The organism is Mycobacteriales bacterium (assembly GCA_040902655.1).
Lineage (GTDB): Bacteria > Actinomycetota > Actinomycetes > Mycobacteriales > SCTD01 > SCTD01.
In genome coordinates this window covers 53,301-108,962 of the sequence record JBBDWV010000025.1, presented here as the reverse complement: position 1 = coordinate 108,962, position 55,662 = coordinate 53,301, and the positions used below count along the sequence as shown (strand labels likewise).

The 55,662-nt window shown below is 72.2% G+C and carries 61 protein-coding genes (1 of these 61 cut by a window edge); 21 read left to right on the top strand and 40 right to left on the bottom strand.

The window, feature by feature from the left end:
- Positions 1 to 543: the 3' portion of a hypothetical protein gene (locus WD794_07760; protein ID MEX2290205.1), read on the top strand. The gene continues 303 nt to the left of window position 1, outside the view; only the last 543 of its 846 coding nucleotides appear in the window; its start codon lies off the left edge, out of view; it ends in the stop codon at positions 541 to 543.
- 19 nt (positions 544 to 562) lie between these two features.
- Here the strand turns inward: WD794_07760 and dxs are convergent, their stop codons facing one another.
- Entirely contained in the window at positions 563 to 2,467 is a 1,905-nt protein-coding gene (dxs, locus tag WD794_07755) for a 1-deoxy-D-xylulose-5-phosphate synthase (GenBank protein MEX2290204.1), read from the bottom strand.
- A gap of 126 nt (positions 2,468 to 2,593) precedes the next feature.
- A complete protein-coding gene (locus tag WD794_07750) occupies positions 2,594 to 2,965 on the bottom strand; it encodes a hypothetical protein (GenBank protein ID MEX2290203.1) in 372 nt (123 codons plus the stop codon).
- A 51-nt stretch (positions 2,966 to 3,016) separates the two neighbouring features.
- Here WD794_07750 and WD794_07745 point away from each other — a divergent pair, with 51 nt between their 5' ends.
- On the top strand, positions 3,017 to 3,607 hold the full coding sequence (locus WD794_07745) for a hypothetical protein (protein ID MEX2290202.1): 591 nt from the start codon (positions 3,017 to 3,019) through the stop codon (positions 3,605 to 3,607).
- Between the two features lie 173 nt (positions 3,608 to 3,780).
- A complete protein-coding gene (locus tag WD794_07740; GenBank protein MEX2290201.1) occupies positions 3,781 to 4,686 on the top strand; it encodes a diacylglycerol kinase family protein in 906 nt (301 codons plus the stop codon).
- Here the strand turns inward: WD794_07740 and WD794_07735 are convergent.
- Both WD794_07735 and WD794_07730 read right to left on the bottom strand, forming a co-directional pair.
- Entirely contained in the window at positions 4,683 to 5,588 is a 906-nt protein-coding gene (locus WD794_07735; protein ID MEX2290200.1) for an SPFH domain-containing protein, read from the bottom strand. The two genes, WD794_07740 and WD794_07735, sit on opposite strands and share 4 nt — an antisense overlap.
- 22 nt (positions 5,589 to 5,610) lie before the next feature.
- Positions 5,611 to 6,045, bottom strand: a complete 435-nt coding sequence (locus WD794_07730; GenBank protein ID MEX2290199.1) for an NfeD family protein — start codon at positions 6,043 to 6,045, stop codon at positions 5,611 to 5,613.
- Positions 6,046 to 6,093: 48 nt separating this feature from the next.
- Here WD794_07730 and trmB point away from each other — a divergent pair, with 48 nt between their 5' ends.
- Positions 6,094 to 6,771 (top strand): tRNA (guanosine(46)-N7)-methyltransferase TrmB, encoded by a 678-nt coding sequence (gene trmB, locus WD794_07725; protein MEX2290198.1) that lies wholly within the window; start codon positions 6,094 to 6,096, stop codon positions 6,769 to 6,771.
- 7 nt (positions 6,772 to 6,778) lie between these two features.
- On the opposite strand, the gene WD794_07720 is transcribed toward trmB, so the two are convergent.
- Together WD794_07720 and WD794_07715 are read right to left on the bottom strand one after the other, a co-directional pair.
- Positions 6,779 to 6,949 (bottom strand): hypothetical protein, encoded by a 171-nt coding sequence (locus tag WD794_07720; GenBank protein ID MEX2290197.1) that lies wholly within the window; start codon positions 6,947 to 6,949, stop codon positions 6,779 to 6,781.
- A 361-nt stretch (positions 6,950 to 7,310) separates the two neighbouring features.
- Positions 7,311 to 7,664 carry a hypothetical protein gene (locus WD794_07715; protein MEX2290196.1) on the bottom strand — a complete coding sequence of 118 codons (354 nt, stop codon included), beginning with the start codon at positions 7,662 to 7,664 and terminating at the stop codon, positions 7,311 to 7,313.
- 119 nt (positions 7,665 to 7,783) lie between these two features.
- Between WD794_07715 and WD794_07710 the strand changes: the two genes are divergently transcribed.
- The gene (locus tag WD794_07710; protein MEX2290195.1) at positions 7,784 to 7,987 is read left to right on the top strand and encodes a hypothetical protein; all 204 of its coding nucleotides are present in this window, start codon (positions 7,784 to 7,786) and stop codon (positions 7,985 to 7,987) included.
- Between the two features lie 27 nt (positions 7,988 to 8,014).
- Here WD794_07710 and WD794_07705 read toward each other — a convergent pair whose 3' ends face one another.
- Positions 8,015 to 9,817, bottom strand: coding sequence for a hypothetical protein (locus WD794_07705; GenBank protein ID MEX2290194.1), 1,803 nt, complete (start codon positions 9,815 to 9,817; stop codon positions 8,015 to 8,017).
- Positions 9,818 to 9,857: 40 nt separating this feature from the next.
- Between WD794_07705 and WD794_07700 the strand changes: the two genes are divergently transcribed.
- Entirely contained in the window at positions 9,858 to 10,730 is an 873-nt protein-coding gene (locus WD794_07700) for a hypothetical protein (GenBank protein MEX2290193.1), read from the top strand.
- 333 nt (positions 10,731 to 11,063) lie between these two features.
- On the opposite strand, the gene WD794_07695 is transcribed toward WD794_07700, so the two are convergent.
- Positions 11,064 to 13,064: an APC family permease gene (locus WD794_07695; GenBank protein MEX2290192.1), complete on the bottom strand. Its 2,001-nt coding sequence runs from the start codon at positions 13,062 to 13,064 to the stop codon at positions 11,064 to 11,066.
- A gap of 112 nt (positions 13,065 to 13,176) precedes the next feature.
- On the opposite strand from WD794_07695, the gene WD794_07690 reads away from it, so the two are divergent.
- Positions 13,177 to 13,845, top strand: a complete 669-nt coding sequence (locus WD794_07690) for a TrkA family potassium uptake protein (GenBank protein ID MEX2290191.1) — start codon at positions 13,177 to 13,179, stop codon at positions 13,843 to 13,845.
- Complete coding sequence (locus tag WD794_07685; protein ID MEX2290190.1) at positions 13,845 to 14,534, top strand: TrkA family potassium uptake protein; 690 nt, start codon at positions 13,845 to 13,847, stop codon at positions 14,532 to 14,534. Before WD794_07690 ends, WD794_07685 begins: the two co-directional genes overlap by 1 nt.
- On the opposite strand, the gene WD794_07680 is transcribed toward WD794_07685, so the two are convergent.
- Genes WD794_07680 through dut form a run of 4 tightly spaced genes read right to left on the bottom strand, consistent with a single transcriptional unit; the run spans position 14,527 to position 16,769 of the window.
- Positions 14,527 to 15,180, bottom strand: a complete 654-nt coding sequence (locus tag WD794_07680) for a DUF3159 domain-containing protein (protein ID MEX2290189.1) — start codon at positions 15,178 to 15,180, stop codon at positions 14,527 to 14,529. The two genes, WD794_07685 and WD794_07680, sit on opposite strands and share 8 nt — an antisense overlap.
- Entirely contained in the window at positions 15,173 to 15,541 is a 369-nt protein-coding gene (locus WD794_07675; GenBank protein MEX2290188.1) for an OB-fold nucleic acid binding domain-containing protein, read from the bottom strand. Before WD794_07675 ends, WD794_07680 begins: the two co-directional genes overlap by 8 nt.
- Positions 15,542 to 15,561: 20 nt before the next feature.
- Positions 15,562 to 16,302, bottom strand: coding sequence for a DUF3710 domain-containing protein (locus WD794_07670; GenBank protein ID MEX2290187.1), 741 nt, complete (start codon positions 16,300 to 16,302; stop codon positions 15,562 to 15,564).
- A gap of 2 nt (positions 16,303 to 16,304) precedes the next feature.
- A complete protein-coding gene (gene dut / locus WD794_07665; protein MEX2290186.1) occupies positions 16,305 to 16,769 on the bottom strand; it encodes a dUTP diphosphatase in 465 nt (154 codons plus the stop codon).
- 107 nt (positions 16,770 to 16,876) lie between these two features.
- Here dut and WD794_07660 point away from each other — a divergent pair, with 107 nt between their 5' ends.
- The 4 genes from WD794_07660 (at position 16,877) to WD794_07645 (ending at position 20,042) form a co-directional block, all read left to right on the top strand.
- A complete protein-coding gene (locus WD794_07660) occupies positions 16,877 to 17,476 on the top strand; it encodes a DUF3093 domain-containing protein (GenBank protein ID MEX2290185.1) in 600 nt (199 codons plus the stop codon).
- Positions 17,415 to 17,708, top strand: a complete 294-nt coding sequence (locus tag WD794_07655; protein ID MEX2290184.1) for a DUF4235 domain-containing protein — start codon at positions 17,415 to 17,417, stop codon at positions 17,706 to 17,708. Before WD794_07660 ends, WD794_07655 begins: the two co-directional genes overlap by 62 nt.
- A 94-nt stretch (positions 17,709 to 17,802) precedes the next feature.
- Complete coding sequence (locus WD794_07650) at positions 17,803 to 19,011, top strand: alpha/beta fold hydrolase (GenBank protein MEX2290183.1); 1,209 nt, start codon at positions 17,803 to 17,805, stop codon at positions 19,009 to 19,011.
- A gap of 14 nt (positions 19,012 to 19,025) precedes the next feature.
- Positions 19,026 to 20,042, top strand: coding sequence for an MSMEG_6728 family protein (locus WD794_07645; GenBank protein ID MEX2290182.1), 1,017 nt, complete (start codon positions 19,026 to 19,028; stop codon positions 20,040 to 20,042).
- Here WD794_07645 and WD794_07640 read toward each other — a convergent pair.
- The 7 genes from WD794_07640 to glgC all read right to left on the bottom strand — a co-directional run bounded on the left by WD794_07640 (position 20,024) and on the right by glgC (position 27,459).
- Positions 20,024 to 21,946, bottom strand: a complete 1,923-nt coding sequence (locus WD794_07640; protein MEX2290181.1) for a hypothetical protein — start codon at positions 21,944 to 21,946, stop codon at positions 20,024 to 20,026. The genes WD794_07645 and WD794_07640 overlap by 19 nt on opposite strands.
- Before the next feature lie 118 nt (positions 21,947 to 22,064).
- A complete protein-coding gene (locus WD794_07635; GenBank protein MEX2290180.1) occupies positions 22,065 to 22,802 on the bottom strand; it encodes a hypothetical protein in 738 nt (245 codons plus the stop codon).
- A gap of 4 nt (positions 22,803 to 22,806) precedes the next feature.
- Positions 22,807 to 23,103 (bottom strand): DUF4193 domain-containing protein, encoded by a 297-nt coding sequence (locus WD794_07630; GenBank protein MEX2290179.1) that lies wholly within the window; start codon positions 23,101 to 23,103, stop codon positions 22,807 to 22,809.
- A gap of 168 nt (positions 23,104 to 23,271) precedes the next feature.
- The gene (locus tag WD794_07625) at positions 23,272 to 24,078 is read right to left on the bottom strand and encodes a PHB depolymerase family esterase (protein ID MEX2290178.1); all 807 of its coding nucleotides are present in this window, start codon (positions 24,076 to 24,078) and stop codon (positions 23,272 to 23,274) included.
- Between the two features lie 53 nt (positions 24,079 to 24,131).
- Positions 24,132 to 24,713: a TetR family transcriptional regulator gene (locus tag WD794_07620; GenBank protein ID MEX2290177.1), complete on the bottom strand. Its 582-nt coding sequence runs from the start codon at positions 24,711 to 24,713 to the stop codon at positions 24,132 to 24,134.
- Positions 24,710 to 25,969, bottom strand: coding sequence for an acyl-CoA dehydrogenase family protein (locus tag WD794_07615; protein MEX2290176.1), 1,260 nt, complete (start codon positions 25,967 to 25,969; stop codon positions 24,710 to 24,712). The genes WD794_07620 and WD794_07615 overlap by 4 nt, the downstream gene beginning before the upstream one ends.
- 251 nt (positions 25,970 to 26,220) lie before the next feature.
- Positions 26,221 to 27,459 carry a glucose-1-phosphate adenylyltransferase gene (gene glgC, locus WD794_07610; protein MEX2290175.1) on the bottom strand — a complete coding sequence of 413 codons (1,239 nt, stop codon included), beginning with the start codon at positions 27,457 to 27,459 and terminating at the stop codon, positions 26,221 to 26,223.
- A 31-nt stretch (positions 27,460 to 27,490) separates the two neighbouring features.
- On the opposite strand from glgC, the gene glgA reads away from it, so the two are divergent.
- Complete coding sequence (gene glgA, locus WD794_07605; protein ID MEX2290174.1) at positions 27,491 to 28,642, top strand: glycogen synthase; 1,152 nt, start codon at positions 27,491 to 27,493, stop codon at positions 28,640 to 28,642.
- A gap of 98 nt (positions 28,643 to 28,740) precedes the next feature.
- Here the strand turns inward: glgA and WD794_07600 are convergent, their stop codons facing one another.
- Positions 28,741 to 29,547: an inositol monophosphatase family protein gene (locus WD794_07600; protein ID MEX2290173.1), complete on the bottom strand. Its 807-nt coding sequence runs from the start codon at positions 29,545 to 29,547 to the stop codon at positions 28,741 to 28,743.
- A 109-nt stretch (positions 29,548 to 29,656) separates the two neighbouring features.
- On the opposite strand from WD794_07600, the gene WD794_07595 reads away from it, so the two are divergent.
- From WD794_07595 to WD794_07570, 6 genes are read left to right on the top strand one after another with little or no spacing between them, the layout of a single operon-like run.
- Positions 29,657 to 30,850 (top strand): acyl-CoA dehydrogenase family protein, encoded by a 1,194-nt coding sequence (locus WD794_07595; GenBank protein MEX2290172.1) that lies wholly within the window; start codon positions 29,657 to 29,659, stop codon positions 30,848 to 30,850.
- A 13-nt stretch (positions 30,851 to 30,863) separates the two neighbouring features.
- Positions 30,864 to 31,979, top strand: a complete 1,116-nt coding sequence (locus WD794_07590) for an acyl-CoA dehydrogenase family protein (protein MEX2290171.1) — start codon at positions 30,864 to 30,866, stop codon at positions 31,977 to 31,979.
- Positions 31,976 to 32,779, top strand: coding sequence for an SDR family NAD(P)-dependent oxidoreductase (locus WD794_07585; protein MEX2290170.1), 804 nt, complete (start codon positions 31,976 to 31,978; stop codon positions 32,777 to 32,779). The genes WD794_07590 and WD794_07585 overlap by 4 nt, the downstream gene beginning before the upstream one ends.
- 60 nt (positions 32,780 to 32,839) lie before the next feature.
- Positions 32,840 to 33,979 (top strand): thiolase family protein, encoded by a 1,140-nt coding sequence (locus WD794_07580; protein MEX2290169.1) that lies wholly within the window; start codon positions 32,840 to 32,842, stop codon positions 33,977 to 33,979.
- A gap of 2 nt (positions 33,980 to 33,981) precedes the next feature.
- Entirely contained in the window at positions 33,982 to 34,194 is a 213-nt protein-coding gene (locus tag WD794_07575; protein MEX2290168.1) for an OB-fold domain-containing protein, read from the top strand.
- On the top strand, positions 34,191 to 35,099 hold the full coding sequence (locus WD794_07570; protein ID MEX2290167.1) for a DMT family transporter: 909 nt from the start codon (positions 34,191 to 34,193) through the stop codon (positions 35,097 to 35,099). The genes WD794_07575 and WD794_07570 overlap by 4 nt, the downstream gene beginning before the upstream one ends.
- A 22-nt stretch (positions 35,100 to 35,121) precedes the next feature.
- On the opposite strand, the gene WD794_07565 is transcribed toward WD794_07570, so the two are convergent.
- The gene (locus WD794_07565; GenBank protein ID MEX2290166.1) at positions 35,122 to 36,114 is read right to left on the bottom strand and encodes an aldo/keto reductase; all 993 of its coding nucleotides are present in this window, start codon (positions 36,112 to 36,114) and stop codon (positions 35,122 to 35,124) included.
- Between the two features lie 52 nt (positions 36,115 to 36,166).
- Between WD794_07565 and WD794_07560 the strand changes: the two genes are divergently transcribed.
- Positions 36,167 to 36,868, top strand: a complete 702-nt coding sequence (locus WD794_07560; GenBank protein MEX2290165.1) for an alpha/beta fold hydrolase — start codon at positions 36,167 to 36,169, stop codon at positions 36,866 to 36,868.
- A 3-nt stretch (positions 36,869 to 36,871) separates the two neighbouring features.
- On the opposite strand, the gene WD794_07555 is transcribed toward WD794_07560, so the two are convergent.
- Genes WD794_07555 through WD794_07505 form a run of 11 tightly spaced genes read right to left on the bottom strand, consistent with a single transcriptional unit; the run spans position 36,872 to position 45,559 of the window.
- Positions 36,872 to 37,654 (bottom strand): enoyl-CoA hydratase/isomerase family protein, encoded by a 783-nt coding sequence (locus WD794_07555; protein MEX2290164.1) that lies wholly within the window; start codon positions 37,652 to 37,654, stop codon positions 36,872 to 36,874.
- 22 nt (positions 37,655 to 37,676) lie between these two features.
- Complete coding sequence (locus tag WD794_07550) at positions 37,677 to 38,651, bottom strand: zinc-binding dehydrogenase (GenBank protein ID MEX2290163.1); 975 nt, start codon at positions 38,649 to 38,651, stop codon at positions 37,677 to 37,679.
- A gap of 11 nt (positions 38,652 to 38,662) precedes the next feature.
- Entirely contained in the window at positions 38,663 to 39,064 is a 402-nt protein-coding gene (locus tag WD794_07545; GenBank protein ID MEX2290162.1) for a carboxymuconolactone decarboxylase family protein, read from the bottom strand.
- A complete protein-coding gene (locus WD794_07540) occupies positions 39,057 to 39,815 on the bottom strand; it encodes a hypothetical protein (GenBank protein ID MEX2290161.1) in 759 nt (252 codons plus the stop codon). The genes WD794_07545 and WD794_07540 overlap by 8 nt, the downstream gene beginning before the upstream one ends.
- Positions 39,808 to 40,785, bottom strand: coding sequence for an NAD(P)-dependent oxidoreductase (locus WD794_07535; GenBank protein ID MEX2290160.1), 978 nt, complete (start codon positions 40,783 to 40,785; stop codon positions 39,808 to 39,810). The genes WD794_07540 and WD794_07535 overlap by 8 nt, the downstream gene beginning before the upstream one ends.
- Positions 40,782 to 41,081 (bottom strand): hypothetical protein, encoded by a 300-nt coding sequence (locus WD794_07530; protein MEX2290159.1) that lies wholly within the window; start codon positions 41,079 to 41,081, stop codon positions 40,782 to 40,784. The genes WD794_07535 and WD794_07530 overlap by 4 nt, the downstream gene beginning before the upstream one ends.
- Positions 41,082 to 41,117: 36 nt before the next feature.
- Positions 41,118 to 41,366, bottom strand: coding sequence for a hypothetical protein (locus WD794_07525; GenBank protein ID MEX2290158.1), 249 nt, complete (start codon positions 41,364 to 41,366; stop codon positions 41,118 to 41,120).
- Positions 41,367 to 41,377: 11 nt separating this feature from the next.
- Positions 41,378 to 42,118 carry a 3-oxoacyl-ACP reductase family protein gene (locus tag WD794_07520; protein MEX2290157.1) on the bottom strand — a complete coding sequence of 247 codons (741 nt, stop codon included), beginning with the start codon at positions 42,116 to 42,118 and terminating at the stop codon, positions 41,378 to 41,380.
- Positions 42,115 to 43,785, bottom strand: a complete 1,671-nt coding sequence (locus WD794_07515) for an acyl-CoA synthetase (GenBank protein ID MEX2290156.1) — start codon at positions 43,783 to 43,785, stop codon at positions 42,115 to 42,117. Before WD794_07515 ends, WD794_07520 begins: the two co-directional genes overlap by 4 nt.
- The gene (locus WD794_07510) at positions 43,782 to 44,846 is read right to left on the bottom strand and encodes a 2,3-butanediol dehydrogenase (protein MEX2290155.1); all 1,065 of its coding nucleotides are present in this window, start codon (positions 44,844 to 44,846) and stop codon (positions 43,782 to 43,784) included. Before WD794_07510 ends, WD794_07515 begins: the two co-directional genes overlap by 4 nt.
- Positions 44,843 to 45,559: an SDR family NAD(P)-dependent oxidoreductase gene (locus tag WD794_07505; protein MEX2290154.1), complete on the bottom strand. Its 717-nt coding sequence runs from the start codon at positions 45,557 to 45,559 to the stop codon at positions 44,843 to 44,845. The genes WD794_07510 and WD794_07505 overlap by 4 nt, the downstream gene beginning before the upstream one ends.
- A gap of 165 nt (positions 45,560 to 45,724) precedes the next feature.
- Here WD794_07505 and WD794_07500 point away from each other — a divergent pair, with 165 nt between their 5' ends.
- Positions 45,725 to 47,686 carry a dehydrogenase E1 component subunit alpha/beta gene (locus WD794_07500; GenBank protein MEX2290153.1) on the top strand — a complete coding sequence of 654 codons (1,962 nt, stop codon included), beginning with the start codon at positions 45,725 to 45,727 and terminating at the stop codon, positions 47,684 to 47,686.
- A 52-nt stretch (positions 47,687 to 47,738) separates the two neighbouring features.
- On the opposite strand, the gene WD794_07495 is transcribed toward WD794_07500, so the two are convergent.
- From WD794_07495 to WD794_07460, 8 genes are all read right to left on the bottom strand, one after another.
- Positions 47,739 to 48,332: a TetR/AcrR family transcriptional regulator gene (locus WD794_07495; GenBank protein MEX2290152.1), complete on the bottom strand. Its 594-nt coding sequence runs from the start codon at positions 48,330 to 48,332 to the stop codon at positions 47,739 to 47,741.
- A gap of 81 nt (positions 48,333 to 48,413) precedes the next feature.
- Positions 48,414 to 49,958, bottom strand: coding sequence for a long-chain fatty acid--CoA ligase (locus tag WD794_07490; protein MEX2290151.1), 1,545 nt, complete (start codon positions 49,956 to 49,958; stop codon positions 48,414 to 48,416).
- Positions 49,955 to 50,950 (bottom strand): LLM class flavin-dependent oxidoreductase, encoded by a 996-nt coding sequence (locus WD794_07485; protein ID MEX2290150.1) that lies wholly within the window; start codon positions 50,948 to 50,950, stop codon positions 49,955 to 49,957. The genes WD794_07490 and WD794_07485 overlap by 4 nt, the downstream gene beginning before the upstream one ends.
- The gene (locus WD794_07480) at positions 50,947 to 52,098 is read right to left on the bottom strand and encodes an acyl-CoA dehydrogenase family protein (protein MEX2290149.1); all 1,152 of its coding nucleotides are present in this window, start codon (positions 52,096 to 52,098) and stop codon (positions 50,947 to 50,949) included. The genes WD794_07485 and WD794_07480 overlap by 4 nt, the downstream gene beginning before the upstream one ends.
- Before the next feature lie 48 nt (positions 52,099 to 52,146).
- The gene (locus tag WD794_07475) at positions 52,147 to 52,857 is read right to left on the bottom strand and encodes an ABC transporter ATP-binding protein (GenBank protein ID MEX2290148.1); all 711 of its coding nucleotides are present in this window, start codon (positions 52,855 to 52,857) and stop codon (positions 52,147 to 52,149) included.
- Positions 52,847 to 53,620 carry an ABC transporter ATP-binding protein gene (locus WD794_07470; GenBank protein MEX2290147.1) on the bottom strand — a complete coding sequence of 258 codons (774 nt, stop codon included), beginning with the start codon at positions 53,618 to 53,620 and terminating at the stop codon, positions 52,847 to 52,849. Before WD794_07470 ends, WD794_07475 begins: the two co-directional genes overlap by 11 nt.
- A gap of 3 nt (positions 53,621 to 53,623) precedes the next feature.
- Positions 53,624 to 54,685, bottom strand: coding sequence for a branched-chain amino acid ABC transporter permease (locus WD794_07465; GenBank protein MEX2290146.1), 1,062 nt, complete (start codon positions 54,683 to 54,685; stop codon positions 53,624 to 53,626).
- A complete protein-coding gene (locus WD794_07460; protein ID MEX2290145.1) occupies positions 54,686 to 55,603 on the bottom strand; it encodes a branched-chain amino acid ABC transporter permease in 918 nt (305 codons plus the stop codon).
- Positions 55,604 to 55,662 lie beyond the last annotated feature (59 nt).

Here is a 55,662-nt window from a genome sequence, read left to right as displayed (position 1 = left end):
GACTGGGTGCGCGAGCGGGTCCTCGGTGATGTCCTCGACCTCGGCTTCGGGGCCGTCGGACTCGACCCGCACGACCGCGAACGCGTGGTGCTGGTCCCCCCGCCCGCGCTGGACTCCGCGGGCATCGGCGCCGACCGGGCCTGGGAAGCGGCCCGCCGGCTCCTGGAGGACATGGGGCAGCTGGCCGCCGAACGGCTGGCGCGCGACCCGAAGGGCGTGCTGCGGCCCTACGGGGACTGCGACGCGCTCACCCTGCTCGGCGCGCGCACGCTGCGCGCCTCCCTGGCGGCCGCGGCCGGCGGCCTGGGTGCGGCGGTGGTCCCGATGCGCCGGCGCGGCTGGACCCGGCTGGCCCTCATCGACCCGGCCTTCGGGCCCGCGGCCGCGGCTGCCACCCCGGCAGCCGAGCGCGGCTTCGCCCGGCCGCTGCTGCTGACCGCCGACGAGTTGACGCTGGCGGCAGACGGCGGGCGACCGGAACAGATCGTGTTGCGCGACCCGGCGGCGGACCCGCCATGGGTCCGGGACGTGCTCTACCGCTGAAGCCGCCGCCGCGACAGCCCTACGACGTCTCGTCGGCAGTGCGCTCCTCGGGCACACCGGCACCGTCGAGCCGGGCCATCGTCTCGACCAGGCGGCGCGCGACGTCCTGCGCCGTCAGGCCGATACCAGCCAGCACCTCGGCCCGGCTGGCGTGGTCCAGGAAGCGCTGCGGGATGCCGACGTCCCGGGCCGGCACGTCGACGTCGGCGTCCCGCAGCGCCTGACTGACCAGTGCACCGACGCCGCCCACGCGGCCGTTGTCCTCGACCGTGAGGACCAGGCGGTACGCCGAGGCCAGCTCGACCAGCTCGACCGGCACCGGAGTCACCCACCGCGGGTCCACGACCGTCACACCGATGCCCTGGGCCGCAGCCCGCTCGGCCACCTCGAGCCCCAGCCGGGCCATCGCCCCGACCGCGACCAGCAGCACGTCGTCGCCCGGCGCCCGGCGCAGGACGTCCATCGTCCCCCGCCGCTCGACCGCGTGGATGTCCTCGCCCAGCGGACCCTTCGGGAAGCGGATCGCCGTCGGGCCGTCGTCGACGGCGACCGCCTCCCGCAGCTCCTCGCGCAGGGTCGCGCCGTCGCGCGGCGCGGCCAGCCGGATCCCGGGGACGAGCTGGAGCAGGGACAGGTCCCACATGCCGTTGTGGCTCGCGCCGTCCTCACCGGTCACGCCGGCCCGGTCCAGCACGAAGGTGACCGGGAGCCGGTGCAGCGCGACGTCCATGAGGGTCTGGTCGAAGGCCCGGTTGAGGAAGGTCGCATAGAGGCAGACGATGGGGTGCAGACCGCCCATCGCCAGACCGGCCGCCGAGGTCACGGCGTGCTGCTCGGCGATGCCGACGTCGAAGGTGCGGTCGGGATAGGCCTCGCTGAAGCGCAGCAGGCCGACCGGCTGGAGCATCGCGGCGGTGATCGCCACGACGTCCCTGCGCTCGGCGCCGATCGCCACCAGCTCCTCACCGAGGACGCTCGTCCAGCCGCGCGCGCTGGCCGTCACCGCCTTCCCGGTGAGCGGGTCGATGACCCCCACGCTGTGCAGGCAGTCCGCCTCGTCGTCGACGGCCGGCTGGTAGCCGAAGCCCTTGACGGTGGCGGCGTGCACGATGACCGGGCCACCGAAGGCCTTCGCCCGCCGCAGCGCAGCCTCCATGGCGGCGATGTCGTGCCCGTCGATCGGGCCGACGTACTTCATCCCGAGGTCCTCGAACAGCACCTGCGGCTGCAGGAAGTCCTTGATCCCCCGCTTGAGCCCGTGCAGCGCGGTGTAGAGCGGTGTCCCCACGACGGGGGTCCGCGACAGCGTCGTCTTGACCGTGTCGAGCGCCCGCTCGTAGCCCTGCGTCATCCGCAGCGACGCGAGGTGGTCGGCCAGCCCGCCGATCGTCGGCGAGTACGAGCGGCCGTTGTCGTTGACGACGATCACCACCGGCAGCGACGAGGCCGCGATGTTGTTCAGCGCCTCCCAGCACATGCCGCCGGTGAGAGCTCCGTCGCCGACGACGGCGACCACGTGCCGCTGCTCGCCGCGTAGCCGGTAGGCCTTGGCCAGCCCGTCGGCATACGACAGGGCCGTAGAGGCGTGACTGTTCTCGACCAGGTCGTGCTCGGACTCGGCGCGGCTGGGGTAGCCGGAGAGCCCGTCCTTCTTGCGCAGCGTGTCGAAGCGCTCGCGGCGGCCGGTGACCAGCTTGTGGACGTAGGACTGGTGGCCGGTGTCCCAGACGATCTTGTCGCGCGGGGAGTCGAACACCCGGTGGATCGCCAAGGTTGCCTCGACGACACCCAGGCTGGGCCCGAGATGGCCGCCGGTCCGCGAGACGGTGTCGACCATCACGTCACGGATCTCGGCGGCGAGCAGGGGCAGCTCGTCGGGCCGCAGGCGCTCGAGGTCGGCGGGCCCCGAGACGCTGTCGAGCAGGCTCACGGCGGCTCTCCAAAGGGTCAGGGGAAGCCCGAGTCTACGGGCGAAGGTCCCGCCGACACCTTCGGGCGACCTCCTGCGGCGGTTCGCCCCTGCGGCTGTACTGCCGCGGGACGAGCCGCGCTACAGCCGCGGGACGTGCCGCTCCCCCCGCAGGGCCGCGTCGACCAGCGCCACCTCGCGGGCGACCCGCACCAGCCGCCGCCCTTCCCGCTCGTACGCCGCGATGGCCGCCTCCACGACGTCGCCCGGCACCACCGCGCTCAGCTCGGCGCGTACGGTGCGCAACCCCGCACGCGCGGCCTCCACGGCCGAGCCGACGTGCCCGGCGGCGAACCGGGCGAGCACGACCGGGTGGCGGCGTAGGACCTCGTGCGCGCGGTACTCGGCCGGGCACAGGTCGAACAGCCAGCCGACGGCACTGCGCTCCCACTCCGGCGCCTGCGGCGGCAGGACCTGCTGCGGCCAGCCGGGCGGGACGAGCTGCACCATCATGCTCTCCGTCCTGCCGTCAAGGCCTGTGCCGGTCCTGTCGACAAAGCTTGCATGACCGAGCACGGGGACGCCGGCGCCGACCCGGCGCTGCGCCTGCGCGCCGCCGTCCAGGCGCTGCGCGCCCCGGAGGCGGCCAAGCGCGCCCCCGCCCCGCGCTCCTCCGTCTTCGGCCGGGCCGCCGCAGCGGTGCCCGCCGACACCCACCCGCCCGCCGACCGCAGCGTCCTGCAGGCCCGGATCCGCACCGTCGAGACCAGCGCGCTGCTGCCGGGCACCACCCTGGCGCTGCTGGTCGTGCCCAACGCGCTGGTGGCGGCCGACCTGGCCGCCAGCTGCGCTCAGCTGGTCAGGGGTGGCGCCACCGTCGTCGTCCTGGGGCCGGACCTCCCCCGCGCCGTCACGGACCGGCGCCGGCCGTTGACCGTCCCGCTGCGCAGCGACGACTCGCTGTCACAGGAGTGGGGGCTGCTCGCCTGCGGCCCGGCCCGCCGGGTGGCCTTTCTCGCCCGCCGCGAGGAGGGCGAGCACGACCTGTGGCGTTGGCTGGTGACCCGCGACTCCGTCGCCGTCAACCGGTCCGGAACGGCGATCCTGGACCGGGTGCCCTTCCTGCGCCTGCGGGTGCCGACACTCACCTCCTGAACGGCCGGCCGGTCCTCGGCCTCGCCGGAAGCTGCCGGGAGATTGCTCCCCTGCATGGTGTGCACCGCGTATATGGAACTGCTGCCGTCGGCGTCAGCAGTTCCATATACGCGGTGTACGTGATATGCGGTGCACGTGCCCTCGACCCGGCACGCTGATCCTCCGGAGGACTGATGCGCCGACTGCAGCTGGTGGTCAACCCGTGCTCCGGTGGAGGCCGGGGAGCCAGATTGCTGCCAGCGGTCGAGGCCGCGCTACGCGGCGCGGGGCACGACGTCGTCGTGACCACGACCAGGTCCCTGGAACACGCAGACGAGCTCAGCCGTGAGGCAGTCGCAAGCGAGCGGATCGCCGTGGCGATGGGCGGCGACGGGACCGTCGGACGCGTCGCCGGTGCGGTGGCGGCAACCGGTGGCGTCATGGGTGTGGTGCCCGGCGGACGGGGCAACGACTTCTGCCGCGCCGTGGGAATCTCGCAGAACTCCGTCGAGGCGTGCGCCGTCCTGTCGTCGGGGACTCCGCAGCCGGTCGACCTCGGGATGGTCACGAGCGGGACCGGCGAGCTGCCGTTCCTCGGGATCGCCAGCGTCGGCTTCGACAGCGACGTGCAGGAGCGGGTGCTCACCAGCTGGCTGCCCCTGGGCCAGCTGACGTATCTCTACGGGTCGCTGGCCAGCGTCGCGTCGTGGAGACACGCGATCTTCTCCTACACCGTCGACGGCACGCCGCTCGAGGTGCGTGGCTGGTCGCTCGCGGTGGCCAACTCCGGGATCTACGGCGGCGGGATGCGACTGGCGCCCGAGGCATCGCTGTCGGACGGAGAGCTCGACGTGGTGGCTTCCGCAGCGACCGGGCGGATCGCCTTCCTGCGCGCCCTGCCCAAGGTCTTCCGGGGCACCCACGTCGAGGAGCCGACGATCACCGTCCGGCGGGGCCGGGTCGTGGAGCTGGACGCCGACCGGCCGTTCCGCGTCTTCGCCGACGGCGACCCGTTGGGAACGCTGCCGGCGACGGTCACGGTGTGGCCCGCAGCGGTGCGGGTCCTGCTCCCCGGCTTACCCGGCCCAGGCGGGAGCTAGATCTTCCCGCGCTCGCCGATGCCGAGCTGGCCGATCACACCGGCGATGTCGGTCGGGACGAACCACACCTTGTTGGCGTCTCCCTCGGCGATCCGCGGCAGCAGCAGCTGGCGCTGGTAGGCCAGCACCGTGTCGTCCACACCCGCGGCCTTGATCGCCTCGACCACCATGGCGATGGCCTGCGCCTCACCCTGGGCCCGCAGCAGCGCCGACTCCTTGTCCGCCTCGGCGCGCAGGATCGTCGCCGTGCGGTCAGCCTCGGCGTTGAGCACGACAGCGGACTTGGAGCCCTCTGCGGACAGCACGGCCGACTGACGCTCGCCCTCTGCCGTCAGGATCGCCGCCCGCTTCCCCCGGTCGGCGCGCATGGTCTGCTCCATCGCGTCCCGGATGGTCGGGGGCGGCTCGATGCCCCGGACCTCCACCCGGTTGACCTTCACGCCCCACTTGCCGGTCGCCTCGTCCAGCACGGCCGCCAGGCGTTCGTTGATGTGGTCGCGGCCGGTGAGCGCGTCCTCGAGCTGCATCCCCCCGACCACGTTGCGCAGCGTCGTGACGACCAGCTGCTCGATCGCCGAGACGACGTTCTCGATCTTGTACTGGGCGGAGGCGGGGTCCATGATCGAGTAGTAGATGACCGAGTCGATGCCCACCACCAGGTTGTCCTTGGTGATCACGGTCTGCGGCGGGAAGCCCACGACCTGCTCGCGGATGTCGGTCTGTGTGCGCACCCGGTCCAGGACCGGCACGAGCAGGTGAATGCCCGGCTCGAGGGTCCGGCTGTACTTGCCGAGCCGCTCGATGACGAACACGGAGGCCTGCGGCACGATGCGCACCGTCTTGAACAGCACGATCGCGACGATCGCCGCAAGGATGACCAGCAGCAGTCCAGCGGATTCCACGGTGCCAGCTTTCGGTAGGTGATCAGGGCAGATCGGGCGAGTAGACCAGCAGGGTGACGCCTTCGACAGCCGCCACGGTGACCGGGAGGCCCGCGTCGACCGGGGCGGTCCCGGCGTACGGCCGGGCACGCCACAGCTCACCGTTCAGCCGGACCTGACCGGACCCGTCGCTCACCCGTTCGACGACGACCGCCGTCGAACCGGTGAGCATCCGGGCGTCGGTGCGCCGGCCGTCGTCGCCCTTGTTCAGGATCCGCTGCACCGGCGGTCGCGCGAAGGCGAGCAGCACCGTCGACGTGCCGGCGAAGGCCACGGCCTGGCCGACCGCGCCGATACCGACGAAGGCCACACCTGCGGCCACGAGCGCGGCGACACCGAGCATGCCGAGGACGACGGTCAGCGTGAACAGCTCGGCGAGCACGAGACCCACCCCCATTAGCAGCCAGACCAGGTCCACGTCCGGACCCTATCCCCGACCCGGCGCCGCTACCCGGACAATCGGGCGATGGACACGTCGCTGCGGGAGCCGGTGCGCACCTACAAGGTGCGGCGGCGCGTCACCCTCGGGCAGCGGGAGGCGCTGGAGCGGCTGCTCCCGGTGTACGGCGTGCCGGTCGACGTGCGCGTCGCGGAGGCGTTCGGCCGACAGGCGCCGCTGGTGCTGGAGATCGGCTCCGGCATGGGTGAGGCGACGGCAGCCATGGCGGCCGCCGACCCGGAGCGCGACCTGCTCGCGGTCGAGGTGCACACCCCCGGCATCGGCAACCTGCTGCGGCTGGTGGACACGGCCGGCCTGACCAATGTGCGGGTCCTGGAGGCCGACGCACGCGAGGTGCTGGCGCAGCGGATCGGCCCGGGCGAGCTCGACGAGGTACGCCTGTTCTTCCCGGACCCGTGGCCCAAGTCGCGGCATGCCAAGCGCCGGCTCGTGACGGCGCAGTTCGCCGACCTGGTCGCGGACCGGCTGCGTCCGGGCGGGCGGCTGCACGTCGCGACGGACTGGACGGCGTACGCGGCGCAGGCGCTGGGGGTGCTGGCTGCGCATCGGGCGTTCGACATCGTCTCCCGGGAGCGCGGTGCCCGCCCGCCCACCCGGTTCGAACAGCGCGGGAGCGACGCCGGCCGCGCGTCGTACGACCTGGTGGCCGTGCGGCGGGGGTCGTCGGACGACCGGATCGTCTGAGACCGGCTCAGCCGTCGTCGTCCGGCGCGGGCTCCTGCACGTCGTCGTGACGGTGCTGCTGCGCGAACAACCGGATCTGCTCGGCGAAGGACTCGTGGGGATGCAGTCGGCCGCGTTCACGACACAGCCGGCAGACGGCGTCATAGCTGTCGGCGACACCGTCGTTCGCGTAAGCCACGAAGATCCGCCCGATGCCAGCTACTCCTCACTCCCGCGCCCGCAGGTCGAGGATCGCGGCCCGGGGTGAACTCAAGTCTGCCACTGCGGGCAACCGTCGTGGTGCGACTCCGGGGCGCGGTCCTCGGGATGCAGGTCGTAGAACTGACGCAACGCACGAACCGGTAGTCCCGGTGGCACCACGCACGAGCGGCCACAGGTCTGGCAGTGCACGACGACGTCGTCACCATCGAACGAGACGTCGATTTCAGGACACATCCGCCGCGCGCTCCTGGGCTGGAGAAGGGTGACGGTGCAGATTGGTCTGACACCGTGCACCCGACGTTAGGCGTAAAGACGTCTAGCGGCGCAAGACGCCTGTGTCAGCCCCCGGACAGGCCACCGCCGTCCGCCGACCGCGGGGCATCGGCCCGACGCCGTGCGGACGCGACCAGCTGCTGCGCGCGGGCCTTGGAGACATCCAGGATGCGCGCGATGTCCTCGTAGGAGTAGCCCTGCTCGCGCAGGGACAGCACCGCGTCGAGCCGAGCGGACTGCAAGGTCCGCGCGATGCCCGACACCTCCGTCAGGATCTGGTTGAACAGGCGAGCCTGCAGTACGGCATCGGCTTCGAGGGCGCTGTCCATCGTGGTCAGCAGGTGGATGCGCACGCCACGGGCCCGCTCGCTCGCGGCCACGAGCAGCTGCTCGAAATGGGCGGGATCGGGCCGTGGCATGGGACAACCCTACGGACCACAGGCGGTCCCGGGGGACATGCGGCGGCGCGGGCTGCGGATCAGGCGCCCTTGTGCTGAACTGCAGGAGCGGGTTCGGCAACTCGGGTCGGGGGGGCACCATGACGGGGACGTCCAGCCCGGTGCAGCTGTCGTCGTGGATCCGTTCCCCGCGGCTGCTGCTCATCCCGCTCGCTCTGATGCTGCTGCTCGAGGGCGGACGCGCCGTCTGCCGGCTGGTGCAGGCCACGATCCCGCTGACCGGCGTGTTCGTGCCGCTGCCGGTCGAGGACGCGGTCGCGCTCACCGCCCACCGGGTCCGCTGACGCCCTTGGTCAGCAGGTACCCAGGGGTCAGCAGGTGCCCAGCATCGCCTTCAGCGCGTCCAGCTCGGCCTGCGTCACCGACAGCTCCCAGCGCTTCTTCACGCCGGCCCAGTCCCGGGCGTACTGGCAGCGGCTGCTCTCGAGCGGCGGCTGCCAGGCGTCCGGCGCCCGGTCCGCGCGGTCGGTGCTCACGTCCGTGCCCACCACGAGCAGGTGCTCGGCGGCGGCCAGGTCGTTGGCGTAGGCCTGGCGGCGGGCGGTGTCCCAGGCGTGCCCGCCGGAGGCGTGCGCCTCGGTCAGCGGCACGAGGTGCTCCACGGTGACTTCGACGGCGGAGGAGTGCTGGTCTCCGGTCCACGCGTCGTCCCACAGGCCCTCGAGGACGGAGCAGCCGTCCCCGCTCAGCGTCGCCTCGAAGATCGACTCCATCGAGAGCACCTCCTGCGCCGTGTCCTGGCAGTCGCCGTCGGCGTCGGTCCAGTGCGGCCAGCCCGCGGCGTCGTACGGGGCGCTGCTCCGCGGCGCCACCCGCAGCCCCTGCAGCTCGGCGGGCAGCGCGCCGTCGGAGGTCGACGGACCGGTGAACCAGCCCGCCACGTCGGCCAGCAGGTGGGTGCTGCGCAGGGTGTAGAGGGTGACCAGGCCGCCCTCCCCGAGGGTGGCGACGGCGGCGTTGGCGACCGTCTGGCCCGGACGCTCGAGGTTGAGGTTGGACGAGCCGCCGAGGGTGCCCGAACCGGTCGGCAGGACCTGCACGAAACCGCCGGCGATCGGGAGCGTGGCGGTCACGTTGAGCACGACGCTGCTGACCCCGCTCGTCGGGATGCCGGCGCGGCCGAGGGGCGCCACCTGGACCTGGGCGGCGTCGCCGGGCTTGCTGCCGCTGCGGGTGTCGAGCAGCCGCTCGGGCGCCACCGGGACGAACAGGCCGTTGCCGGACGGCGCGGTGCTGTCGTCGGTGAACCACCCGGCGACGTCGGCCAGCACGTGCGTGCCGCCGGAGCTGTAGACGTCGACGGCGCCGGAGTCGCCGACGGGGACGACCACCAGATTGGCGACCGTCTGCCGGGCCACCACGTTGAGGTTGGACGACGCACCGGCAGCAGTGCTGCCCGCCGACGGGACGACCTGCACGAACCCGGCGACAGGCGCGCCGGTCGCGGTGACGTTCAGCGCCACCGCCGAGACGCCGGAGGCGGGCACACCGCCGCGGCCGGTGACCTGGACGGTGGCCGCCTGCTGCTTGCCCAGCGGCCCCTTCGGGGCGCCGAGCCCGCTGCGGGTGTCCAGGATGCGCGCGGGCGTCAGCGGCCGGTACCGCCCTGCGGCCGTTTCCCCGGACAGCGTGAAGTAGCCGGAGACATCGGCCAGCAGGTGACCGCCCCCGTGCGTGTAGAGGGTCACCCGGCCACCGTCGCCGACCGGCGCCGTCACCAGGACCGGCACGGTCTGACCGACGCTCTGCACGTTGAGGTTCGAGGAGGAGCCCTCGGTGGCGCGGCCCGTCGGGTAGACCTGCACGAAGCCGGGGCCGGTGGCCGCCGTGAGGGTGACGTTGAGGACGACCGCTGTGACGCCCGAGGTGGGGATGCCGCCGGTGCCGGTGACCTGCAGGACCACCGAGCCCTTCGGGGCCACCTTCGCCTGAGCGGCGCCGAGGCCGGAGCGGGTGTCGAGCACGCGGGTCGGCGGCAGCGGAACGAACCGGGAGGTGGCGTCCGCGGCCGCGGTCGGCTCCGTCGCCGGCTCCGTCGCCAGGGCTGCGGGGCCGGCTGCGAGGACCGCAGCGAGCAGGACGGGCAGGACAAAGAGGCGACGGGAAGCGGGCATGTTCCTACCCTCGGCCGTTCGGCCCGGGACCCTGAGTCCTGTGCCCCGGAGGTCGGCCGGAACGGGGCGCCAGGATCGCGACCAGCTCCACGTGCTCGGTCATCCCTCGGGCCGCGCCGGCCTGCACCGGCACCGTTCGCACGAGCTGGAGCCGGTCGACTTCTGCCTGATCGCGTCCGAGGCGGTGGAGGCGGTCGGCGCCGAGGCGCTGCGGTGGCCCGGTGCCACGGCGGTCGAGGTGGCGGCCGAGGGGGACCAGCGGGTGGTCACGGTCAGCGGCCGTCGGGTGCAGCCGCCCGAGGTCGAGGCCGGGCTGGTCGTCGAGGATCGCCCGCTCCGCGCTCCGCACGGCCTGCGGCACACCGTGCTCGGCCGCTCGTACGAGGTGGCGGCCGGCGGCTTCTGGCAGGTGCACCCAGGGGCGGCCGACGTGCTGGTGCAGGCGGTCCTGGACGGGCTGGACCCGCAGCCGGGGGAGCACGCCGTCGACCTCTACGCCGGGGTCGGACTGTTCGCTGCGATCCTGGGCGAGCGGGTCGGCGTGCAGGGCTCGGTGCTCGCGGTCGAGTCCGACCCGCGGGCCTGCGCGGACGCCGCCCGCAACACCGCCGACCTGCCCCAGGTGCGGATCCGGACGGCGGCCGTCGACGCGGCGCAGATCCGCCGGCTCGGTGCGCCCGACCTGGTGGTGCTGGATCCGCCCCGCGCCGGAGCCGGCATCGATGTCACGCGGGCGCTGGCCGCCCTGCGCCCGCGCAGGACGGCGTACGTCTCCTGCGACGCGGCGTCGTTCTCGCGCGACCTGCGGGTGCTGCTCGATGCCGGCTGGGTGCTGGAGGACCTGCGCGCCTTCGACCTGTACCCGACCGCCAGCGCAGGCCGTCCACGTCGCCCGGCACTGCCTCGACCGTGACGGACCGTTCCACCCTGCCGACCCGTCGTAGCTGCTCCTGCACCTGCTGCGCCTTGAGCTGCCGCTGCACCGGGAGGGCGACGTGCTGCCAGTCGCAGCCGCCGCAGCGGCCCGGCCGGGCATACGGGCAGGGCTGCTCGACCCGGTCCGGCGAGGCTGAGAGGATCTCGACCGCGTCGGCGCGCAGGAAGTGCTTGGTCCGGCTGGTGATCCGCGCGCGGACGCGCTCACCGGGCAGGGTGTGCCGGACGAAGACCACCCGCCCGTCCCCGGCCCGGGCCACGCACGCGCCACCCGCGGCGACGGCACCGATCTCGAGGTCGACGAGCTCGCTCACGCCGGCTCGTCGACGCCCGGACGGCGGATGTCGCCCGGCGAGGAGCCGGCGTCGTCGTCGCGCCGACGATCCGAGGACCGCAGCTGGTAGGCGACGCTGGTCACCATCACGCCGGGCTGGAACAGCAGCCGACCCTTGAGCCGCAGCGCGCTCTGGTTGTGCAGCAGCTGTTCCCACCAGTGACCGACGACGTACTCCGGGATGAAGACGGTGACCACGTCGCGCGGGCTCTTGCGGCGCAGGTCGCGGACATACTCCAGCACCGGCCGGGTGATCTCGCGATAGGGCGAGTCGAGGACGGTCAGCGGCACCGGGATGTCCCGGCGCTCCCACTGCTCCTGCAGCTGCGCGGTGTCGTCCGGGTCGACCGACACTGTCAGCGCGGTCAGGTCGTACGGCCGGGTGGCCCGGGCGTAGGCGAGCGCACGCAACGTCGGGGCGTGCACCTTGGAGACCAGCACGATCGCGTGGTTGCGGCTCGGCAGCGGCACCAGCTCGTCCTCGGGCTCGAGCTCCTCCGCCACCCGCGTGTAGTGGCCGTGGATGGCCCGCATCAGCACGTACAGGATCGGCATCGCGATGAGCACCAGGTAGGCGCCGTGGACGAACTTGGTGACCGTGACGATGACCAGCACGATGCCGGTGAGGCTGGCGCCGGTGACGTTGATGGCCCGGCTGCGGAGCACGCCGCGGCGTTGGTCGCTGGTCACCGAGCCGCTGTTGAGCAATCGGTTCCAGTGCCGCACCATCCCCGTCTGGCCGAGGGTGAACGCGGTGAAGACCCCCACGATGTAGAGCTGGATGAGCCGGCTGACGTCGGCGTCGAAGACCACGATGAGCAGGCCGGCGAAGGTGGCCAGCAGCAGGATGCCGTTGCTGTAGACCAGCCGGTCGCCACGGGTGTGCATCTGACGTGGCAGGTAGCGGTCCTGGGCGAGGATCGAGCCGAGCAGCGGGAAGCCGTTGTAGGCCGTGTTGGCCGCCAGGACGAGGATCCCGGCCGCCATCACCTGCAGAGAGAAGAACGGCAGGCTGCCGTCCCCGAAGACCGCGGCGGCCAGCTGCGCGATCACGCTGCGCTGGACCTCGTCCTCGCCGAAACCGGGGAACTGCCGCTGCGGATCGCCGGAGTACCGGACCTGGGCGAGCACGGCCAGCGCGGTGATCCCGGCGAACATCGTGATCGCCAGGCCGCCCATCAGCGCCAGCGTGGTCGCGGCGTTCCTGCTCCGGGGCCGGCGGAAGGCGGGTACGCCGTTGGCGATGGCCTCGACGCCGGTCAGCGCCGTGCAGCCGGTGGCGAACGCGCGCAGCGCCAGGAAGGCGAAGGCGAGCCCCGTCATACCGGCCTTGCCCTGTTCGGGGACCACCTCGTAGGCGGCGCTCTCGGCGACGGGCGTGTCACCGAAGGCGGTCCGCAGCAGCCCGTACCCGATCATCGCCAGCACGCCGAGGACGAAGCCGTACGTCGGTATCGCGAAGGTCTTGCCGGACTCCTTCACGCCGCGCAGGTTCATCGCCGTCAGGAACGTGACCAGGCCCAGCGCCAGCGCGATCCGGTGGTCCGCCAGCCCCTGGAAGGCCGAGATGATGTTGTCGACGCCGGCACTGACGGAGACCGCCACCGTCAGGACGTAGTCGACGAGCAGGGCGCTGGCGACGACGCCGCCGGCCCGGTGCCCGAGGTTCTGCGACGCGACCCGGTAGTCACCGCCGCCGCTCGGATAGGCGTGCACCAACTGCCGGTAGGACGCCACCACGACAGCCAGCAGCACGACGACGCCGGCGGCGAGATAGGGCGTCAGGTACAGATAGGCCAGGCCGCCGAGGGTCAGCACGACCAACAGCTCCTGGGTGGCGTACGTGACACTCGACAACGGGTCGCTGGCGAAGATCGGCAGGGCCAGCCGCTTGGGCAGCGCCTGCTCGCCCTGCCGGTCGCTGCGCAGTGCACGCCCGACGACGATCCGCTTGACGACGTCGTTGAGGGCGGACACGAGGGGAGAGGGTACGGCCGATCGACGCCACGCCCGGCGCCCGACCTGCCGGGCGCGTGTAGCGTCCTGCTCGGCCCGCCGAGGCGGCGGGCGATCGCCGAGAGGGATGGCCGTGCACGTCGTGATCATGGGCTGCGGCCGGGTCGGCTCGGCCCTGGCCCGTGAACTCGAGGACCTGGGCCATTCCGTCGCCGTCATCGACCGCGACGCCGGGGCCTTCCGTCGACTGTCGGCGGATTTCGCGGGCATCCAGGTGCTCGGCGTCGGTTTCGACCGGGACACCCTGCTGGAGGCCGGCATCGACCGGGCGCACGCCTTCGCGGCGGTGTCGAGCGGCGACAACTCCAACATCATCGCTGCCCGCGTCGCCCGCGAGACGTTCGGCCTGGACAACGTCGTCGCCCGCATCTACGACGCCCGGCGCGCCGCCGTCTACCAGAAGCTCGGCATTCCGACGGTGGCCACGGTCCGCTGGACGGCCGACCAGGTGATCCGCCGGCTCCTGCCGCAGGGCGAGGCCACCGAGTGGCGCGACCCCAGCGGCCGGATCGTGCTGGCGGAGCTGGCGTACCACCCTGCGTGGGTCGGGCAGCGGGTTCCCCGGCTCGAGGAGGCGACCGGGGCGAGGGTGGCCCTGCTGACCCGGCTCGGCGACGGGATGCTGCCCCACGCGCAGACGGTGCTGCAGGAGGGTGACCTGCTGCACGTCATGGTGCAGGGCGACCGGGTCGAGGAGGTGGTCGCGGTGCTGGCGGCCGCGCCGCAGGCAGGAGAGCAGTAGTGCGCGTCGCCATCGCGGGGGCCGGCAACGTCGGCCGTTCCATCGCCGCCGAGCTGCTCGGCAACGGCCATGAGGTGCTGCTCATCGAGCGCGAGCCGCGCGCGTTGAAGGTGGACACCGTCCCCGCGGCGGAGTGGTTGCTGGCGGACGCCTGCGAGCTGGACACCCTGGTCACCGCGCGGCTGCAGACCTGCCAGGTCGTCGTCGCCGCCACCGGTGACGACAAGGTGAACCTCGTCGTCTCGCTGCTCGCCAAGACCGAGTTCGGCGTCGACCGCGTCGTCGCGAAGGTCAACCACCCCAAGAACGAGTGGCTGTTCAACGAGTCGTGGGGCGTGGACGTGTCGGTGTCCTCACCCCGGCTGCTCGCGGCGGTGGTCGAGGAGGCCGTCTCCGTCGGTGACCTGGTGCGGCTGCTGACCTTCCAGCGCGGAGAGGCCAACCTGGTCGAGTTGACCCTGGCCGACGACGCCCCGCTGGTCGGCCGGCTCGTGGGCGACATCCCCTGGCCCACCGACAGTGCGCTGGTCGCGATCCTGCGTGAGGGCCGGGTCGTGCTGCCGACGCCCGACGCGGCGCTCGAGGGCGGCGACGAGCTGCTGCTCGTGGCGACCACCGAGGTCGAGAGCGAGCTGGACGCCCTGCTCGGCGGCCACCCGCCGCGGCCCCGCCGCGGCCCCGTCAGCTGACCGCGGCGGTACGGGCGCGCGCCCGCCTGACATATGCCACCGTGAGCGCCACCGCCCCGATCGTCAGCGGCCAGCCCATGAGCAGTCGTGCCGCGGCGAGCAGCCCCGGCCGGTCCATCAGGTAGAGGCTGCCCTGCACCACCGCGCGGGAGGCAAACACCAGCGCCCAGCCGACCGACGCGACAGCGAAGATCCGGCGCAGCCGCGGGTCCTCCCGCCAGCGCTTGTCCAGTCCGTCGATCGCGGCGTAGATCGCCCCGACCAGCGGTCGGCCGACCAGAGCCGAGCCGAGGAAGACCAGGCCGTACGTGATGTTGATGAAGATGCCGGGCAGAAAGAAGCCACGGGCCTCGCCGGAGCGCCGCGCGAAGAACACCGCGATCGCCAGGCCGAGAAAGCCCGAGATGGCCTGCTGCAGCGTCTCCCTTCGCACCAGCCGCAGGAGGACGACCGTCAGCCCGACGGCGACGGCGGAACCGAGTGCGGCGTCGAGCGCGACCGACCGGGACGCGAAGGGCTGCACCAGCGAATGGACGAGGACGAAGACGACGGCAGGCAGGCCGCTGTCGAGGAGCCCGCGTTTGCCGCCGAGGGCATCGACGAGCGCGGGCTTGGCCGCGGGCGCGCCGGAGAGGGTGTCAGACAACGGCCGGCCGCAGCTCGTACTCCACGTTGTACAGCGTCGGACGGCCGTCGTGCACCGTCATGCGACCGCGGGCCACCAGGGACCGACCGCACTCGATGCCGCCGATCCGCCGCCGGCCCAGCCAGATCAGCATCACCGAGCCGGTGCCGTCGTAGAGCTCCGCCTCCAGCGTCGGCACCCCCGCGCGCGGCCGCAGCGTGACCGCGCGCAGAGTGCCCGCCACGCACACCGGCTCACCTCGCAGGCACCGCGAGACCGCGGTGGCGCCGGCCGAGGCGGCCTCGCCCTGCAGCACGCGACCGGCGATCTCGTCGTCCTCCTCGGTGAGCCGGGCAAGGGCCCGGCGGAAGCGTCCTGACACGGGGACAGCCTACGTCCGGATCAGCGCAGCTCGCTGATCTCGGGGCCGCGTTCGGGCGGCGGAAGCGGCGCCGACTCCGCCGAGGCGGAGGCGGTCGCCGCGGCCGCGACCTCCTTGGGCAGCCGCAGCGGCAACGGGTCACGCACCGCCATCGCCTCGCCGCCGCGCACGACGACGACGCGGCGCAGCGCGGCGAGCAGCGGTTCGGCCGCCTCGACGTCGGTGGCGCCCGGCCCGGTGATGAGCGCGCGCAGGAACCACCGCGGCCCGTCGATGCCGACGAAGCGGGCGGGAGCGAGGGCCGTGCCGCCGCCGTCCGGGACCTCGGTCGGGACCTGGGCGTGCAGCTCGGCGCCGTACGGGCCCTCCCCGTCGGTGGCCCCTCCGCCGCTGGCGCGCAGCGCCTCGGCGATCTCGCTGCGCACCTCCGCCCAGATGCCGGAGCGGCGCGGCGCGGCGAAGGCGTTGACCTGCATCGCGCTCTGCCCCTGGACGAGGGTGGCTGCGACCACCTCACCCTCCGGGCTGACGTCGACCCGGACCTCGGTGTCGGGCAGGACGGGCACCCGCAGCCCCCCGAGGTCGATCCGGTTCAGCTCGTCCTCCGGCGCGTCGGCCTCGTCCCAGGGACCCTGCGGAGGGGCTTGCGCGGGCAGCAGATCCTCGATCGGCAGCTCCTCGGAAGCCGCCTCGACGGCCTGCTCGTTCGAGGCGTCCGGCTCGGTCGAGGCGGCCGGCTCGTTCTTTCGGCGACGGAACACGCTCACCCTCCAGTTCCTGCTGCGGCGGCACGGCGTCCGGTGGAGCCGTGCCCGCCCGTGCCGCGTGCGGACGGCGGCAGCTCGCCGACCTCCTCACGCCACACGACGTGCTCCACCCGCTGGACGACCAGCTGGGCGACCCGGTCCATGCGCCGCAGCCGCAGCACCTGCCGGGGGTCGTGGTTGATGACGATCATCTGGACCTCGCCCCGGTAACCGGCGTCGATCGTGCCCGGAGCGTTCACCAGCGACACCCCGTGGTGTGCGGCCAGCCCGGAACGCGGGTGGACGAAGGCGGCGTATCCCTCGGGGAGCGCCAGCGCGAGGCCGGTCCGCAGGACGACCCGCTCCCCCGGCGCGACGTCCGCGTCCTGGGTGGTGACCAGGTCACAGCCCGCGTCGCCGGGGTGGGCGTAGCCCGGCAGGGGGACCTCCGGGTCGAGTCGGCGCACGGAGACCTCGAGCACCGGTGCACCGCCCTCCTCGCGCTCGTTGGCCCGGGATCGGGCCGGGAACGACCGTACCCGCGCCCCGCCGTACCGTCGGCACCGCGACCCGACCGGAAGGCACGTCTGTGAGCGACTACGAGGAAAGGCTCGTCGCGCCGTCCCTGTGGTGGGCCGGTGCGCTCGGCCTGGCGCTACTCGGGGCGGCCGCCCTCCACGGTGGCGGGGACGGTCCCCGCGCCGTGCTGCCGTATGCCCTGTTGCCGGTGCTCGCGCTGACGGGCGTCGCGCTGGCCTCCCGCGGCCGGGTCCAGGTGGCGGAGGGGGTGCTGCACGTCCCGGGGGCCAGGATCCCGCTCGCACACGTCGGAGCCGTCACGCCGCTGGACCGCGAGGCCACCCGGCGGGTCCGCGGCCCGCTGGCCGAGCCACGGGCCTACGTCGTCACCCGCGCCTGGCTGCCCCGCTCGGTGCGGGTGCAGGTCGCGGACCCGGAAGACGACACCCCCTACTGGCTGGTGGGTACCCGCGACCCGCAGGCGCTGACCGCCGCGCTGGTGCATGAGCAGCACGCAGCCGACGAGAGCGCTGCGCGCACGTGTCCGCCACACCGGTCGCGGGCAGGGGCCGCTGGGACGACCAGGGGCGAGCGAGAGGGACCGGACGATGGCGATCGGATCGAAGCTGGTGGGCATCGCGACCGGGCTCGTGGCGCGCAAGGTCAGTGACAAGCTCATCAGCACCGTGTGGCACAGGACCAGGCACACCGACCCGCCCAGTTCGCCGGCAGCGCCCGGCACGCCGTGGGCCGAGGCCGTGTCGTGGGCCGCCGCGAGCGGCATCGCCCTGGGCGTCGCGCGGCTGCTGGCCACCCGCGGCACCGCGACCGCGAAGATGAAGCTGACGGGCAAGGCGCCGCAGGGGCTGGAGGGACCGGGCGGTCGGCGCGCCCGGTCCTGAGTTCTCCCCAGCGGGCGACCCCGTGGAGGCTTCGCCACTGTGACCGGCGACCTGCCGCAGGTACCTCCAGCGGCTGCTGGGTAGCGTCAAGCCGATGACCACCGTGGCCTCCGCCCTCGGCGCAGACCTCGACGCGCTGCTGACCAGCCGGCTGCGACGCGGCCTCGAGGGCACCGTCCTGGAGCGACGCACCGCCACGATCGTCTTCGACGCGACCGACGGCGGCGTGTGGACCGTCGAGATCGACGCCGGCCGCGGCCGGGCCCGGCGCGGCGTCACGCCCCGCCCCACGCTCGTCGTCCGCAGCGGGGCCGACACCCTCGCGGAGGTCGTCCGCGGCACCACCTCCGGCGTCGCCGCCTTCCTCGACGAACGGCTCACGGTGCGTGGCGACCTCGCGCTGGCCCTCCAGCTGGACGGGCTCTTCTCCCCCGAGGACCCGGTCCGGCCGGCCCACTTCGCCCGCGCGCTCGAGACGACCGCGATGGGTGTGCGGACCGGCTATCTCGAGGCCGGCGCCGAGGACGCCCCGCCGGTCCTGCTGCTGCACGGACTGGGCGCCACCAACGCCAGCGTGCTGCCGGTCCTCGGCGACCTGGCCGTCGACCACCGCGTGCTGGCCCCCGATCTGCCCGGCTTCGGCGCGAGCGCCGCGCCGCGGGTGCCGTACAACGCTGCCTGGTTCGCCGCCTGGGTGCAGGCCTTCCAGCGGGCCACCGGCAGCCGCGGTGCCGTCCTCGTCGGCAACAGCCTGGGCGGCCGGGTGGCGCTGGAGTGCGGCCTGGCGCAGCCCGGCTCGGTCCGCGCCCTGGTGTTGCTGACGCCCTCGCCGGCCTTCCGGCGGCTGCGCCAGTGGGTGCCGCTGGTGCGCTTCGCCTCCCCCGAGTTGGCCCGCCTCCCGGTGCCGCAGAGCCATCGGCTGGTCGTCGAGGGCATCCGCGCGATGTTCAGCGACCCGGACCGGCTGCCCCGCTCGTGGTACGACGCGGCCGCCGACGAGTCGATCCGGGTCCTGCGTGACCGCGCCCACCGGATCGCCTTCTTCAGCGCCGCTCGGCAGATCTACCTCGAGGACGCGTACGGCAGGAACGGCTTCTGGCAGCGGCTGCCGGGGCTGCTCCCGCCGGCGCTGTTCCTCTGGGGGGACCGCGACCGGCTGGTGCCGCCCTCCTTCGCCCGGCACGTCGCCAACTCCCTGCCGAGCGCCGGGCAGGTCGTGCTGGAGGACTGCGGCCACGTCCCGCAGTTCGAACACCCCGAGGAGACGATGGCGATGATCCGCGGATTCCTCGAGCACGTGTAGGGCACCGATCGGGGGTGCAGACGTTCCTCCCCTATCCCGACCTGCGGGCCAGCTGCGTCGTGCTCGACGACCGGCGGCTCGGCAAGCAGCGGGTCGAGACCTTTCAGATCCTGCGCGCGCTGACCTGGCCGTCGTACGCCTGGAAGAACCACCCGGCGGTACGGATGTGGCGCGGCTTCGTCCCGGGGCTGGTGGAGTACGGCCTGGCCAACTGCCGGGAGTGGACCCGGCGCGGCTACGCCGACACGGTCGCCGCACAACTTCTCGCCTGGACCGGCGGCGCCGAGCCGGTCGGGGCGCCGCTGCCGCCGTGGTTCGGGCTGGAGGCGCTGCACCTGTCGCACCGCTCGTCGCTGCTGCGCAAGGACCCGGCGCACTACCGGCCGATCTTCGGCGGCGAGCCCGACGACCTGCCCTACCTCTGGCCGCCCAGCGTGTTCCCGCGCTGGCCGGTCCGTACCGGCGGGGCCGGCGTGCCGGTGGACCAGGCCGTCCAGCTGCTCGGCTTCGAGGCGCCCAGGCCGGGCCAGGCGGAGGCGGCCACGGCCGCGGCGCACGGCCTGGACGTCCTGCTGGTGGCCCGGCCGGGCAGCGGTGGCTCATCCGGCGCGCTGCTGGCCGGACTCGCCACGCCGGGCCGCACGCTGTGGGTGAGCCCGCCCTGGGGGCCGCCGGCCGGGCCGGTGCCCGACGTGCCGCTCCCGCCGCCACGGGTGCGGCAGGCCGGCGGTGCGCGGCCGGCGACGCGCGCCCAGCCGCCGGGCGAGCAGGACCTGGCGGCGATGCGGGCGGAGGCGGCGGAGCCGGACTTCGTCTTCGCAGCGCCCTCGGGCCTTGCTCCGGTCGAGCGGCTCGGTCTGGTCGTGGTCGACCGGGCAGACGAGCTGTCGGCCCGCGAGGCGGCCGCCATCACGGCCGTGCGCGACGGCTGCCCGATGCTGCTCGTCGTCCCGCGGGCCGACGCCGGGCAGCGGGCCGTCCTCCGGGACCGCTTCGGGCTACGGTCCCCGGCTCAGGTGACGGTGTCCTGACGCCCGCGCCAGCGCCGCACCAGGTAGGCCAGCGGCAGGACCAGCAGCGCGAGCGCCGCGAGGGCGAGGTCGGCTCCGGTCGCCGGCAGGGTGCCGGTGCCGGTCCCCGGCGGGGGTGCCGCCACTGCGGGCTGCTCCTGCGCCGGCGGCGCGCCGACCGGTGCCGGTGCGGCTCCGCCCGGCTGGACCACCGCCGCCGAGAGCAGGTTGGACGGGCCGGTCCAGGAGAAGACGTCCAGGCCGCGGGCGGTGCCCTCGCCGAGCGCGAAGCTGCTGCTCACGAAGTAGTAGGTCTTCGTCCCGTCCCCGTGGTCCACGCTCTTGAAGACCTCACTGGCCCACGTGTTGGCGCCCGGAAGGCGGTAGGCCGCCGTCTCCGTGAACGTCCACCGGCCGGCGGCGTCCACCGTGTAGTCGACGATCTTGGTGCCGCCGTCGTAGTAGGCGGCGATGACGCGGGCCTCCCCGGGCACCTGCTCGATGACGTGGATCGTGCAGAACGTCGGTGAGGGGGTCGGCGACGTGCCGATGAAGATCGCCTTCTTGCCGTCGACGGTCCGGGCGTAGACCGGCTTCGCCGGGTCGGAGATGTCGAAGACGTGCAGTCCGCCGTTGCCGATGGGGTTGTCCAGTCCCGGCGCGCAGGTCGCCCCCGGCGGGACGACGCCGCCGCCGCGCTCGTCGGTCACGAACATGAAGCGGCCGCCGAGCGCCGGGTCGTTCTCGTGGCTGACGGCGACACCCTCGTCGGAGCGGACGACGGTGTTGGTGTTGCAGGTCAGGGCCGGCACCGGCGAGCAGTCCCGGCCGGGGTGGTTGACGGTCGTGACGATCCTGGCGCCCTGTGCCGCGGGACTGCCCAGCGCCGCGTAGGCGTCGAGGGACTGCTGCGCAGTCGGGTTCGCCGTCGTGACGCCCTCGGGCCTCAGGGCGCAGTCGGTCACGGTGGCGCCGGTGGTCGTGCCCTCCGTCAGGGTGCACGGCAGGGGGGTGCCCCGCACCTTGCCACTGGCGTCGAACAGGCCGCTGACGTCGACGACGAAGGAGGCGTTGAGCCCGGCGCAGTAGAGCCGGTCCGGCGCCGCGGTGATGTCATGGCAGCTGGCCGGTTCGGTGAGCGTGCCGTCGGCGAGAACTTTGGAGGAGACCTCGTCGGCGTAGTCGATCCGGGTGACGACCGGCCTGCAGAGCGCGCGCTTCTGCTCGAGTGTCCTGCCGGCCAGTCCGAGGCAGGACCGTGCGTCGACGACGTCGATCCAGGTCGTGGCCGCGAAGTCCGCCTGGTTGTTGTAGAGGATGCCGGGGCGCGTCGCGTCTGCCGTGACGGTGTGGGACAGGCCGTTGAAGCGCAGCAGTGCGATCTCGCGCGGCTCGAAGCCGTCGGTCCCGAGTCCGGTGACGTCAATGATCTCGAGCCCGCCGCCGGGCGTGTCGTGGCAGCGGCCGATCGCGTCGGTGGTGTCGACGAGCAGCTCGGTCTCCACGCGCGGCACCGCCTGCACGTCGTGCTGCAGCCCCGTGGCGGAGGTGTTGAGTGCGCAGCGGGCCGAACCGTGGTCGGCGACAACCCGCGGCGCGACCTCGCCGGCGGCGTCCGTCAGCTGCAGGATGCGCTGTCCGACGAAGCCCGGCGTCCCGTCCGGCGCCTGGCCCAGGGTGCCCGCCGAGACGTAGTCGATCCCGTTCTTGCGAAAGACCTCCAGGTCGGTCCCCTGCATCGGGCCGTAGTTGCCGAGGAAGGTCCAGTTCCCCTCCCCCGCGGTCAGCGCGGGGCTCCCGCTCTGCGGCAGGACCGGGCTCAGCGGGGCGCCGGGGTCGGTGTGGTCGGCCAGGGCCGTGCCCGGCGCGAGCAGCGCGAGGCAGCCCGCGGTGAGGGCGGCAGTGAGGCGCAGGCAACGGCGCACGGAGGGCTCCTTCGGCGGGCGGGCGGCGGTCGAGTGCTGAATACGACGTGCCGGCCGGATCCCCTGCCCACGGAGATCGAGCGGTGAGATTCCGGCGGTGCTCCGGCCCTCCCGCGGTTCAGCCGCGGGAGGGCCGGAGCTCCGCGACCAGGGCCTCGCCGAGCCCGCGGGTCTCGCGCCGGTTGAGCTCGGCACCGGCTACCGCTCCGGTCAGCAACGGTGCCATCGTCGAGACGTTGCGGGCCAGCCGGCGAACCAGGCGACGGCGCAGCTGCCGGCGTGCAGCGGCGGCGAGCACCACGCTGACCGCGGGCAGGCCGGCCGCAGGATCCAGGCCACGGGTGGCCGCCCAGGCAGTGACGTACGCCGCCATCACCTGTGCCGGCGGGCCCACCGGCGCCTTGCCGTAGACGACGTGCAGCTCGGCGACCAGCTTCAGCTCAAGCGCGACGACTGCCAGCGTCTCGGCCGTGAGCTGCACCGGTGCGGCGAGCAGTGTCAGGGGCGCGGCGTGCTGGAGGGCGGCCAGGGCGCCGCCGGCCGCCCCGACTCCGGCGGTGGCCAGCGTCGCGGCGCGCACGAGGGCCTCCGCAAGCTCGTCCCCGGACAGCCCGCCGTGGTGGGCCCGCAGGGTGGACAGGTCGCGCACCGGGACGTGCGGCGCGATCTCGGTCACGAGGTCGGCCAGCCAGCGGCCGGACACGGCAGCACGGGCACCGGACACGCGGAAGCCGTCGGCGAGCAGCCCGGTCAGTCGAGCGAGCAGCCGCCCGCGCGCCGCGACGTCGAGGTCGCGCTCGGACAGCCGGCCGACGAGCTCGCCGACCTCCTCGCGGCGGAGCAGCTCACCGCCCATCGGGCTACGCGCACTCCTTGCAGATGAGCCGCCCGCCCTTGTCGGAGTCGAGCTGGCTGCGGTGGTGCACGAGGAAGCAGCTGCTGCAGGTGAACTCGTCGCTCTGCTTCGGTAGGACGCGGACCGTCAGCTCCTCGCCGGACAGGTCGGCGCCCGGCAGCTCGATCGCCTCGTTGAGGTCGGCCTCGTCGACGTCCACGCTGCTGGACTGCGCCTCGGCGCGGCGCGCCTTGAGCTCCTCGAGGCTGTCCTCGGGCTCGTCGGCGTCGGACCGGCGAGGCTGGTCGTAGTCGGTCGCCATGCTCAGGGGCTCCTTCGTCTTGTCTCCGGCGCGTGCACAACGTCCGGAGGGCCTGTTCTGTGCCCGCAGTCGCTGACCGTGCCCGGACGGCCGGTCGGCCGTCCGAGCGCCAGAGGGTAGCGGCCCCGTCGGCGGCGCTCCCGACCGCAGCTGCCGGGGGCTGGCGGGTCAGCTGCCGGGGGCCAGCCGGCCGAAGCGCCAGAACTCCGCCGTCGCGTCCACCGCGTCACCCGGCTCGGTCCAGCGGTGTCCATAGCCGATCAGCTTGCGGATCGTGATGTCACTGCCGGGCGCCGCGTCCTGGATCGTCGGCACCGGGCGCAGGAACGCCCGCAGCTTCTCGGAGTACTCCGCGCCGTCGTAGGGCACCGCGGTGTCCTTCTCCCCGTGCAGGTGCAGGGCCCGGATCCGGCCCGCACAGCGTGGGATCTCCAGGGTGCCGCTCATGACACCGACCGAGTCGATCAGGTCGGGCCGGTCGCAGGCCAGCCGGTAGGCCATCATCGCGCCGTTGCTGAAGCCGACGACGGAGATCCGCCCGGCGCCGCGCGACCGCAGGTCGTGGACCACGTCGGTGAGGAAGGCCACGTCGTCGACCTCCTGCGCGACCGCCTCGCCGCAGCACAGCCCGGCATTGAAGGACCGGCGGACGCCGACCGGGTAGGCCACCAGCACGCCGTCCCGGTCGGCGAGGGCGTTGAAGCCGGTGCTGCGGGCAGCATCGGCCGGGTCGGACAGCAGCCCGTGCAGGACCAGCATCGCCGGCCGGCCCTCGGCCAGCCGCGGCGTACGCCGCAGCAGCGGCGGCGTGTGCAGGACGTAGGCGCGGCCATCGCCGAGCACCACCCGGTCGTCGCTGCCGACGGTCACCGGGTCGAGCGCGCCGGCCAGCGGCGCGACCGCACCGACGCCGAGCACGAGGAGCAGCAGGGTGCCCGCGACGACACTGCGACGGGACCAGGGCAGCCGTCGCACCACCTGGCACCCCGCTTCCTGCTGGACCGACCTGCAGCGGCAGTCTTCCACGATCAGGCCGTGGCGTACGCACCGAACAGCAGATCCGCCAGCTCGGCGACCAGCTCTGCGCGGGTGCACTCCCCGGTGTCCAGCCACCACTCGCCCGATGCCTGCACCATCCCGACGACGCCGTGCGCCCAGGCGGCGGCCCGCACGGGCGGGACGCCGGTCTCGGCTGCCATGCCGACGGCGAGCAGCGCCGACAGCCGTCGGGCGAAGGACCGCACCTGAGACTGGGCCGACGCTGCCTCGTCCGAGTGCACCAGGAAGCGGTAGACCTGCGGCTCGTCCTCGATGGCCGACAGGTACGCGTCGATCGTCCGCTCGACCCGGTCACGACGGGTGCGTCCGACCTCGAGCGCCTCCTGCAGCATGCCCAGCAGGCGGCCGGTGTAGCGATCCGCAAGAGCGGCGTACAGGCCGCCCTTGTCGCCGAAGTGGCGGTAGAGGATCGGCTTGGTGATGCCGGCCTCGGCGGCGATGGCTGCCATCGAGGCGGCTGGGCCGTCCCGCCGCACGATCCGGTCGGCGGCGTCGAGCAAGGCCTCGCGGCGGGTCGCCCGGTCGGGCAGCCGGACCGGCGCCTGGCTCATGGGATCTGGTGCCCGGAGATGGCGCGGCTGATGATGAGCCGCTGGATCTCGCTGGTGCCCTCGAAGATGGTGTAGATCTTCGCGTCGCGGTGCCACCGCTCGACGGGGTACTCCCGGGTGTAGCCGTTGCCGCCCAGGATCTGGATCGCCTTCTCGGTCACCTCTACGGCGGTCTCGCCGGCGTAGAGCTTGCTCATCGAGCCCTCGCCCGCCGTGAACGGGACGTTGTTCTTGCCCATCCACGCCGCGCGCCAGACGAGCAGGCGGCTGGCGTCGAGCTTGGTCTTCATATCGGCCAGCATGAACGCGATCCCCTGGTTCTCCACGATGGGGCGACCGAACTGCTCACGCGTCCTGGCGTAGTCCAGCGCGTACTCGTAGGCGGCGCGGGCGATGCCCACCGCCTGCGCGCCGACGGCCGGTCGGGAGGACTCGAAGGTGGCCATGGCGGCCTGTCCGCCCTTGGCGCGGGTGCTCCGGACCTGCTCGCCGCGCGCGAGCGCAGCGGCCCGCTCCCGGGCCCGAGCCAGCCGCTCGTCGAGGATGTTCTTGTCCCCCAGCAGCGCCGAACCGGGCAGGCGCAGGTCGTCGAGGATGACCTCGCTGGTGTGACTGGCCCGGATGCCGTGCTTCTTGAACTTCTGCCCCTGCGACAGACCCTTGCCCTTGAACTCCGGCCCGACCACGAAAGAGGCCTGGCCGCGGGCCTTCAGCGCCGAATCGACCGCCGCGACGACGACGTGCACGTCCGCGATGCCGCCGTTGGTGATCCAGGTCTTGACGCCGTTGAGGACCCACTCGTCACGGGCCTGGTCGTAGACGGCGGTGGTCTTCATGCTGGAGACGTCTGAGCCGGCATTGGGCTCGGAGACGGCCAGGGCCGCCAGCTTGACGTCGTCCTCGGTACCGAAGCACTGCGGCACCCATTCGCCGATCTGGTCCATCGTGCCGTTGGACAGGATGCCCGCGACGCCGAGCGTCGTGCCGACGAGCGACAGGCCGATGCCTGCGTCACCCCAGAACAGCTCCTCCATCGTGATCGGCAGGCTGATGCCGCTCTCGTCCGCCCAGGCGTTGGCGAAGAAGTCCAACGAGTAGATGCCGGCCCGCGCCGCCTCCTGGATCACCGGCCAGGGCGTCTCCTCGCGCTCGTCCCATTCGGCGGCCGCCGGGCGGATGACGTTCTCGGAGAACTCGTGCAGCCACTTCTGCAGCGTGGTCTGGTCCTCGGTCAGCTCGAGGGTGAAGCCGGGCATAGGTCGCTCCTGGGTCTGGCGGCAGTGAGTGTTACCGGCGGTAACGGTGCTCTCCCGTCCGCCTGCTGTCAAGGGCTCGCACTGTCCGGTCGCCTGCTCCCGCCTCAGCCGAGGTCTGCAGCAGCGCCCGCGCCTCCCGCAGCGTCAGCCCGTTAACGCTCAGCGCGAGGGCCCCGAGCAGGACGGTCAGCAGAGCAGGACGCAACATCCTCCGACCGTACGGACCCCACACCCGCACGCCGTCCCGGCGGCTACGCCACCACCTGCTGGCCCTTCCCGACCACGACGATGCCGCTGTCGGTCACCGTGAATCCACGTGCGCGGTCGCGTGCCGGGTCCACCCCCACCTCGGCGCCCGGCCACACGACCACGTTCTTGTCGAGGATGGCCTTGTGCACGACCGCGCCCTGCCCGACGTCGACATTGTCCATCAACACGCTGCCCGACACCTCGGACCCGCTGTGCACACGCACGCCGGGTGAGACGACCGAGCGCCGCACCCGGCCACCAGAGATGATCACGCCCTGCGAGACCAGCGAGTCGACCGCCTGACCGACCCGCCCCTCCTCCTCGAAGACGAACTTCGCCGGTGGCAGGGCGGGCGAGGTGGTCAGGATCGGCCACTGCCGGTTGTAGAGGTTGAACACCGGATGGATCGAGACCAGGTCCATGTGTGCGTCGTAATAGCTGTCGAGGGTCCCGACGTCGCGCCAGTAGCCGCAGTCCCGGTCGGTCGATCCGGGCACGTCGTTGTCGCAGAAGTCGTAGACCTGCGCGTCGCCGGCGGCCACCATGCTCGGGATGATGCTGCCGCCCATGTCGTGCGCCGAGGCCTCGTCCTCGGCGTCGCGCCGGACCGCGTCGAGCAACGCCTCGGTGGAGAAGACGTAGTTGCCCATGGACGCGTAGACGGTGTCGGGGTCGTCCGGCAGGCCCGGCGGGTCCGTCGGCTTCTCGAGGAACGCCTCGATCCGCCGGCCGTCCGGCGCCGGCGAGATGACGCCGAAGCCGTGCGCCTCCGCCCGCGGCACCCGCAGGCCGGCCACCGTCACCCCCGCACCGCCGGCGATGTGCTGCTCGACCATCTGCCGGGGATCCATCCGGTAGACGTGGTCGGCGCCGAACACCACGATGTGGTCGGGCTCCTCGTCGTAGACCAGGTTGAGCGACTGGTGGATCGCGTCGGCGGAGCCGCGGAACCACTGCGGCCCGAGCCGCTGCTGCGCGGGCACCGGGGTCACGTAGTTGCCCAGCAGCGCGGACATCCGCCAGGTCGTGGTGATGTGCCGGTCGAGCGAGTGCGACTTGTACTGCGTCAGCACCACGATCCGCAGGTAGCCGGCGTTCACCAGGTTGGACAGCACGAAGTCGATCAGGCGGTAGATGCCTCCGAAGGGCACGGCGGGCTTCGCGCGGTCGGCGGTCAGCGGCGCCAGGCGCTTGCCCTGCCCGCCGGCGAGGACGATGCCGAGGACCCGATGCGCGCGCATGCGTGGAGTCTGTCCCGATAACGTTCGCCGTATGCGGATCGGCGTGCTGACGCGTGAGTGGCCCGACGAGATCTATGGCGGCGCCGGGGTCCACGTCGAGCACCTCGTGCGCTTCCTGCGGGCCGAGGGGGCAGAGGTGGACGTCCACTCCTTCGGCGGTACGCAGGACGGGGCGGTGGCCCACACCCCGGATCCGCGGCTCGCCTCGGCCAACCCCGCTCTCCAGGTGCTGTCCACGGACCTGTCCATCGCGGCCGGGACAGGTGGCTGCGACGTCGTGCACTCCCACACCTGGTACGCCGACCTGGCCGGACACCTGTCGGCACTCCTGCACGGTCTGCCGCACGTCGTGACGACGCACTCGCTCGAGCCGCACCGGCCGTGGAAGGCCGAGCAGCTCGGCGGCGGCTACGCGATCTCGAGCTGGGCAGAACGGACGGCGGTGCTGGCCGCCGACGCCGTCGTCGCAGTGAGCCAGGGGATGGCCCGCGACGTCCTCGCGTCCTATCCGGAGCTGGACCCGGACCGGGTACACGTGGTCCACAACGGGATCGACGCACGCACCTACGCGCCGGTCGCGGCCACCGACGTCCTCGAGCGGTACGCCGTGGACCCGGCGGTGCCGTACGCCCTGTTCGTCGGGCGCATCACCCGGCAGAAGGGGTTGGCGCACCTGCTCCGGGCCGCCAAGGACCTGCCCGGCCAGCTGGTCCTGTGCGCCGGCGCGCCGGACACGCCGGAGATCGCCGCCGAGACCGAGCGACTCGTCGCCGAGCTGCAGGCCGCGCGCGGCGGGGTCGTGCTCATCTCGCAGATGCTGCCGAAAACCGATGTGGTGCAGCTGCTCTCGCACGCGACCGTCTTCGTCTGCCCCTCGGTCTACGAGCCGCTGGGGATCGTCAACCTCGAGGCGATGGCCTGCGGGACGGCAGTCGTCGCCAGCGCGGTCGGCGGCATCCCCGAGGTCGTCGTCGACGGCGGGACGGGGCTGCTGGTGCCGTACGACGAGAGCGATCCACGCGGCTTCGAGGCGGCGCTGGCGGGGTCGGTGGCGGAGCTGCTGGCCGACCCTGCGCGCGCCGCCGCGATGGGCCGGGCCGGACGCGACCGGGCGGTGGCCGACTTCGGCTGGGACACGATCGCCCGCCGGACGCTCGAGGTCTACGCCGCCGTCCTGCGCTGACGGGCCACCGCGCGCCCGCCCGTGATCCACGCGAACCGTGATCCACGCGAGCTTTGAGGTGCATCTCGAGCCCGGATCCACCTCGAAGCTCGCGTGGATCACCCCATCGGGTCGCGGTCGGCGTCCAGGCCGGCGAGCAGGTCGTGCAGCGCGTCGTAGACGCCGGGCGCCGCGGCCAGCACCATCGGCGCGCCGGGGCCGACGCCGCGCAGCCCGCCCACCCGCGCGCCGGCCTCGGTGGCGATGAGCAGCCCGGCCGACATGTCCCACGGCGACAGGCCCTGCTCGTAGTAGCCGTCCACCCGCCCGGCGGCGACCGCGCACAGGTCCAGCGAGCCGGCGCCCATCCGGCGCAGGTCACGCACCGCCGGCAGCACGGTCGGGAGCAGCGCTGCCTGCGCCGCGCGCCGTGCGGCGTCGTAGCCGAAGCCGGTGGCGACCAGCGCCTGCGCCAGCTCCGTCACGCCGCTGCACCGCAACGGGGTGCCGTTCAGCGCCGCGCCACCCCCTCGTACGGCGGTGAACAGCTCGTCGTGCGCGGGGTTGAACACGACCCCGGCCTGAGCCCGCCCCTGGACCTCCACCCCGATCGAGACGGCCCACTGCGGGAGCCCGTAGAGGTAGTTGACGGTGCCGTCGATCGGGTCGACCACCCAGCGCACCCCGCTGGTGCCGACGTCGGCGGCGCCCTCCTCACCGAGGATGCCGTCGCCGGGGCGGGCCGCCCGGATGCCGTCGACGAGCAGGGTCTCGCTGGCCCGGTCGGCGGCGGTCACCACGTCGGTAGGGGTGGACTTGGTGTCGTGGCCGCTCAGGGCGCTGTGCATGGACAGCGCCAGCGCACCCGCCTGCCGGGCGAGGTCGACGGCCAACTCGAGCAGGGCACGGGGATCGGGTCCGGTCATCTCCGCAGTCTGCCGGTAGCTCGCGGGGGTGCTGTGGCACCGGCCGGCGTCATGCGCTAGAACGTCATTCGGTTTTGTCGCCTCCGCCCCCTCCGAGAGAAGGCCCGCCGTGGACCTGCGCTTCAGCGCCCAGGACGAGGATTTTCGCCGCGAGCTCCGTGCCTGGCTGGACGCGAACCTTCCGGCGGAGATGCGCGAACCCGCCTTCTGGGCCGGCAAGGGCAGCGACGAGTCCTTCGAGCTCCGCCGCGAGTGGGAGGCGCGCAAGGCCGCAGCCGGCTTCGCCGGGATCCAGTGGCCCACCGAGTACGGCGGCCGTGGCGGCACACCGACGATGAAGGCGATCTACGACGAGGAGATGGCCAGGGCGGCGGCGCCGTCGACGGTCAACCCGCTCGGGCTGGCCTTCCTCGCACCGACCGTCATGGCCATCGGGACCGACGCGCAGAAGCGGGACATCATCCGGCCGCTGCTGCATTGCGAGACCATCTGGTGCCAGGGCTTCTCCGAGCCCGGCGCGGGCTCGGACCTGGCGGCCATCTCGATGCGGGCCGAGCCGCAGGGCGAGGAGTACCTGCTCAACGGCCAGAAGATCTGGACCACGAACGCCCTGCACGGCGACAAGATCTTCACGATGGCGCGGACCGGCACGCCGGACGGCGGCAAGCGGCACGCCGGCATCTCGATGCTGCTGGTCGACATGCACCAGCTTGGCGTCGAGGCGCGCCCGCTCAAGCAGATGACCGGCGCGAGCGAGTTCGGCGAGGTCTTCTTCACCGACGCCACCTGCCCGAAGACCGACGTGCTCGGCGGCGAGGGCAACGGCTGGGCGACGGCGATGCTGCTGCTGTCCTTCGAACGCGGCAGCTCCGCGATCGCCCAGTACACCGAGTTCCGCCGGATGTGGGACGAGGTCGTCGGTGTCGCCGCCCGGATGGACAGGGACGGCCGCCCGGCCGTGGAGGACCCGGTGCTGCGCCAGGAGCTCGCCGCCGCGCTCATCGAGTTGGAGTGCCTGAAGTACCACTCCTGGCACGTGCTGACCCAGACCTCGAACGGCCGGGACCTCGGCTTCGAGGCGTCGATGACCAAGATCATGTGGTCCGAGACCTTCCGCCGCGTCTCCGACGTCTACGAGAAGGTCGTCGGCACCGCCTTCGCGGTGCCGAAGCCACGCCCGGACCTGTCGCTCGAGGAGCTCACGACCACCGCCATGTGGTCCCGCAGCTGCACCATCTGGGGCGGCTCACAGCAGGTCCAGCGCACCGTCGTCGCCGAGCGCGTGCTCGGCCTCCCCCGCTAGCACAGGAGAGCGCATGCAGTTCCAGCTGACCGACGAGCAGCGCGCCCTCCAGGACGCGGTGCGCTCCTACCTCCGCGACCGCTTCGGGCCCGCGCAGGTCCGCGAGCTGTACGAGAACCCCGGTGGCGACGGCGTACCCGCCCCGCTGTGGAAGGCCCTCGGGGAGCAGGGCTGGCTGGCCGTCCTCGTCCCCGAGGAGCACGACGGTGTCGGCCTGGGCCTGCTCGACGCCGCCGTCCTCGCCCGGGAGTTCGGCGCCGGCACGGTGCCCGGCCCCTGGCTCGGGACCGTCCTGGTCGCGGAGGCGGTCCGGCTGGCCGGCTCGCCGGAGCAGCAGGCCGAGCTGCTGCCCGGGCTGGCCGCCGGCCGGACCAAGGGGGCGGTGGCGCTGCTCCGGCCCGGCTCGTCCCCCTCACCCGCCGCCGCCCCGGCCACCGCGTCGGCGGGCACGCTGTCCGGGCGGCTGGACCTCGTCGAGTACCCCGCGGTCGCCGACGTGCTCGTCGTGGCTGCCGGCAGCGACGCCGGGACCGGGCTCTACCTGGTGGACCCGCGCGGCACCGGAGTGACCGTCACGTCGGTGGACTCGCTGGACCGCACCGTGCGGCTCGGCACCGTCACGTTGGACGGCGCCCCCGCCGGCCGGCTCGGGCACAGCGGCGCAGCGACCGTCCAGGAGCTGCTCGACCGGGCCGCGGTACTGGTGGCCAACGACCTGGTGGGCATCGCCCGCAAGGCGCTCACGGACACGGTGGACTACGACCGGACGCGGGTGCAGTTCGGCAAGCCGGTCGGCTCCTTCCAGGCCGTTCAGCACGCCCTGGCCGACCTGCACATCGCGATCACGTTCGCCGAGCATGCGGCGACCTACGCCGCGCACGCCGCGGACGTGGACGCCCCGGACCGGCGACTGGCCGCCTCGGTCGCCAAGGCGAAGGCCGCCGACGCCGCCGACGCCGCGACGAGCGCGATGATCCAGTTCCACGGCGGCATCGGCTACACGTGGGAGCACCACACGCACTTCTCCTTCAAGCGCTGCAAGCGGCTGCAGGCGGCCTACGGCGACGCCGCCCAGCACCGTGAGCAGATCGCCCGGCTGACCGTGGACGCGGCAGCAGTTGCCACGTGAGCGTCGCACTGGTCACCGGCGGCGCCTCCGGCTTCGGTGCGGAGGTCGCCCGCCAGCTGGTCCGCCGGGGCGACTCGGTCGTGCTCTGTGACATCGACGAGGCCGGCGGTGCGGCGGTCGCCGCCGAACTCGGCGCGACCTTCCTGCGCTGCGACGTGTCCGACCACGACCAGGTGGTCGCGACGACGCAGGCGGCCGAGCAGGTGCACGGCGGGCTGGACCTGGTCTTTCTCAACGCCGGCATCCCGACCGGCTGCGGCATCGGGGAGGACTTCGACCTCGCGAAGTACAGACGGGCCAACGGGATCAACCTCGACGGGGTCGTCTACGGCGTGCACGCCGCGATTCCCGCCCTCCGGCGGCGTGGCGGCGGCGCGATCGTCGCGACCGCCTCCATGGCCGGCCTGACGGGCACACCGTTCGACCCGGTCTACGGCGCGAACAAACATGCGGTGGTCGGACTGGTCCGGGCCCTCGGCCCGGCGCTGGCACCGGACGGCATCCAGGTCAACGCCTTCTGCCCCGGCTTCGCCGAGACGGCGATCATCACCGACATCAAGTCGGCGCTGGAGTCGAGCGGCGTGCCGATCATCCCGGTCGACGTGGCGGGGCGGGCGGTGCTGGCCGCCTTCGACTCCGGTGAGACCGGACAGGCCTTCCTGCTGCAGGCCGGCCGGGACGTCATGGTCTACCGGTTCCGCGGCATCCCCGGACCGCTGACCGATGCCGGTGCCAGGGCCGCACCGGCCGATCCCGCCGGCATCCCCACCGGCATGGTGGTCCCGCCCGCCGCGCAGTAGTATCAGTCGACCGGTCGGTCGAAAGATTGTGCCGGAGACCGCGGGGAGTGAGGGACGCGCATGACCTACGTAGCCGGAACGGCGATGACCGCCTTCGGGCGCTCCGACGACCTCGACCTGCTCGGGCTCGCCGTCCGCGCCGCCGAGGACGCCCTGGCCGACGCAGGTGTGGACGCCGCGTCGGTCGACGCCGTCTATCTCGGGACGTTTCTCGGTCAGTCCCTCCAGCGACAGGGAGTGCTGGCCTCGCTCGTCGCCCGTGAGCTCGGCCTGCCGGCGGTGCCCACGACGGTCGTCGAGGGTGCCTGCGCGTCCGCCGGGATCGCCCTGCGCCACGGGGCGATGGCCTGTCGCGCCGGCATGGCCCGGACGGTGCTCTGCATCGGCGCGGAGCAGATGAGCCGGCACACCGTGGCCGAGGTCACGGCCGGCCTCAGTGAGGCACTGGAGGCGACGTCCGACCAGGCCGCCGGGCTCACCTTCGCGGGGTTCTTCGGCCTGGTCGCGCAGGCGCACATGGACCGGTACGGCACCACGCGGGAGCAGCTCGCGGCGGTTGCCGTGAAGAACCGTGAGCACGGGGCGAAGAACCCGCTTGCCAGGTTCCGCACCCCTGTCACGCTCGACGACGTCGTGGGCAGCCGGCTGATCGCCGACCCCCTGCGGCTGCTGGACTGCTCGCCGATCGCCGACGGCGCTGCCGCGGCGGTCGTCACCCTCGACCGCACGCCGGGCTCGGTGCGGGTACTGGCGACGGCACAGGCCTCGGGGCCCGTCGGACTGCGGCACGTCGCCGACCTCACGACCTTCCCGGCGACGGTCGCCGCCGCCGACCTGGCCTACGCCGAGGCCGGCATCGGCCCGGCGGACGTGGACGTCGCCGAGGTGCACGACTGCTTCTCGGTGGCCGAGATCATCGACTGCGAGGACCTCGGCCTGCTCCCCCGGGGTGAGGCGGCGCGGGCCGTCGAGGCTGGCGCGACATCCGCGGCGACGCCGGGCCTCGTGGTCAACCCGGGGGGTGGCCTGCTGTCCCGGGGCCATCCGGTGGGCGCCACCGGACTGGCCCAGGTCCACGAGCTGGTGGCTCAGCTGCGGCAGACGTCCCCGCTGGCCGTGCCGGGAGCCCGGATCGGGCTGACGCACAACCTCGGTGGTTGCGGCGCGACCGCGACCGTCACGATCCTGGGGAGCGACTGACCGTGGACGAGCAGCTCGAGGTCGTGGCCGCGACCGTCATCCGGGTCGCCCCCGAAGGCTTCACCGCCCCGTACGTGCTCGCCGCCGTACGCACCACCGAGGGGCTGTCGCTCGGCCGGGTCGAGGGTCCGGCTACGCCGCCGGCTCCCGGCACCGCTCTGCGCCGGGTGGGACAGGAGAACGACACGCCGGTGTACCGCCTCGCCGACGGGTGATCAGCAGCACGCCGCTGCTGGCGGTCCTGCTCTGGTTCATCTGGGGTGGGACGTTCCTCGCTGTCAAGGTGGGTCTGGAGACGACCTCCCCCGGGATGTTCGGCCTGCTCCGGGTGGCCGCCGCAGGAGTGGTGCTGGCCGTCGTCGTCGTGTTCCTGCGTCCGTCCGATGAGCTGCGGGTCTTTCGCCGTCCGAGCTTTCTGTGGACCGGGGCGCTGCTCGGCCTGACCAACGTCGCAGGCCTCATCGCGTTCACCCATGTCGCCATGGTGCGTGCCGAGGCCGGCTTCAGCGCGGTGGTGGTGTACGCCCAGCCGTTCCTGGTCTCCCTGGTCGCGCACTATGCCTTCCACGAGCCGCTCACCACCCGCAAGACGCTGGGGCTGGTCGCCGGGTGGTCCGGCGTGGTGGTCGTGGTCAGCGGGCACCTGTTCGACGGACACGTCTCGCTCGGGACGGTGGGCCTGCTGCTGGCGGCCGCGGCCTCCTGGACGACGGGGACGCTGCTGTTCAAGTCGCTGTCACCGGAGGTGCCGGTGTGGCCGGTCCTGCTGTGGCAGAACGCGGTGGGGGCCGTGCCGTTGGGCGCGCTGGCCCTGCTCGAGCCGACCCGGGTGGCGTGGGGCGGGACACTGGTGTTCGCCCTGCTCGTGGCCGGCGTCGGTGCGGGTGTCGCGGGCTTCGGCCTGCAGTTCCTGCTGCTGCGTCGCGGCGCCGCCAGCGCGGTGGGCAGCTGGATCTTCGCGGTGCCCGTGGTGAGCTCGGGGTTGAGCATCGCCTTTCTGGGTGAAGCCGCTCGCCCGACGCTGCTCGTCGGCATCGTCGCGGTGGCTGCCGGGATCTACCTGGTGAACCGCCCGACGCGTCCCGCCCCCCGGGCACCGGCCACCGCAGGCGCGCCGTGACCGGCCCGCTGCCGTCGCGGGACTACCGGTGCACGTTCCGCATCGCCTGCGGGGCGTAACGCTCACCGGCGGCGACACCGGCCGGTGCGGCGCGCTCGAGTGCAGCAAGGTCGTCGGCGGTCAGCTCGATCTCCAGAGCAGCCACGTTCTCCTCCAGGTTGGTGGTCCGCCGGGTACCGGGGATGGGCACGACGTCCTCGCCCCGGGCCAGCACCCAGGCCAGCGCGAGCTGACTCGGCGTCACGCCCTTGTCCCGGGCGATCGCGATGACGTGGTCCAGCACCTCGAGATTTCTCGCGAAGTTCGCACCCTGGAACCGCGGCGAGGACCTGCGGAAGTCGTCGTCGGCGAGGTCGTCGACCGAGCGGATCCGGCCGGACAGGAAACCCCGCCCGAGCGGGGAATAGGCGACGAAGCCGATGCCCAGCTCGCGCGTGGTCGCCAGTACCCCGTCGTCCTCGACGTCCCGGGTGAACAGCGAGTACTCCGTCTGCACCGCGGACAGCGCGGCCGTCGCGTGGGCACGCCGGATCGTGTCCGGAGCGGCCTCGCTGATGCCCAGGTAACGCACCTTGCCGTCGGCGACCAGCTCGCCGAGTGCCCCGAACGTCTCCTCCACCGGCGTGTCGGGATCCACGCGGTGCTGGTAGTACAGGTCGATCACGTCGACGCCCAGCCGGCGCAGCGAGCCGTCGATGCAGGCGCGGACGTACTCGGGCCGGCCGTTCACCCGGCCGGTGCGGACGCCGTGGTCGTCGATCTCGTTGCCGAACTTCGTCGCCAGCACCACCTCGTCGCGGCGCCGCGCCAGGACCGAGCCCAGGAGCCGCTCGTTGGTGTAGGGGCCGTAGGCGTCGGCGGTGTCGAGGAAGGTGACGCCGAGCTCGAGCGCCCGCTCCAGGGTTCGCGCCGACTGGGCATCGTCGAAGGCGCCGTAGAAGGCGCTCATGCCCATGCATCCCAGCCCTTGGGCAGGGACCGACAATCCCTGCACACCGAGTGCCCGCTGCTTCATCGTTACCGTCCTCCTCGACATGGTCCGTACGTGTCTTGCCATACTCGCCCCTGTGCGTGAGCGACGGACGCTGGTGATGGTTCCCGGGCTGATGTGCGACGAGGATCTGTTCGCCGCACAACGCACTGCTCTGGTCGAGGACGGCTTCGATGTCGTCGTCCCGAGACTGTCCGGCCCCCGCAGCATCGGCGAGATGGCACAGGCGGTGCTCACCGCAGCGCCCGACCGGTTCTGCCTGCTGGGGCTGTCCATGGGCGGCTACGTCGCGTTGGAGGTGCTTCGCCGGGCGGCGGAGCGGGTCGAGGCGCTGGCCCTGCTCGATACCAGTGCGCGGCCGGACAGCCCCGAGCAGACCTCGCACCGGCGTGACCTGGTGCGCACCGCGCAGGACCGCGGGCTCGAGCCGGTGCTCGAGCAGCTGTGGCCGCTCGAGGTGGCGCCGTCGCACGTCGATGACGCCGGGCTGCGGACAAGGTTCGATGCCATGGGGCACCACCTCGGCGTCGACGTGTTCGCCCGCCAGCAGGAGGCCATCATCGGGCGCGCCGACAGCCGCCTCCGGCTGCCGGCCGTCACCGTCCCGACGCTGGTGCTCTGCGGCCGCCAGGACGCCCTCACCCCCGTCGAGGTGCACGAGGAGATGGCCGCCGCCGTCGGCGGTGCCCAGCTCGTCGTGCTCGAGGACTGCGGCCACCTCTCGACGTGGGAACAGCCCGACGCGGTGACTGCGCACCTTCGGCACTGGCTCGGGTAGCCGTCAGCGCTGCACGAACTGCGCCTTGCCGGGTCCGTGCTGCAGAAAGCTCTGGAAACCGATCGTGGCGTCCTCGGTGCCGAAGCAGGCCGCGAGCAGTTCGGTCTCCAGCTCGAGCGCCTGCGGGAGCGACTGTTCACCGCCGGCATCCAGGGCGTGCTTGGCCAGCCGGAGCGCGTACGGCCCGGCCGCGAAGCGTTCGGCCGCCTCCACCGCCCGTCGGTAGACCTCGTCGGCGGGGAAGACGGCGTTGACCAGGCCGATGGCCAGCGCCTCGTCCGCGGCGACCCGCCGACCGGTGTAGACGAGCTCCTTCGCCCGGCCCAGACCGACCAGGCGCTGCAGCCGTTGGGTCCCGCCCGCACCGGGGATGATGCCGAGCAGGATCTCCGGCTGTCCGAAGACGGCATCGGTTGCGGCGTAGCGCAGGTCGGTGGTCAGCGCGAGCTCACAGCCGCCCCCCAGCGCGTAGCCGTTCACCGCGGAGATCGTGATCTTGGACAGGCCGGCGAGCCGCGCGAAGCTTTTCTGCAGCAGGGTCCCGAGCTCGCGGTACCCGCGCGAGTCCAGGGTCTGCAGGTCCTTGATGTCCGCGCCTGCCGCGAAGATCTTCGGCCCGCCCCACAGGACGACGGCCCGGACGTCGTCCCGGCGTTCGGCCTCGTCAGCCACCTCGCCGATCTCGGTCCAGAGCTGGGTGTTCAGCGCGTTCATCGGCGGCCGGTCCAGCCGGACGGTGCCGACCCCGGTCCCGCCCTGAACCTCGAGACGTACGAACTCTCCCACGTGCGTGTTCCTCTCCGATTGCTTACGTCGCCTGCGGCATGGTGAGCACGAGCTTGCCCAGCAGCGCTCCCTCCGCCATCCGCCGGAACGCCTCCGGCGCCTGCTCCAGCGGGAGCACGTCGTCGATACGCGGCCGCACACCGGTCACCACCAGGAAGGTGAGAAGCTGCTCCAGGTCCGCTCGCGAACCCATCGAGCTCCCGACCACGCGAAGCTGCCGGTAGAACATCTGGTCCAGCTCCGCCGAAGGGCCGGCGCCGGTCGTGGCGCCCGACACGACGACGGTCCCGCCCCGCTCGAGGGACCGCAGGGAGTGCCGCCAGGTCGCCTCGCCCACGGTCTCGACCACGACGTGCACGCGGCGCCGCAACCGGGCGCCCGGCTCGTACACCTCGTGCGCCCCTGCCTCGGCCGCGAGCTGTCGTTTGTGCTCGTCGCGGCTGGTGACGCTCACGTGGCAGCCGGCGGCGCGCGCCAGCACGATCGCCGCGCTGGTGACACCTCCGGCCGCGCCCTGCACGAGCACCCGCATCCCCGGCCGCAGCCCGCCGGCGACGAACAGCATCCGGTAGGCGGTCAGATAGGCGACCGGAAGGCAGGCGGCCTGCTCGAACGACAGCGCGTCCGGCAGGTCGACGAGGTTGCGCTCCGGCACCGCCACCTGTTCGGCGAAGGTGCCGTCGTCCAGGTCGGACAGGATCGAGAAGTCGTCGGCGAGCGTCTCCTCACCGAATGACGGGGTGGACAGGACGGAGTGCAGGACCACTCGCCGGCCGTCCTCGGTGACCCCGGCGCCGTCGCAACCGAGGACCCGCGGATAGCGGTCCGTGAGCAGGCCGACCCCGCGCAGGGTCCACAGGTCGTGGTGGTTCAGTGAGGCCGCCCGCACCTGCACGTTCATCCACCCCGGTCGAGGCACCGGGACGGGGTGGTCGGCGACCCGCAGGCAGGACAGGGGGTCCTCGCTGGAATGCCCCGTCGCGACTGCCGCTCGCATCGGGCGTCCGGTCACGCCTCGGGGCTCGGGGACTGCTCGGCCTCCGCCGCCGCGAACTCCTCGAGCAGCACCGGCACACCCATGGTGCAGGCGTGGATTCCCAGGACACTCACCAGCTCGAGGACCTCCATCACCTCCTCGCGGGTCGCGCCGTACTTGATGGCGTTGCGGATGTGCTGGCGCAGTCCGGGCTCGTAGAGGTGCGTCGTGGAGGCGTCGATCGCGACGTAGATGAGCTCCTTGAACTTGGGCTCGAGCGTCCCGGTCTTCCACGGTACGGAGGAGAACTGCAGGTAGGCGGAGAAGAACTCGTCGTCCAGGTTGAGCAGCCCGTCCCAGAAGGGGTTCCAGTACCCACGCTCGGCGATGAACTGATCGCGCAACTGCTTCTGGCGCTCGGTGAGGTCAGACATGGGGGGATTCCTCTCGGGTCGGCGGGGTCAGCCCGATGCGCTCGTAGTAGCGCGCCGGGATTCTCGTGGGGTCCTTGTAGACGACGAAGGCGCAGTGCTCGCGGGCCAGCTCTGGCGGCGGGACGTCCGCCGGGCGGCGGGTGGTGCAGTAGGCGGCCGGTTCGATCACCACGAACGGGTGCCCGTACCGCTCGACCGACAGCTTCTCCATCAGCGGCTGGTGCGCGCAGTAGACCGGGCAGTCGGGCAGCCCGTAGGTGAGGGCCGGCTCGGCAGCCAGTGACGCGAAGTCGTCCGGTGGGGTGTAGCCACCTTCCATGAGCAGCCGCCCGCCGCTGCCGCACGGCGCCATCTCGATCACGATCTTCTCGGCGTCCTCCCGCACGGTGAGACCGACCAGGTGTCCGCGCAGCCCGCTGGCGAACCACCGGACCCGCTGGGCCACGTCGTCGGTGCCCTCCATGAGCTTGCGCAGGTTGGGCAGCCACCAGGCCCGGACACCGGCCTCCAGAACCTCCGCCAGCGCGTCGCGCCCCCATCGCCGGACCACCTCGGTGAGCGTCGCGGTCACCCAGCGGCGGTACAGCCGGTGCATCGATTCGAACTCGTTGAACATGTGCCGGGCTGCTGTCCGGGCGCCCTCGACGTCCCCCTCGTCGAGCCGGTCCAGGACCCGGTCCAGGGTGCGTTGCGCCAGGCGCGCGCGCTCCGCCTCGTCGAACAGCAGGTCCTCGGCCATGTCGTCAGGCATCTACTGCGTGCCGACGCGTCACGTCGAGGTACTGCTGCAATCCCAGGCGCAGCGGTGAGTACCGGCGCCGATGTCCCGACAGCTGCTCGATCGCGCCGTCCGACAGCGAGGCGGCCAGGCCGTAGAGGTCGGTCTCGCCGTCCGCCGTCACCTCGATGTCGGCACCCGGCACCAGCTCGCGGACGAGGTCGGCGACCTCCTGCACGGTCGTGGTGTCGCCGCCGGTGTTGAAGAACCAGGTGTCGGTGAAGGCCCCGGGCGGCGCCGTCACCAACGCGATGAACTGCTCCGCGACGTCGTCGACGTAGACGAGGGAGACCCGGGCCGTGCCGAAGCCGACCGAGGCCGGCTGCCCCAGCGCCGGGCCCTCCACGAGGGCGGACATCCAGCCTGTCGCACCGGTCCGCCGACCCCACCCGTAGACCACGGCCGGGCGCATGCCGACGACGACCATGCCGTAGGCGTCGCGGTAGTGCTGGGCCAGCTTCTCCAGGTAGAGCTTTCCGCCGCCGTAGACCGGAAGCTCACGCGCGACGTGCAACGCCGCGTGCTCCCGCAACGGCAGATCCGCCGCCGGGTATTCCGCGTCGCTCCCGTAGACCGCGATCGAGCTGGCCATCACGACGCGCTCGATCCCGAGCAGCCGCGCGGTCTCCAGGACGTTCAGCGTCCCCACGACGTTGACCTCGGTGGCCGCCTGGGGCTGGGCGTTGCTCTCGGCACCGAGCATGTAGGCCAGGTGCACGACCGCGTCCACCGGTCCCTCGCGCATCGCGTCGCCCAGGTTGGCGAAGCTGAGGACATCGCCCTGCACCACCCGCAGGCGGTCACCGTGCCGGGCCCGCAGGTCCGCCACCCGGCTCTGGTCGGGCACCCGGTCCAGCAGAACGACCTGGTGGCCCTCGTCGAGCAGCCGCTCCGCCATCCGGGAGCCGATCAGGCCGGTCCCCCCGGTGATGAGCACGTTCATGTCGTCGCCCCTTCCTGCGTGTCGTTCTCGGTCGCGTCGAGCTCGTGCTGGCCCTCGCCGTACGGGATGCCGAGGACATAGATGAGCTTGCCGAGCGCGATGAACTGCACGAGCACCCAGGTCAGCTCGACGATCTCCTGTTCGCTGAACACGGCACGGAGCTGGGTGAACTGTTCCTCGGTGATGCCGTGGTGGTCGAAGTACAGCGCGTCGGCGTACCGCAGCGCCGCGAGCTCCCGCGCGCTGAAGGAGTGCGTCTCGTAGTCCCCGAGCTGCTCGACGACGTCGTCGCCCACACCTTGACGCCTGCCCGAGGCGTACCGGGTGCGCTGTCAATAGTGGCAGTCGTTCAGGATCGCCAGCCGCAGCCGGGCGAGCTCCTTGGTCCGGTGCTCGACCGCACCCTTGCGGACCAGCGGCGAGTAGAACGAGACGAACGGCTCGACGAATTCCGGCGCGTGCGCGAGCGTGCGCAGCACGTGGTCGTCGCCGCCGTGCGCGCGCCACTTGTCCGCCATCTCCTGCAGGGTGGGGCTGAGCTGGTCGAGGTCGAGCGGGTCGATCCGGGGGTGCTCGTGCACGTCGTGCTCCTTCAGCTCATGCCGCCGTCGAGCGGGATGACGGCGCCGGTCAGGTACGGGGGGGCCTCGAGCAGGTAGGCGACCAGGGACGCGACCTCGTCCGGGCGGCCCTGCCGCCCGAGCGGGATCCGCTCGAGCAGTCGCGCGCGCGACCGCTCGGACAACTGCTCGGTCATCTCGGTCTCGACCGGCCCAGGGGCCACGGCGTTCACGGTGACGCCCGACCGCGCCACCTCCTTGGCGAGGGAGCGGGTCATCGCGTTCACGCCGCCCTTGGCGGCCGAGTAGGCGCTGTCACCCGGGAAGCCGACGATCCCGATGACCGAGCTGACGTTGACGATGTGCCCTGACCGCGCCGCCAGCATCGTGGGCAGCACCGCCTGCAGCACGGTGAAGACCCCCGACAGGTCCGCGTCCAGAACCTGCTGCCAGTCCGAAGGAGGGAGATCGACGAGCCGGCCGCCCCGCCACACACCGGCGTTGTTGACCAGGCCGTCGATCCGGCCGTGGCCCTCGAGGACCCGCGTGACGAGGGACGTCACGGACTGCGCATCGGTGACGTCACAGTGCTCCATCGCGAGGTCACCGCCTGACGCCTGCGCCTCTGCGACCACGTCCCCGGCCACCTCCGCGCCGGAGCGGTAGGTGCCGACGACGTGCGCACCGTGCTCGGCGAGCAGCAGGGCGATCGCCCGCCCGAGCCCACGGGAGGCCCCGGTGACCAAGCAGACCTTCCCCTCGAGAGCGGTCACGGCCTGGTCGATTCGGCGGCCGCACGGCGGCGCAGCTCCGCCCGCTGCAGCTTGCCGGTGGTCGTACGTGGCAGGTCATCGACGAAGTCGATCTCGCGTGGCGAGGCGTGCCGGCCGACCTTGTCCACGACGATCGCCTGCAGCTCGGAGCGCACCAGGTCGCTGGGCGAGGCGTCGGGGGCCAGCACGACGAAGGCCTGAACGCTGCTCCCCCGCCGCTGGTCGGGCTTGCCCACGACCGCTGCCTCGGCGACGGCCGGATGCAGCAGCAGGGCACTCTCGACCTCGAACGGCCCGACGTTGTAGCCGGAGGTGACGATGACGTCGTCGGCACGGCCGACGAACCAGTGGTAGCCGTCCTCGTCCCGATAGGCGGCATCGCCGGTCACGAACCAGCCGTCCTCCCACCGCTGCGACCAGGCGTCGGCCTTGCCCCAGTAGCCGGCCCCGAGGAACCACTCGTGGCCGCGGACCGCGATCGTGCCGGTCTCGCCCACCCCCGCCTCGGTGCCGTCCGCGCGCAGCAGCCGCACCTCGAACCCGGGCATCGCGAACCCCACCGCACCGGACTTCACCGGGTGCCCGGCCGAGCGCAGGTTTCCCAGCGCGAACCCCACCTCGGTCAGCCCGTAGGCGTCGGCGATCGGAACGCCGAGCCGCTCGTCGAACCACTGCATCGGTTCGGGGTTGAGCGGCTCACCGGCGGACGTGGCAGCCCGCAGCGCGAGATCGCGCCCGTGCAGGTCGCGGTCGCGGCCGGCGGCGAGCAGCCGGTAGGCGGTCGGGGCGGCAGTCAGATGGGTGACCTGGTGCCGTTCGGCCACCGCCCACCACCGCGCCGGGTCGAAGTCCCCCTCGTAGACCAGGCGCGGGTGACCCAGGGCCATCGGCACCATGCCGGTGCTGAACAGCCCGAAGCTCCAGGACGGGTCCGCGGTCGCCCAGAGCAGGTCGTCCTCCCGCAGGTCCATGACGTGCTCGACGAACGGGACCAGCGAGATCAGGCCGGCGTGCGGGAGGATGCAGCCTTTGGGCGGGCCCGTGGTGCCGGAGGTGTAGACCAGCGCAGCGGTCTCGGTGGGTGCGGTCTCGACGGTCTCGAAGGTGGGAGCGGAGCGGTCGGCCTCGGCCCAGAAGCTGTAGTCGCCGCGCACGAGCCCGGCGCCGCGGGCGCCGGTCACCGTGACCACCTCGACGTCGGAGGTCAGGCTCTGCCCGACCAGTGCCCGGTGTGGCCCGTCGGTGACGAGCAGCCTGGGTGTGGAGTCCTCCAGCCGGTAGCGCACCGCGTCCGGCCCGAAGCCCGCGAAGATGGGCACGTGGACGGCGCCGACCTTCCAGACGGCCAGGGCGGTGACGAACGCCTCGGTGGTCCGCGGCAGCACCGCGGCCACCCGGTCGCCGCGACGCACACCCAGCCGGACGAGCGCGTTCGCGAACCGGTTCGCGAGCCGGTCCAGCTCGTGGTAGGTCAGCGTACGCACCCCGCCGTCCACTCCCTCGACGATCATCGCCACGCGCCCGCGGTGGCCGGCCCAGCGTGCGCACGCCTCGTGGGAGATGTTGAAACGCTCGCGCGGATCCCAGTCGAACCGCGCCAGCACCTCGTCCCAGCTGAAGCGCTCCCGCAGCTCCGCGACCCGCGCAACGGCTCCGGTGGCGGTCACGGCTGCCGGCTCAGGTCGACGAGAATCTTCATGTGCTCTCCCGGATCGTCACGCAGGGCGTCGAAGGCACCGGCAACGGCCTCCTCCAGCGGGACAGTGGCCGTGATCAGCGGCGCCGGGTCGATGAGCCCCGAGGCAACGAGACCGATCACGCTGGGCAGGTCGTGGCGGTAGCCCAGCGAGCCCACGACCTCCCGCTCGTACGGCACGATCTGGGCAGGTTCGACCTCGGCGGCACCGTGCCCGATGCCGACGAGGACGACCCGTCCGCCGCGGCGCGCGGCCGAGACGGCGACCGGCAGCAGCCGAGGGGAACCGGTGCACTCGAAGACGACATCGGGGCCGATCCGGCCGGTGCGGACGTAGACCTCCTTGCGGACGTCGCAGGCGCCCGGATCAAAGGCTTCCGTGGCGCCGAGCTGCACCGCGAGCTCCCGTCGGCGCAGGCTCGGCTCGCTCACGTAGATTTCGGCAGCCCCGCTGGCCCGTGCCGCGAGCAGCACCGCAGCACCGATCGGGCCGAGTCCGAGCACCAGGACGCGATCTCCCGCCTGCACACCGCCGCGTCGTACAGCATGCAGCCCCACGGCCAACGGTTCGGTGAGCGCGGCGATCCGGTCGTCCACGCCGTCGGGCAAGGGGACCAGACCGGCGGCGGGCACGGTGACCCGGCGCGCGAGGGCACCGTCCGACGCGAGACCGACCGAACCGCCGTACCGGCAGATGTGGTAGTCGCCCCGGCGGCACCAGAAGCAGCGACCACAGCGCCAGCAGGGATCGACCGTGACGCGCTGCCCGACGGAGTGCCCGTCGACATCGGGCCCCAGCGCGACGATGCGCCCACTGAACTCGTGGCCGAGAACGAGCGGCGGCTGCGCGCCGGTCAGCGGGTGGGGACGGTCTCGGATCATGACCGGCCCCTTGGCGTACTCGGCCAGATCGGTGCCGCAGATGCCGCAGAAGGACACCTCCACGACTGCCTCGCCCGGGCCCGGAACTCCCGGCTCGGCGATGTCCTCGAGACGCAGGTCACCTGCCGCGTGCCACACGATGGCCTTCATACGCAGACATACCCCCCGTCGACGGTCAGGACGGTGCCGGTGACGTAGGCGGCGGCGTCGGAGGCAAGGAAAAGGTACGCGCCCGGTAGATCCTCCCCCCGCCCCCAGCGACCCAGCGCGGTGTGGTCGAGGATGCGCCGCTCGAGCTCGGGGTTCTTCTGCCAGCCCTCGGCCATCGGCGAGTCGAACCAGCCGGGCGCCACGGCGTTCACGGTGATGTCGTGCCTGGCCAGGTCGAGCGCCATCGCCTTGACCAACGCGGTGGCACCTGCCTTGGACGAGGAGTACCCCGCCAGCCCGCGCCGCGGGCGCTCCGCCAGCGAGGAGGTGGTCACGATGATGCGGCCGCCGCCGTTGCCCACCATGCTGCGCGCCGCGGCCTGCGCGCCGTAGAACGCGCCGTCCAGGTTCACGCTGTGGATAGAGCGCCAGTCCTCGGGGTCCATGTCCAGCACGTTGGCAACCACCGGGGAGATGCCGGCGTTGGCTACCCAGACGTCCACGCCGCCCCATGCCTGCTCCACGGCCTCGACCACCGTGCGGTTGCCGTCAGGGCTCGTGACGTCCGCCGGGCAGACGAGTGTTTGACCGCACATCTCGGCGACGGCTTCGTCCAGAGCTGCACCGGTGCGGGCGACCAGCGCGACGCGGGCACCGGCCCGGCAGAACGCGGCCCCGATCACCTTGCCGAGGCCACGACTTGCACCGGTCACGACCACACGCTTGCCCGCAACGTCCCCGGGTGCCGGGAAGCTGCCAGGAATGCGGATGACTCCTCCTCGTTGCTCTTTGGACCGTTCGGTCGGTACATTACGGAGGCCGCTCCAGGGCCGTCAAGGTCTGCGGCACTCCCCCTGACTTTTCCGGAGGTGCACTCGGTGGACGCTGCAGTTCTGCTCGGGCTCTACGAGCGCATGGTCCGCATCCGGCGGTTCGAGGAACAGGTCTCCCGGATGTACCGCGACGGGGACGTCCCCGGCTTCGTCCACCTCTCGATCGGCCAGGAGGCGGCTGCCGTCGGGGCCTGCGCACCCCTGCTCGTCGAGGACGTCATCACCTCGACGCACCGCGGGCACGGTCACTGCCTCGCCAAAGGTCTGGACATGACCGGGATGTTCGCCGAGCTCATGGCTCGCGAGAGCGGGACATGCTCGGGGCGCGGCGGCTCGATGCACATCGCCGATCCCGGCAAGGGCATCTTCGGTGCCAACGGCATCGTCGGGGCGGGCCTACCGATCGCCACCGGGGCTGCGGCCGTGGCCCGGATCGCAGGGCGCTCGCACGTCACCGTCGCGTTCTTCGGGGACGGCGCCGTCGCCCAGGGCGCCTTCCACGAGGCGGTGAACCTGGCGGCGCTCTGGCGCCTCCCGATCGTCTTCTTCTGCGAGAACAATCACTATGCGGAGTTCTCCCCGGCCGCCGACCAGCATCCGTGCTCGCTGGAGCAGCGTGCCGGTGGCTACGGCATCGGCTACCGCCACGTGTACGGCAACGATGTCCGGGCGGTCAGCCTGCTGATGGAGGAGGTGGTGGCCCAGGCGCGCAGCGGCGGCGGGCCGGTGCTCGTCGAGGCCGAGACCTACCGCTGGCACGGGCACTACGAGGGCGACCCCCAGAGCTACCGCACCCCGGAGGAGCTCGAGGAGTGGAAGCTCAAGGACCCGCTGCTCGTCACGCGCGGACAGCTGGCCGACCTCGGTGTGCCGGGCGACCGGGTCGATGCCCTCGACGCCGCGGTCACCGAGGAGGTCGCGCAGGCCCAGCGGGTGGCGTCCGAAGCGCCGGAGCCGCAACCCGGGACGCTGAACCGCTTCATGCTCGCCGCCCGGGAGTCGCTGCCCGACCCGGCTCCGCCACCTGCCGGCGGCGAGATCTTCCGCACCATGGATGCCGTCCGCGACGCCCTCGAACACGAGCTGGAGCAGGACGACACGGTCTTTCTGGCCGGTGTCGACGTCGGCGAGGGCGGCAACGTCTTCGGCCTCACCCGCGGTCTCGCGGCGCGCTGGCCGCACCGGGTGCTGGACACCCCCATCTCCGAGACAGCAGTCATGGGGCTGGGCGTGGGCTCCGCGATGGCCGGCATGCGACCGGTCGTGGAGCTGATGTACCTGGACTTCCTCGGCGTCTGTTTCGACCAATTGCTCAACCAGGCCGCGAAGCTGCATTTCATGACCGGCGGCAAAGCGCAGATGGGACTCACCGTCCGCACACAGTTCGGCGCCGGTCGGTCCTCCGGGAGCCAGCATTCGCAGAGCCTGGAGGCGTTGCTGGCCCATGTCCCGGGACTGACGGTCGTCATGCCCTCCACACCATGGGAGACCTACGGCCTGCTGCGCAGCGCCATCCAGGACCCCAACCCGGTCGTGTTCATCGAGAACCGGCTGCTCTACGGAAAGAAGGGTCCGCGCCCGCCGAAGGACCTGCTCATCCCCCTGGGCAAGGCCCGGGTGGTGCGTGAGGGCACGCACGTCACCGTCGTGTCCTACTCCGCCATCCTGCACCAGGCCGTGGCGGCGGCGGAGGAGTTGGCCGCCGAGGGCATCGAGGTGGAGGTGATCGACCTGCGCACGATCCAGCCCCTGGACCGCAACGCCATTCTCACCTCGCTCCGCAAGACCAACCGCCTGGTGGTCGTGCACGAGGCGGTGCAGGACTTCGGCGTGGGCGCAGAGATCGTTGCGCTGGCGGCGGACGCCGGCTTCTGGCACCTCGACGCGCCCTTGCGGCGGGTCGGCGCCCGCTTCTCCCCCGCTCCCTACGCCCCAGGACTGGAGCAGGAATGGTTACCGAACCGGGCAGAGATCACAGCGGCGATTCGCGAGACGGCGCTGGCCTGACGTCCGTGCGCCGGCCGCCGGTCCAGGTGCGCAGTCGCCGGGCGCCGCGGCCTCAGCCCCTGGCTCCCGGCCCCGCCTTGATCCCGCGCATGAAGATCTCGTAGTACTGGTTGGCGATCTGGAAGGAGTTCAGCCGCCCGCCGCTCTGGTACCACTGATAGGTGTAGTTGTGCATGCCGAGCCACGCGCGCACGGCAAGGCTCAGATCCGAGATCTCGAAGTCACCTCGTTCGACACCGGCGAGGAGGATCTTCTCCACGGTCGCCTCGTACTGTCGCCGCTTCCGGCGGAAGTCGACAGCCTCCTGACCGCTCAGTGCCCGCCACTCGTGCAGGAACACCCACACGTGGTCCGGGTACTGAGTGATGATCTTGACCAGCTCGATGCCGAGCATCCGCAGGCCCTCGGCCGGGGAGGCGTCCAGCTGCTCGATGTCCCGGGCGCTCTGCAGGACCTCCTCCATGACCCGGTCGTGGATCTGGGAGAGCAGATGCTCCTTGGACTGGATGTAGTAGTACAGCGAGCCCTTGCCCAGTCCGACGGCCTCGCACAGGCCGGCGATCCCGGTGGCGTTGTAGCCCTGCGTGGCGAACAGGTGGGCCGCGACGTCGATGATCTCCTTCTGCCGCTGGACCCGCTTGCTCACCGGGCCGCGGCGCGCCGCCGGGAGCGGAACCGGATCCGTCCGGACAGCATTCTCACTGACGCCGGGTTTGGTCACGTCTGCTCAGCCCTTTCCTGGGTCACTCTTGCGGGCCCGCAGTTCGCGCTTGAGCACCTTGCCCGACGGGTTGCGCGGCAACTCGTCGACGAACACCACGGCGCTGGGTGCCTTGAACTTGGCCAGCTGCTGTCGACAATGGGCCACGACCTGCTCCTCGGTCGCCTGCACCCCGGGCTCCATCGCCACGTAGGCGACCGGCACCTCCCCCCAACGCTCGTCCGGACGAGCCACCACGGCGGCCTCGCGGAGTCCGGGGTAGCCGTACAGAACGCGTTCCACCTCGATGCTGGCGATGTTCTCGCCACCAGAGATGATCATGTCCTTGAGCCGGTCGACGATGTAGAGGAAACCGTCCTCGTCGAGGTAGCCGATGTCGCCGGTGTGGAACCAACCGCCACGGAAGGCCGCCTCGGTGGCCTCCGGGTTGCGCCAGTAGCCGCGGAAGAGCTTGGGCCCGCGAAGCACGATCTCACCGGTCACCCCCGCGGGCACCGTGTCCTCGCCGTCGAGGTCCCAGATGGCGACCTCCAGATGCAGACACGGCTTGCCGACGCTGCCGCGCCGCTCGAGGGTGAAGCGGCGGTCGAGGAAGGTGTCACCGGACACCGACTCCGTCAGCCCGTAGGCGTCCACGAACCACGCGTTCGGAAAGAGGTCCTGCACCCGCTTGATGAGCGGCTCCGGCATCTTCTCGCCGCCGGCGATCAGGAACCGCAGCCCGCCCAGGTCGCCTCGTTCGATGTCCGGCAGCGCGAGGATGGCGTTCAGCATCGCCGGAGGCAACCAGACGTTGGTGATCCGGCCGCGCTCGATCTCCGCGACGACGCGCTCCGCGTCGAAGCGCGGGTGGATGACGACCGTGCCGCCGGCGTAGAGCACCGTGGTGGTCGTGAGATCGAGTGCGCCGACGTGGTAGAGCGGCCCGCACACGAGACCGACGTCCTCGGCCGTGACACTGAACTCGACGACGTGGGCCATGTTCTTCCACATCAGGTTCTCGTGGGTGATCATGACGCCCTTGGGATGGCTCGTCGTCCCGGAGGTGTACATCAGGCGGTGCAGGTCGCCCTCCTGCACCTGCGCCGCAGCCGGCACCGGCTCGGCCAGGCGCAGCTCGGCGAGGGTCGACCAGCCCGGCTCGCGCAGGTCGTCGACGGCCAGGCCGACCACCTCCTGCTCGGCCTGTGCGAGGGCAGGAACGGCGACGTGGCCGAGGGCGACCTCGGAGACGAGGATCTTGGCCCTGGAGTTGGTGAGGATGTAGGCGACCTCCGTGGGGGACAGCCGCCAGTTGACCGGCATGGCGACCGCGCCGATGTAGTTGGCCGCAAAGATGACCTCGAGGAACTCGGTCGAGTTGTACGCGAGCAGCCCGACGATGTCCCCTCGGCCGATGCCGCGGCTGCGCAATCCACCGGCGAGCCGGCGTACCCGGTCCAGCATCTGGCCGTAGGTGGTCGGCACACCCTCGCAGACCGCCAGCGGCCGTTCGGGGAAGCGGTCGGCATGGTGCTCGAGCACCGCCGCCCAGTTGGTACCCGTCGTCATCGTGCGCCTTCCTGCCTGGTCAGGGTCGTGCTGCCCACAGGGCGCTGCGAGGACGCCAGCGACCGGACGACTTCGACAGCGAGCCGGATCGCTTCGTCGATACTGGCCTCGTCGCCCACCGGATAGATGACCAGCGGATCCACCCCCGCGTCCCGCCACTCCTGGGCCCGGCTGACGATGTCCTGCACCCGCCCGTGCAGGACCAGCTCCCGGGCGGCTTCATCGGCCAGATCACGGGACGTCCCGAAGCCCATGCTCAGCAGCGCCTTTCGGTAGGCGGGCAGCTCGGCGTAGAAGGCGGTGTGCGCGTAGGCCTGCGCGGCGGCATCGGGACCCGCGGCGATCCGCAGGTATCCGCCGACCTGCAGCGGCTCGCGACCGGCGTCCGTGGCCGCGGTCACCGTCTCGATGCTCGCCCTGGCGGATTCGGGCGTCGTCCAGTTGAGCAGGACGCCGTCGGCCAGCCGTGCCGCCACACCCAGCATCTTCGGCCCGAGCGCCGCGAGGACGACCGGAACGTCCGGAGCACCGCCGGTGAGCAGCCGGAATCCCGTGCTCGCGGCCTCCTGCCCGGGCCAGTCCGTCGTCAGGCCGCCCAGCGCCTGACGCAGGACGGTGAGGTAGTCGCTTGCCCACTGCAACGAGGACCCGTGTTCCTGACCGTGCCAGCCGCCGGACATGGTCGGGTGCCCCACGCCGACACCGAGCACCATCCGGCCGAGGGAGAGTTCGTCCAGCGTGGCCGTCGCCAGCGCGGTCGCGGCCGGGGTACGTGCCGCCATGGGCGCGATACCGGTGGCCAGCCGGAGGTGTCGGGTCCGAGCCGCGACGAATGCCAGCTGGGAGAACGCGTCCCGGATCGCGAACTCCGGGCACCACAACGTGCTGCCCTCGATCTCGTCGAGCTCCTCGGCCAGCGCCATCAGACGGCCGGGGGGCAGGGCCTCCCGGAGGGAGAGCCCGATGCCGGTGAGCCGCTCCCGCCCCGTCACGAAGCCAGCTCTCGCGCGATGACGAGGTGCTGGATCTCGTTGGTTCCCTCTCCTATCTCCAGGATCTTGGAGTCGCAGAAGAACCGGGCAACCGGGTGCTCCATCATGTAGCCGTAGCCGCCGTGGATCTGGACCGCCTCGGAGGCCGCCCAGCGAGCCACCCGGCTGGCCTTCATCTTGGCCATCGCCGCCTCGCGGCGGAACGGCTTGCCGGCGTCACGGAGTGCCGCGGCACGGTAGGTCAGCCAGCGGGCGGCCTCCGTCTCGGTGGCGATGTCGGCGAGCTTGAACTGGATCGCCTGGAAATCGCCGATCGGCCGACCGAACTGCGTCCGCTGCTTGGAGTAGGCAACCGACATCTCCAGCACGGCCTGCGCGAGGCTGACCGACAGCGCGGCGACGGAGATGCGCCCGACCTCGAGGATGCTGAGGAACTGCGCGAGCCCGCGGTCGGGGTTGCCCACCAGATGGTCGTCCGGGACGTGCACGTCGTCGAACATCAGCTCACGCGTGTCGAGGGCCCGCCAGCCGATCCCGCGCAGCTTCTTGCCCCAGGAGTAGCCGGGGGTGTCGCGCTCGACGACGAAGCTGGCGAACCTGCTGCCGCCGTCCGCGTCCTCGTCCCCCACCCGCGCCAGCAACGTCACGCCGAGGCTCAGATCCGTACCCGCGTTGGAGATGAACATCTTCCGGCCGTTGATCCGCCAGCCGTCCCCGTCCCGTACGGCCCGGGTCCGGATCCCTCCCGCGTCCGAGCCGGCGTCGGGTTCGGTGAGACCGAAAGCGCCGAGTGCTCGGCCCTCGGCCAGCGGACGGAGCCAGCGCTGCTTCTGCTCCTCGCTCCCGAAGTGGAGCAGCGGAAGGCTCCCGATCGTCAGGTGTGCCTGCCAGGCCGAGGCGAGGGACTGATCCGCGCGGCCGATCTCCTGCATCGCGGCGACGAAGCCGACGGTCGACACGCCTGCACCGCCGTACTCCTCCGGCACCAGCAGACCCATCAGGCCGAGCTCACCCATGTGCCGCAGCACCTCGACCGGGCAGCGCTCCTCCACCGACCATCTCGCGGCGTGGGGGGCGATCTCACCCGCCGCGAAGTCGCGGCACAGGTCCGCGAGGGCCTGGTCCTCTGGCGCAAGCGTGAAGTCCACTTCTCCTCCTCTGTCCGGGTCGTGGGGACGGGCCGCTGGCGTGTCCGCTCAGATCGCCAGGTACCGCTGCGTGAGCTCCTGGTCCTCCAGCAGCTCACGCATCGGCCCCTCGTGGACGAGCACGCCCTTGTCCAGCAGGCAGCCCCGGTCGGCCAGACCCTTGACGAACTCCACGCTCTGCTCCGCCAGCAGCACCGTGAAGCCCTCACCCTTGAGCGCCGCCAGAGCGTCCTGCATGGCGTCGACGATGTTGGGGGCCAGCCCCTCGGAGGGCTCGTCCAGCAGCAGGATCCGTGGCTCGCTCATCAGCGCCCGGCCGATGGCCAGCATCTGCTGCTCTCCCCCGGACAGGTGCCGGCCGAGCGCCGACATCCGGTCGCCGAGGTTCGGGAACAGGTGGACCACGCGTTCCACGCTCCACCCGCCGGCCTTGGGCTTCCTGCCCAGAGCTGCGGTCCCCATCTCCAGGTTCTGCCGCACGGTGAGGTCGGTGAAGATCCGCCGCTCCTCGGGCACATAGGCCACGCCGAGGCGGGCGATCTGGTGCGGCGACCGGCCCACGAGTTCCTCGCCGCCGAACCGCACCGATCCCTCCCTCGGGCGGACCAGCCCGATGATGGACTTCAGCGTCGTCGACTTCCCGACGCCGTTGCGCCCCACCAGGGCGACGACCTCGCCCTCACCGACGGTGAGGCTCACGCCGTGCAGGACGTGACTGGACCCGTAGTAGCTGTGCACTCCGGCAAGCTCAAGCACCATCGTCGTCCGTCCCTTCCACGGAGCGGCCCAGGTAGGCCGCCCGGACCTCCTTGTTCGCCTTGATCTCGGCGGGCGTGCCGTCGGCGATGACCCGGCCACGCACGACGCAGGTGATCCGGTCGGCGAAGCTCAGCACCATGTCCATGTCGTGCTCGGTGAACAGGATCGTCATCCCCAGGTCGTGCCCGAGCCGGGTCAGCAGCGCCACGACGGACGTCCGCTCGGCCACCGACATGCCCGCCGTCGGCTCGTCGAGCAGCAGCAGCCGTGGCTCACTGGCCAGCGCAATGGCGATCTCCAGGGCCTTGCGGTCGCCGTGACTGAGCACGGCACAGTTCTGGTCACGCAGGTGTCCGAGACCGACCAACTCCAGCGTCTCGTCGGCCTTGGCATGCGCCTCCCGCATCCGGGACACGCGTCGCACCATCGACCGGATCAGCTTGCGATGCACCAGCACCGCGGTCAGCACGTTGTCGTGCAACGTGAGGCCGTCGAAGATCCGGGCGACCTGGAAGGTCACCCCGATTCCACGTTCGACCACGCGGTGCGGTGGCACGCCGGTCAGTGACTTCCCGTCGAAGATCACCTCGCCGCTGGTGGGCTGGGCGCGGCCGGCCACGACACTGAACAGCGTGCTCTTGCCGGCGCCGTTCGGGCCGATGACGGCCCGGACCTCGCCCTGCTCCACCGTGAGGTCGACACCGTCCACGGCTTTGACTGCCCCGTAATGGCGCCTCAGATCGCGTACTTCGAGCAGTGCCATGGCTCAGCGGTCTCCTTCGGTCGCCGGTGCAAGGGGCTTGCTGCTGTCCGGGCCGGACCCGCGCCCGGTCCTGCCGCGGGCTCGGTAGCGCTCGCTGCCCCCGTTCCACAGCGACACGGCGGTGCCGACGACTCCCCCGCGCAGGCCGATGACGATGGCGAGCAGGAGGGCCCCCAGCACCAGGTCTCGCGCGTCGAGCACGTTGCTGGCGAACCGCTCGAGATAGATGTAGACAACGGCGCCGACCAGTGGACCGACGAAGTGGTCGATGCCCCCGACCAGTCCCATGAAGACGAACAGCGCCGAGGTCGTCCAGTGCAACGACTCGGGGAACGCCGCGGACTGCGAGATCGCGTGCAGTCCTCCCGCGACAGAGGCGAAGGCAGCCGCCACGACGAAGGTCGCCCACTGGTGCAGCTTCACGTTGATGCCGGTGGCGGCTGCACGCTCGGGGTCGGCAGCGAGCGCGCGCAGGCTCAGTCCGAACGGCGAAGCCAGGAACCAGGCCATCCCGGCGAGCGCCAGCAACGAGATCACTGCGGAGAACCAGTAGAACTCCTGCATGCCGGTGATCTCGAACGGCCCGATGGCCGGGCGCGGGATCCCCCCGGTCAGCCCCTGCTCGCCGCCGGTCAGGCCGCGCATCCGCAGGATGGCCAGCATGACCAGCTGCGCGAAGGCGAGCGTCAGCATCGCGAAGTAGATGGTGCCCCGCCGGACGCAGAAGTAGCCGACGACCGCGGAGACCGACACGGTCACCACGACGGCGACGACCAGTGCGCCGAGGACACCGAGCCCGGTGTACCGCTGCAGGACGATGCCGGTCGTGTAACCACCGAGGCCCCACCAGGCTGCGTGCCCGAACGAAACCATCTTGCCGTAGCCGATGAGCAGGTTAAGGCTGACGGCGGCGACGCCGAAGACCAGCGCCTGGCCGAGGATGAAGGTCGTCAGCTTGGACGTGAACAGCGGCACCAGCATCAGGGCCACCACGAAGGCGGCCCACGCCAGCAGCTGGAGCCGGCGGCCGCCCAGCGGCCGGACCCGGTCGGTCAGGGTCTGCATCTATCCCACCTCTCGTCCGGCCAGTCCGCGCGGTCGCACGATGAGCACGATCACCACGAGGATGTAGATGAACACCAGCTCGAGCCCGGGGGCCACGATCACCCCGAAGGCGCGGAACAGGCCGACGAGCACCGCGCCCAGCGCGGCGCCCGGCAGGCTCCCGAGCCCCCCGATGACGACCACGAGGAAGGCCTGCACGACGACGTCCAGGTCCATTCCGGGAAACAGCGAGCGCAGCGGGCCGGCGAGTGATCCGCCGAGACCCCCCAGGCCGGCTCCTGCCATGAACACGAACGTCCAGACCCGCGGCACGTTCACGCCGAGGGCGCGGGCCATGTCCTGGTCCTCTGCCGTTGCGCGCAGGATCGTGCCGTACTTGGAGCGCTTGATGAACACGGTCAGCCCGAGGCCCACCGCGACGGCGACCGCGATGAGGAACAGCTGGTAGACGGGGAACGGCTGTCCGAAGACGCTGACCGTCCCCGAGAGCACGCTCGGCACCGGTGACGACATGAACTGCGGGCCGTAGATCTTCTCGATCGCGCCGTTGATGATCAGGATGAACGAGAAGGTGAGCAGGAGCTGGTAGAGCAGGTCGCGCCCGTAGATCCGGCGCAGGAAGCCGACCTCGATGACGCCGCCGATCAGGGCGACGAGCAGGGGCGCGACGAACAGCGCCGTGAGAACGGCCAGGAAGCCGGTCCCGCCGCCGAACACGCTCGCCAGCGTGTAGCCGAGGTAGGCGCCGAGCATGTAGAGCGATCCGTGGGCGAAGTTGAGCACACCCATGACGCCGAAGACCAACGACAGGCCCGAAGCGACGAGGTAGATGACCGCGGCGCTGGCCAGGCCGCCGAGCAGGCGAGGGCCGGCACAGCCCGCGGAGGTGAGGCAGTTGCCGAGCGCGTCGAAGTCCACGTGCGTTCTCCTGAGGCAAAGGGGAGGGGGACCTCGGGGGGGGGGGGGGGGGGGGGCGG

What these genes read in the sequence shown, in the direction of transcription:
- WD794_07750 (MEX2290203.1), bottom strand. Translation starts at nt 2,965, where the DNA reads ATGATGGTGCAGCTCGTCCCGCCCGGCTGGCCGCAGCAGGTCCTGCCG.
- WD794_07635 (MEX2290180.1), bottom strand. Translation starts at nt 22,802, where the DNA reads ATGGGCGGTGAGCTGCTCCGCCGCGAGGAGGTCGGCGAGCTCGTCGGC.
- WD794_07490 (MEX2290151.1), bottom strand. Translation starts at nt 49,958, where the DNA reads ATGACGACGGGTACCAACTGGGCGGCGGTGCTCGAGCACCATGCCGAC.
- glgC (MEX2290175.1), bottom strand. Translation starts at nt 27,459, where the DNA reads ATGCGCGCGCATCGGGTCCTCGGCATCGTCCTCGCCGGCGGGCAGGGC.
- trmB (MEX2290198.1), top strand. Translation starts at nt 6,094, where the DNA reads ATGGACACGTCGCTGCGGGAGCCGGTGCGCACCTACAAGGTGCGGCGG.
- glgA (MEX2290174.1), top strand. Translation starts at nt 27,491, where the DNA reads ATGCGGATCGGCGTGCTGACGCGTGAGTGGCCCGACGAGATCTATGGC.
- WD794_07565 (MEX2290166.1), bottom strand. Translation starts at nt 36,114, where the DNA reads ATGAAGCAGCGGGCACTCGGTGTGCAGGGATTGTCGGTCCCTGCCCAA.
- WD794_07550 (MEX2290163.1), bottom strand. Translation starts at nt 38,651, where the DNA reads ATGCGAGCGGCAGTCGCGACGGGGCATTCCAGCGAGGACCCCCTGTCC.
- WD794_07655 (MEX2290184.1), top strand. Translation starts at nt 17,415, where the DNA reads ATGGCGATCGGATCGAAGCTGGTGGGCATCGCGACCGGGCTCGTGGCG.
- WD794_07740 (MEX2290201.1), top strand. Translation starts at nt 3,781, where the DNA reads ATGCGCCGACTGCAGCTGGTGGTCAACCCGTGCTCCGGTGGAGGCCGG.
- WD794_07745 (MEX2290202.1), top strand. Translation starts at nt 3,017, where the DNA reads ATGACCGAGCACGGGGACGCCGGCGCCGACCCGGCGCTGCGCCTGCGC.
- WD794_07580 (MEX2290169.1), top strand. Translation starts at nt 32,840, where the DNA reads ATGACCTACGTAGCCGGAACGGCGATGACCGCCTTCGGGCGCTCCGAC.
- WD794_07650 (MEX2290183.1), top strand. Translation starts at nt 17,803, where the DNA reads ATGACCACCGTGGCCTCCGCCCTCGGCGCAGACCTCGACGCGCTGCTG.
- WD794_07535 (MEX2290160.1), bottom strand. Translation starts at nt 40,785, where the DNA reads ATGAACGTGCTCATCACCGGGGGGACCGGCCTGATCGGCTCCCGGATG.
- WD794_07710 (MEX2290195.1), top strand. Translation starts at nt 7,784, where the DNA reads ATGACGGGGACGTCCAGCCCGGTGCAGCTGTCGTCGTGGATCCGTTCC.
- WD794_07620 (MEX2290177.1), bottom strand. Translation starts at nt 24,713, where the DNA reads ATGAGCCAGGCGCCGGTCCGGCTGCCCGACCGGGCGACCCGCCGCGAG.
- WD794_07630 (MEX2290179.1), bottom strand. Translation starts at nt 23,103, where the DNA reads ATGGCGACCGACTACGACCAGCCTCGCCGGTCCGACGCCGACGAGCCC.
- WD794_07600 (MEX2290173.1), bottom strand. Translation starts at nt 29,547, where the DNA reads ATGACCGGACCCGATCCCCGTGCCCTGCTCGAGTTGGCCGTCGACCTC.
- WD794_07510 (MEX2290155.1), bottom strand. Translation starts at nt 44,846, where the DNA reads ATGAAGGCCATCGTGTGGCACGCGGCAGGTGACCTGCGTCTCGAGGAC.
- WD794_07470 (MEX2290147.1), bottom strand. Translation starts at nt 53,620, where the DNA reads ATGGCACTGCTCGAAGTACGCGATCTGAGGCGCCATTACGGGGCAGTC.
- WD794_07540 (MEX2290161.1), bottom strand. Translation starts at nt 39,815, where the DNA reads ATGCCTGACGACATGGCCGAGGACCTGCTGTTCGACGAGGCGGAGCGC.
- WD794_07475 (MEX2290148.1), bottom strand. Translation starts at nt 52,857, where the DNA reads ATGGTGCTTGAGCTTGCCGGAGTGCACAGCTACTACGGGTCCAGTCAC.
- WD794_07615 (MEX2290176.1), bottom strand. Translation starts at nt 25,969, where the DNA reads ATGCCCGGCTTCACCCTCGAGCTGACCGAGGACCAGACCACGCTGCAG.
- WD794_07705 (MEX2290194.1), bottom strand. Translation starts at nt 9,817, where the DNA reads ATGCCCGCTTCCCGTCGCCTCTTTGTCCTGCCCGTCCTGCTCGCTGCG.
- WD794_07715 (MEX2290196.1), bottom strand. Translation starts at nt 7,664, where the DNA reads ATGCCACGGCCCGATCCCGCCCATTTCGAGCAGCTGCTCGTGGCCGCG.
- WD794_07545 (MEX2290162.1), bottom strand. Translation starts at nt 39,064, where the DNA reads ATGTCTGACCTCACCGAGCGCCAGAAGCAGTTGCGCGATCAGTTCATC.
- WD794_07590 (MEX2290171.1), top strand. Translation starts at nt 30,864, where the DNA reads ATGCAGTTCCAGCTGACCGACGAGCAGCGCGCCCTCCAGGACGCGGTG.
- WD794_07465 (MEX2290146.1), bottom strand. Translation starts at nt 54,685, where the DNA reads ATGCAGACCCTGACCGACCGGGTCCGGCCGCTGGGCGGCCGCCGGCTC.